General features: G+C 64.2%; 57 protein-coding genes (2 of these 57 running past the window's edge). 38 read left to right on the forward strand and 19 right to left on the reverse strand.

Translation table 11 applies throughout. The features are described from left to right. The 9 genes from HAP40_RS34150 to HAP40_RS34190 form a co-directional block, all read left to right on the forward strand. On the forward strand, positions 1-293 hold the 3' portion of the coding sequence (locus tag HAP40_RS34150) for an ABC transporter ATP-binding protein (RefSeq protein ID WP_166813006.1). 505 nt of this gene lie to the left of the window's left edge; 293 of the gene's 798 nt are visible here — the last part of the coding sequence; its start codon lies off the left edge, out of view; its stop codon occupies positions 291-293. Beyond that, on the forward strand, positions 290-1,003 hold the full coding sequence (locus HAP40_RS34155) for an ABC transporter ATP-binding protein (RefSeq protein WP_166813004.1): 714 nt from the start codon (positions 290-292) through the stop codon (positions 1,001-1,003). The genes HAP40_RS34150 and HAP40_RS34155 overlap by 4 nt, the downstream gene beginning before the upstream one ends. A 13-nt stretch (positions 1,004-1,016) precedes the next feature. Next, a complete protein-coding gene (locus HAP40_RS34160; RefSeq protein WP_166813002.1) occupies positions 1,017-1,895 on the forward strand; it encodes a branched-chain amino acid ABC transporter permease in 879 nt (292 codons plus the stop codon). Positions 1,896-1,897: 2 nt separating this feature from the next. Beyond that, positions 1,898-2,917 (forward strand): branched-chain amino acid ABC transporter permease, encoded by a 1,020-nt coding sequence (locus HAP40_RS34165; RefSeq protein ID WP_166813000.1) that lies wholly within the window; start codon positions 1,898-1,900, stop codon positions 2,915-2,917. Between the two features lie 39 nt (positions 2,918-2,956). Further along, positions 2,957-4,192 (forward strand): ABC transporter substrate-binding protein, encoded by a 1,236-nt coding sequence (locus HAP40_RS34170; protein WP_166812998.1) that lies wholly within the window; start codon positions 2,957-2,959, stop codon positions 4,190-4,192. 119 nt (positions 4,193-4,311) lie between these two features. Beyond that, on the forward strand, positions 4,312-5,538 hold the full coding sequence (locus HAP40_RS34175; protein WP_166812996.1) for an ABC transporter substrate-binding protein: 1,227 nt from the start codon (positions 4,312-4,314) through the stop codon (positions 5,536-5,538). Between the two features lie 257 nt (positions 5,539-5,795). Then, positions 5,796-7,025, forward strand: coding sequence for an ABC transporter substrate-binding protein (locus tag HAP40_RS34180; RefSeq protein ID WP_166812994.1), 1,230 nt, complete (start codon positions 5,796-5,798; stop codon positions 7,023-7,025). Positions 7,026-7,206: 181 nt separating this feature from the next. Beyond that, positions 7,207-8,436: an ABC transporter substrate-binding protein gene (locus HAP40_RS34185; RefSeq protein ID WP_166812992.1), complete on the forward strand. Its 1,230-nt coding sequence runs from the start codon at positions 7,207-7,209 to the stop codon at positions 8,434-8,436. Between the two features lie 232 nt (positions 8,437-8,668). Further along, complete coding sequence (locus HAP40_RS34190; RefSeq protein WP_166812990.1) at positions 8,669-9,952, forward strand: glycerate kinase type-2 family protein; 1,284 nt, start codon at positions 8,669-8,671, stop codon at positions 9,950-9,952. A 38-nt stretch (positions 9,953-9,990) separates the two neighbouring features. Here the strand turns inward: HAP40_RS34190 and HAP40_RS34195 are convergent, their stop codons facing one another. Then, positions 9,991-10,524, reverse strand: coding sequence for a MarR family winged helix-turn-helix transcriptional regulator (locus tag HAP40_RS34195; protein ID WP_166812988.1), 534 nt, complete (start codon positions 10,522-10,524; stop codon positions 9,991-9,993). A gap of 173 nt (positions 10,525-10,697) precedes the next feature. Here HAP40_RS34195 and HAP40_RS34200 point away from each other — a divergent pair, with 173 nt between their 5' ends. From HAP40_RS34200 to HAP40_RS34210, 3 genes are read left to right on the forward strand one after another with little or no spacing between them, the layout of a single operon-like run. After that, the gene (locus tag HAP40_RS34200; RefSeq protein WP_166812986.1) at positions 10,698-11,738 is read left to right on the forward strand and encodes a branched-chain amino acid ABC transporter permease; all 1,041 of its coding nucleotides are present in this window, start codon (positions 10,698-10,700) and stop codon (positions 11,736-11,738) included. A gap of 7 nt (positions 11,739-11,745) precedes the next feature. Next, positions 11,746-13,515, forward strand: coding sequence for an ABC transporter permease subunit (locus HAP40_RS34205; protein ID WP_166812984.1), 1,770 nt, complete (start codon positions 11,746-11,748; stop codon positions 13,513-13,515). Then, on the forward strand, positions 13,512-14,243 hold the full coding sequence (locus HAP40_RS34210; RefSeq protein WP_166812982.1) for an ABC transporter ATP-binding protein: 732 nt from the start codon (positions 13,512-13,514) through the stop codon (positions 14,241-14,243). Before HAP40_RS34205 ends, HAP40_RS34210 begins: the two co-directional genes overlap by 4 nt. 27 nt (positions 14,244-14,270) lie before the next feature. Here HAP40_RS34210 and HAP40_RS34215 read toward each other — a convergent pair whose 3' ends face one another. Both HAP40_RS34215 and HAP40_RS34220 read right to left on the reverse strand, forming a co-directional pair. Then, positions 14,271-14,723, reverse strand: coding sequence for a hypothetical protein (locus HAP40_RS34215; RefSeq protein ID WP_208024855.1), 453 nt, complete (start codon positions 14,721-14,723; stop codon positions 14,271-14,273). 130 nt (positions 14,724-14,853) lie between these two features. Further along, complete coding sequence (locus tag HAP40_RS34220) at positions 14,854-15,474, reverse strand: pyridoxamine 5'-phosphate oxidase family protein (protein WP_166812980.1); 621 nt, start codon at positions 15,472-15,474, stop codon at positions 14,854-14,856. A gap of 122 nt (positions 15,475-15,596) precedes the next feature. Between HAP40_RS34220 and HAP40_RS34225 the strand changes: the two genes are divergently transcribed. After that, a complete protein-coding gene (locus HAP40_RS34225) occupies positions 15,597-16,481 on the forward strand; it encodes a LysR family transcriptional regulator (protein ID WP_166812978.1) in 885 nt (294 codons plus the stop codon). A 153-nt stretch (positions 16,482-16,634) separates the two neighbouring features. Here the strand turns inward: HAP40_RS34225 and HAP40_RS34230 are convergent, their stop codons facing one another. Together HAP40_RS34230 and pobA are read right to left on the reverse strand one after the other, a co-directional pair. Continuing rightward, positions 16,635-17,054, reverse strand: a complete 420-nt coding sequence (locus HAP40_RS34230) for a PaaI family thioesterase (RefSeq protein WP_166812976.1) — start codon at positions 17,052-17,054, stop codon at positions 16,635-16,637. 228 nt (positions 17,055-17,282) lie between these two features. Next, entirely contained in the window at positions 17,283-18,452 is a 1,170-nt protein-coding gene (pobA, locus tag HAP40_RS34235) for a 4-hydroxybenzoate 3-monooxygenase (protein WP_166812974.1), read from the reverse strand. A 265-nt stretch (positions 18,453-18,717) separates the two neighbouring features. On the opposite strand from pobA, the gene HAP40_RS34240 reads away from it, so the two are divergent. From HAP40_RS34240 to HAP40_RS34285, 10 genes are all read left to right on the forward strand, one after another. Next, entirely contained in the window at positions 18,718-19,734 is a 1,017-nt protein-coding gene (locus HAP40_RS34240; protein WP_166819236.1) for a TRAP transporter substrate-binding protein, read from the forward strand. Between the two features lie 174 nt (positions 19,735-19,908). Next, positions 19,909-20,445 carry a TRAP transporter small permease gene (locus tag HAP40_RS34245; RefSeq protein WP_208024854.1) on the forward strand — a complete coding sequence of 179 codons (537 nt, stop codon included), beginning with the start codon at positions 19,909-19,911 and terminating at the stop codon, positions 20,443-20,445. Between the two features lie 2 nt (positions 20,446-20,447). After that, positions 20,448-21,767 carry a TRAP transporter large permease gene (locus HAP40_RS34250; protein WP_166812972.1) on the forward strand — a complete coding sequence of 440 codons (1,320 nt, stop codon included), beginning with the start codon at positions 20,448-20,450 and terminating at the stop codon, positions 21,765-21,767. An 11-nt stretch (positions 21,768-21,778) separates the two neighbouring features. After that, positions 21,779-22,240 (forward strand): DUF3237 domain-containing protein, encoded by a 462-nt coding sequence (locus HAP40_RS34255; RefSeq protein ID WP_166812970.1) that lies wholly within the window; start codon positions 21,779-21,781, stop codon positions 22,238-22,240. A gap of 135 nt (positions 22,241-22,375) precedes the next feature. Beyond that, complete coding sequence (locus HAP40_RS34260; RefSeq protein WP_334270861.1) at positions 22,376-22,999, forward strand: DUF2270 domain-containing protein; 624 nt, start codon at positions 22,376-22,378, stop codon at positions 22,997-22,999. Positions 23,000-23,114: 115 nt separating this feature from the next. After that, a complete protein-coding gene (locus HAP40_RS34265; RefSeq protein ID WP_166812966.1) occupies positions 23,115-23,924 on the forward strand; it encodes a crotonase/enoyl-CoA hydratase family protein in 810 nt (269 codons plus the stop codon). Continuing rightward, complete coding sequence (locus HAP40_RS34270) at positions 23,921-25,804, forward strand: feruloyl-CoA synthase (RefSeq protein ID WP_166812964.1); 1,884 nt, start codon at positions 23,921-23,923, stop codon at positions 25,802-25,804. Before HAP40_RS34265 ends, HAP40_RS34270 begins: the two co-directional genes overlap by 4 nt. A gap of 25 nt (positions 25,805-25,829) precedes the next feature. Next, a complete protein-coding gene (locus tag HAP40_RS34275; RefSeq protein WP_060737208.1) occupies positions 25,830-26,591 on the forward strand; it encodes an SDR family NAD(P)-dependent oxidoreductase in 762 nt (253 codons plus the stop codon). A 24-nt stretch (positions 26,592-26,615) separates the two neighbouring features. Beyond that, positions 26,616-27,035, forward strand: a complete 420-nt coding sequence (locus HAP40_RS34280; protein ID WP_166812962.1) for an acyl-CoA thioesterase — start codon at positions 26,616-26,618, stop codon at positions 27,033-27,035. 90 nt (positions 27,036-27,125) lie between these two features. Next, positions 27,126-28,277 carry an ABC transporter substrate-binding protein gene (locus HAP40_RS34285; protein WP_166812960.1) on the forward strand — a complete coding sequence of 384 codons (1,152 nt, stop codon included), beginning with the start codon at positions 27,126-27,128 and terminating at the stop codon, positions 28,275-28,277. A gap of 153 nt (positions 28,278-28,430) precedes the next feature. Here the strand turns inward: HAP40_RS34285 and HAP40_RS34290 are convergent, their stop codons facing one another. Both HAP40_RS34290 and HAP40_RS34295 read right to left on the reverse strand, forming a co-directional pair. Beyond that, on the reverse strand, positions 28,431-29,159 hold the full coding sequence (locus HAP40_RS34290; RefSeq protein ID WP_166812958.1) for a glutathione S-transferase family protein: 729 nt from the start codon (positions 29,157-29,159) through the stop codon (positions 28,431-28,433). 36 nt (positions 29,160-29,195) lie between these two features. Continuing rightward, a complete protein-coding gene (locus tag HAP40_RS34295; protein ID WP_166812956.1) occupies positions 29,196-29,456 on the reverse strand; it encodes a hypothetical protein in 261 nt (86 codons plus the stop codon). 113 nt (positions 29,457-29,569) lie between these two features. On the opposite strand from HAP40_RS34295, the gene HAP40_RS34300 reads away from it, so the two are divergent. Together HAP40_RS34300 and HAP40_RS34305 are read left to right on the forward strand one after the other, a co-directional pair. Next, positions 29,570-30,268 (forward strand): helix-turn-helix transcriptional regulator, encoded by a 699-nt coding sequence (locus tag HAP40_RS34300; protein ID WP_166812954.1) that lies wholly within the window; start codon positions 29,570-29,572, stop codon positions 30,266-30,268. A gap of 5 nt (positions 30,269-30,273) precedes the next feature. Next, positions 30,274-30,597, forward strand: coding sequence for a YkgJ family cysteine cluster protein (locus HAP40_RS34305; protein WP_166812952.1), 324 nt, complete (start codon positions 30,274-30,276; stop codon positions 30,595-30,597). Between the two features lie 12 nt (positions 30,598-30,609). On the opposite strand, the gene HAP40_RS34310 is transcribed toward HAP40_RS34305, so the two are convergent. Then, positions 30,610-31,008, reverse strand: a complete 399-nt coding sequence (locus HAP40_RS34310) for a hypothetical protein (protein ID WP_166812950.1) — start codon at positions 31,006-31,008, stop codon at positions 30,610-30,612. A gap of 252 nt (positions 31,009-31,260) precedes the next feature. Then, complete coding sequence (locus tag HAP40_RS34315; RefSeq protein ID WP_208024912.1) at positions 31,261-31,608, reverse strand: DUF3307 domain-containing protein; 348 nt, start codon at positions 31,606-31,608, stop codon at positions 31,261-31,263. Positions 31,609-32,010: 402 nt separating this feature from the next. On the opposite strand from HAP40_RS34315, the gene HAP40_RS34320 reads away from it, so the two are divergent. From HAP40_RS34320 to HAP40_RS34330, 3 genes are all read left to right on the forward strand, one after another. Next, positions 32,011-33,456, forward strand: coding sequence for a TAXI family TRAP transporter solute-binding subunit (locus tag HAP40_RS34320; protein ID WP_166812946.1), 1,446 nt, complete (start codon positions 32,011-32,013; stop codon positions 33,454-33,456). A gap of 126 nt (positions 33,457-33,582) precedes the next feature. Next, positions 33,583-33,801, forward strand: coding sequence for a hypothetical protein (locus HAP40_RS34325; protein ID WP_166812944.1), 219 nt, complete (start codon positions 33,583-33,585; stop codon positions 33,799-33,801). Between the two features lie 249 nt (positions 33,802-34,050). Beyond that, the gene (locus HAP40_RS34330; protein WP_166812942.1) at positions 34,051-34,836 is read left to right on the forward strand and encodes an enoyl-CoA hydratase/isomerase family protein; all 786 of its coding nucleotides are present in this window, start codon (positions 34,051-34,053) and stop codon (positions 34,834-34,836) included. A gap of 3 nt (positions 34,837-34,839) precedes the next feature. Here HAP40_RS34330 and HAP40_RS34335 read toward each other — a convergent pair whose 3' ends face one another. Further along, a complete protein-coding gene (locus HAP40_RS34335; protein ID WP_166812940.1) occupies positions 34,840-35,274 on the reverse strand; it encodes a DUF6157 family protein in 435 nt (144 codons plus the stop codon). Positions 35,275-35,290: 16 nt separating this feature from the next. After that, complete coding sequence (locus HAP40_RS34340; protein WP_166812938.1) at positions 35,291-35,935, reverse strand: glutathione S-transferase family protein; 645 nt, start codon at positions 35,933-35,935, stop codon at positions 35,291-35,293. 88 nt (positions 35,936-36,023) lie between these two features. Here HAP40_RS34340 and HAP40_RS34345 point away from each other — a divergent pair, with 88 nt between their 5' ends. Beyond that, the gene (locus tag HAP40_RS34345) at positions 36,024-37,004 is read left to right on the forward strand and encodes a helix-turn-helix transcriptional regulator (protein ID WP_166812936.1); all 981 of its coding nucleotides are present in this window, start codon (positions 36,024-36,026) and stop codon (positions 37,002-37,004) included. A 136-nt stretch (positions 37,005-37,140) separates the two neighbouring features. After that, complete coding sequence (locus HAP40_RS34350; RefSeq protein ID WP_166812934.1) at positions 37,141-37,389, forward strand: hypothetical protein; 249 nt, start codon at positions 37,141-37,143, stop codon at positions 37,387-37,389. Positions 37,390-37,445: 56 nt separating this feature from the next. Here the strand turns inward: HAP40_RS34350 and HAP40_RS34355 are convergent, their stop codons facing one another. From HAP40_RS34355 to HAP40_RS34365, 3 genes are all read right to left on the reverse strand, one after another. After that, positions 37,446-38,393 (reverse strand): fatty acid desaturase, encoded by a 948-nt coding sequence (locus tag HAP40_RS34355; protein WP_166812932.1) that lies wholly within the window; start codon positions 38,391-38,393, stop codon positions 37,446-37,448. Positions 38,394-38,408: 15 nt separating this feature from the next. Beyond that, positions 38,409-39,428, reverse strand: a complete 1,020-nt coding sequence (locus tag HAP40_RS34360; RefSeq protein ID WP_166812930.1) for an alpha/beta fold hydrolase — start codon at positions 39,426-39,428, stop codon at positions 38,409-38,411. A gap of 154 nt (positions 39,429-39,582) precedes the next feature. Beyond that, the gene (locus tag HAP40_RS34365) at positions 39,583-40,386 is read right to left on the reverse strand and encodes an MBL fold metallo-hydrolase (RefSeq protein ID WP_166812928.1); all 804 of its coding nucleotides are present in this window, start codon (positions 40,384-40,386) and stop codon (positions 39,583-39,585) included. 183 nt (positions 40,387-40,569) lie between these two features. Here HAP40_RS34365 and HAP40_RS34370 point away from each other — a divergent pair, with 183 nt between their 5' ends. Further along, positions 40,570-41,769, forward strand: a complete 1,200-nt coding sequence (locus HAP40_RS34370) for an MFS transporter (RefSeq protein WP_166812926.1) — start codon at positions 40,570-40,572, stop codon at positions 41,767-41,769. 21 nt (positions 41,770-41,790) lie between these two features. Here the strand turns inward: HAP40_RS34370 and HAP40_RS34375 are convergent, their stop codons facing one another. Beyond that, the gene (locus HAP40_RS34375; protein ID WP_166812924.1) at positions 41,791-42,615 is read right to left on the reverse strand and encodes an outer membrane protein; all 825 of its coding nucleotides are present in this window, start codon (positions 42,613-42,615) and stop codon (positions 41,791-41,793) included. A gap of 303 nt (positions 42,616-42,918) precedes the next feature. Here HAP40_RS34375 and HAP40_RS34380 point away from each other — a divergent pair, with 303 nt between their 5' ends. Further along, complete coding sequence (locus tag HAP40_RS34380) at positions 42,919-43,869, forward strand: AraC family transcriptional regulator (protein WP_166812922.1); 951 nt, start codon at positions 42,919-42,921, stop codon at positions 43,867-43,869. Here the strand turns inward: HAP40_RS34380 and HAP40_RS34385 are convergent. The 3 genes from HAP40_RS34385 to HAP40_RS34395 all read right to left on the reverse strand — a co-directional run bounded on the left by HAP40_RS34385 (position 43,866) and on the right by HAP40_RS34395 (position 47,337). Then, on the reverse strand, positions 43,866-44,873 hold the full coding sequence (locus tag HAP40_RS34385; protein WP_166812920.1) for a zinc-dependent alcohol dehydrogenase family protein: 1,008 nt from the start codon (positions 44,871-44,873) through the stop codon (positions 43,866-43,868). The genes HAP40_RS34380 and HAP40_RS34385 overlap by 4 nt on opposite strands. A gap of 14 nt (positions 44,874-44,887) precedes the next feature. Further along, positions 44,888-46,501, reverse strand: coding sequence for an acyl-CoA synthetase (locus HAP40_RS34390; RefSeq protein WP_166812918.1), 1,614 nt, complete (start codon positions 46,499-46,501; stop codon positions 44,888-44,890). Positions 46,502-46,569: 68 nt separating this feature from the next. Continuing rightward, complete coding sequence (locus HAP40_RS34395) at positions 46,570-47,337, reverse strand: FadR/GntR family transcriptional regulator (protein ID WP_166812916.1); 768 nt, start codon at positions 47,335-47,337, stop codon at positions 46,570-46,572. A gap of 167 nt (positions 47,338-47,504) precedes the next feature. Here HAP40_RS34395 and HAP40_RS34400 point away from each other — a divergent pair, with 167 nt between their 5' ends. Next, positions 47,505-48,710 (forward strand): ABC transporter substrate-binding protein, encoded by a 1,206-nt coding sequence (locus tag HAP40_RS34400; protein WP_166812914.1) that lies wholly within the window; start codon positions 47,505-47,507, stop codon positions 48,708-48,710. A gap of 46 nt (positions 48,711-48,756) precedes the next feature. Here HAP40_RS34400 and HAP40_RS34405 read toward each other — a convergent pair whose 3' ends face one another. Beyond that, complete coding sequence (locus HAP40_RS34405; protein WP_166812912.1) at positions 48,757-49,701, reverse strand: helix-turn-helix domain-containing protein; 945 nt, start codon at positions 49,699-49,701, stop codon at positions 48,757-48,759. A 268-nt stretch (positions 49,702-49,969) separates the two neighbouring features. Between HAP40_RS34405 and HAP40_RS34410 the strand changes: the two genes are divergently transcribed. The 5 genes from HAP40_RS34410 to HAP40_RS34430 all read left to right on the forward strand — a co-directional run. Continuing rightward, on the forward strand, positions 49,970-51,865 hold the full coding sequence (locus HAP40_RS34410; RefSeq protein WP_246741224.1) for an AMP-binding protein: 1,896 nt from the start codon (positions 49,970-49,972) through the stop codon (positions 51,863-51,865). A 40-nt stretch (positions 51,866-51,905) separates the two neighbouring features. After that, positions 51,906-52,877 carry an ABC transporter permease gene (locus tag HAP40_RS34415; RefSeq protein WP_166812910.1) on the forward strand — a complete coding sequence of 324 codons (972 nt, stop codon included), beginning with the start codon at positions 51,906-51,908 and terminating at the stop codon, positions 52,875-52,877. A 40-nt stretch (positions 52,878-52,917) separates the two neighbouring features. Then, positions 52,918-53,934: a sugar ABC transporter substrate-binding protein gene (locus HAP40_RS34420; protein ID WP_166812908.1), complete on the forward strand. Its 1,017-nt coding sequence runs from the start codon at positions 52,918-52,920 to the stop codon at positions 53,932-53,934. Between the two features lie 80 nt (positions 53,935-54,014). Then, entirely contained in the window at positions 54,015-56,138 is a 2,124-nt protein-coding gene (locus HAP40_RS34425) for an ABC transporter permease (protein WP_166812906.1), read from the forward strand. After that, positions 56,135-56,343, forward strand: partial view of a hypothetical protein gene (locus HAP40_RS34430; RefSeq protein ID WP_166812904.1) — the beginning only. Its footprint extends 889 nt past the window's final position; 209 of the gene's 1,098 nt are visible here — the first part of the coding sequence; it begins with the start codon at positions 56,135-56,137; the stop codon falls past the right edge of the window. Before HAP40_RS34425 ends, HAP40_RS34430 begins: the two co-directional genes overlap by 4 nt.

A 56,343-nucleotide genomic window follows, 5' to 3' on the forward strand; every position in this document is an offset into this window, starting at 1 on the left:
GCGTCGAGTTGGCGCGCGCGCTCGCGGCCGATCCGAAGATCCTGCTGCTCGACGAGCCGGCCGGCGGCCTCAACCACGAGGAAGTCCACGTGCTCGGCGATCTCATCCGCCGCATCCGCGATGAGCGCCACATGACCGTGCTCCTGGTCGAGCACCACATGGGTCTCGTGATGTCGATCGCCGACCACGTCGTCGCGCTGAATTTCGGCAAGAAGCTCGCGGAAGGCACGCCCGCCCAGGTGCAGGCGGACCCGGACGTCATCAAGGCCTATCTCGGGAGCAAGGACCAATGACGACGCTGCTCAACGTCAAGGACCTGCGCGCCTATTACGGCCAGGTCCAGGCGCTCCACGGCCTGTCCTTCTCGCTCAATGAGGGCTCGCTCGTGACGCTGCTCGGCGCCAACGGCGCCGGCAAGACCACCACGCTGCGCGCGATCTGCAACATGGTGCGCTCCACCGGTGCGATCGAGTTCGACGGCAAACCGCTGAACAACCGCTCGACCGAGAACATCGTGCGGTTCGGCATCGCCCATGTGCCGCAGGGCCGCGGCACCTTCACCACCATGACGGTGGAGGAGAATCTCCAGTTGGGGGCCATCACCCGCAAGGACAGCGCCGGCATCATCTCCGACATCGAGCGCATGTACGCGCATTTCCCGGTCCTGAAGCAGCGGCACACCCAGCAGGCCGGCACGCTGTCCGGCGGCGAGCAGCAGATGCTCGCGGTCGCCCGCGCGCTGATGCTGCGGCCGCGGCTGATGCTGCTCGACGAGCCGTCCTTCGGCCTCGCGCCGCTGGTGGTGCGCGACCTGTTCGGTATCCTCGGCAAGATCAACCGCGAGGACAAGGTGTCGATCCTGGTGGTCGAGCAGAACGCGCAGCTCGCGCTCGAGCTCGCCGACCAGGCCTACGTGATCGAGACCGGCCGCATCGTGATGTCCGGCAAGGCCAAGGACATCGCGAACAACGAAGAAATCCGCAAATCCTATCTGGGTTACTGAGGGAGCCGGGACAATGGAGCTGTTCACCAACCAGGTCCTGGCCGGCATCGCCACGGGCGCGATCTATGCCTGCATGGCGCTCGCCGTGGTCATGATCTACCAGGCCATCGACCATCTCAACTTCGCGCAGGGCGAGATGGCGATGTTCTCGACCTTCATCTCCTGGCAGCTGATGCAGTGGGGCGTGTCCTACTGGGCCGCCTTCCTGATCACGCTGGCATTCTCCTTCGTCGCCGGCATCGCGATCGAGCGCATCCTGTTCAAGCCGCTCGCCAAGGCGCCGGTGCTGACCAACGTCGCCGGCTTCATCGCGCTGTTCGCGATCATCAACTCGTCGGCCGGCCTGATCTGGGACTTCACCATCAAGCAGTACCCGACCCCGTTCGGCTCCTCGCCCTTCCTGGGCAGCCAGCTGATCTCGACGCACCAGGCCGGCATGATCGGCGTTACCGTGCTGCTGCTGCTCGGCCTGTACTTCTTCTTTCAGTACACCCGCATCGGTCTTGCGATGCGCGCCGCCGCGTCGGTGCCTGAATCGGCCCGCCTCGTCGGCATCAACACGAGCTGGATGATCGCGCTCGGCTGGGGCATGGCGACCGCGATCGGCTCGATCGCCGGCATGCTGATCGCGCCGGTCGTGTTCCTCGAGCCCAACATGATGGGCGGCGTCCTGATCTACGGCTTCGCCGCCGCGGTGCTCGGCGGACTGTCGAGCCCGTTCGGCGCCGTCGTCGGCGGCTTCCTGGTCGGCATCTTCGAGAACCTTGCCGGCACCTACATTCCCGGCGTCGGCAACGAGCTGAAACTCCCGATCGCGCTCGCGCTGATCATCTCCGTCCTGGTCGTCAAACCCGCCGGCCTGTTCGGCCGGCAAATCGTCAAGCGAGTTTGATCATGAGCGCAGCAGAAGAAGTCGTTGGCGAAGGCCACGAGGCGGTCGAGGCGGTTCCGAAGCGGGCCATGACGCTGGGCACAGGCACCTCGCTGGTGGTGCTGGTGGCGCTGTTGATCGTGCCGGTGTTCGTCAAGAATTTCGTCATCTTCCAGATGACGATGCTCCTGATCTACGGGCTCGCCGTGCTGGCGCTGAACATCCTGACCGGCGGCTCCGGCCAGTTCTCGCTCGGCCAGAGCGCGTTCTACGCGGTCGGCGCCTATGTGTCCGCGGTGCTGATGGAGCATGCCAACGTCAACTACGCGCTGACCATTCCGATTTCCGCTGCGGTCTGCTTCGGATTCGGCTACCTGTTCGGCAAGCCGGCGCTGCGGCTGTCGGGCGTCTATCTCGCGCTCGCGACCTTCGCGCTCGCCACCGCGATGCCTCAGCTGTTGAAGCTGAATTTCCTCGAGCACTGGACCGGCGGCGTGCAGGGTCTCGTCGTCACCAAGCCCGATGCGCCGTTCGGCCTGCCGATGTCGCAGGACATGTGGCTGTACTACTTCACCCTCGCCGTGACGCTCGCGATCTACATCTTCTCGGTGAACCTGCTGCGCTCCCGCTCGGGCCGCGCCTTCATGGCGATCCGCGACAACGAGATCGCGGCCTCATCGATGGGCGTCAACGTCGCGCTGTACAAGACGCTGGCCTTCGGGGTGTCCGCCGGCATCACCGGCGTTGCCGGCTCGCTCGGCGCCATCGCCGTGCAATTCGTCGCGCCGGACAGCTACACCATCACGCTGGCGATCTCGCTGTTCCTCGGCATGGTCGTCGGCGGCGTCGGCTGGTTGCCCGGCTCGTTCGTCGGCGCGGCCTTCATCATCTTCGTGCCGAACATGGCGGAGAGCATCTCAAAAGGCCTCTCCGGCGCGGTGTTCGGCGTACTGTTGTTCCTCGTCATTTACCTGGTGCCGCACGGCTCGAGGCAGATCGCGATCCTGGGCCAGCAACTCGCCGGCAAGCTCAGAAAGAACTGAAGACTCTCATCAAGGCGTTCATTGAAGAAGGAGACCGAATTGCGTTTTGGAAGAACACTGCGAGCCGCCGCGCTGGTTACGGCAACGGCGGCCATTGCCCTCACCTCCGGCGCTGCACTCGCCCAAAAGAAATACGACACCGGCGCGTCCGATACCGAGATCAAGATCGGCAACATCATGCCGTACAGCGGTCCGGCGTCGGCCTATGGCGTCATCGGCAAGACCGAAGAAGCCTATTTCCGGATGATCAACGACAAGGGCGGCATCAACGGCCGCAAGATCAACTTCGTCAGCTATGACGACGGCTATTCGCCGCCGAAGGCCGTCGAGCAGGTCCGCAAGCTGGTCGAAAGCGACGAGGTGCTGGTGGTGTTCAACCCGCTCGGCACGCCCTCGAACACGGCGATCCAGAAGTACCTCAACGCCAAGAAGATCCCGCAGCTCTTCGTCGCCACCGGCGCCACCAAGTGGAACGACCCGAAGAACTTCCCCTGGACCATCGGCTGGCAGCCCTCCTACCAGAGCGAAGCGCAGATCTACGCGAAATGGCTGATGAAGGAGAAGCCGGACGCCAAGGTCGCGATCCTCTACCAGAACGACGATTTCGGCAAAGACTACCTCAAGGGCACCAAGGACGGCCTCGGCGCCAAGGCCTCGTCCATGATCATCATGGAGGAGAGCTACGAGGTGTCCGAGCCGTCGATCGACGGCCACATCGTCAAGATCAAGGCCGCCAATCCCGACGTGCTGCTGATCTACACCACGCCGAAGTTCGCCGCCCAGACCATCAAGAAGACCGCCGAGCTCAGCTGGAAGCCGCTGCAGATCCTCACCAACGTGTCGATCTCGGTCGGCAGCGTGATGAAGCCCGCCGGCTTCGAGAACGCGCAGGGCGTGCTGTCGGCAGCCTATGCCAAGGATTCGACGGATCCGCAGTGGGCCAACGACCCCGGCATGAAGAAGTGGAACGAGTTCGTCGACAAGTACATGCCTGGCGCCGACAAGTCGGACACCAGCATGGTCTACGGGTATGGCGCCGCCTCGACGCTCGCCAAGGTGCTGGAGATGTGCGGTGACGATCTCACCCGCGCCAACATCATGAAGCAGGCGGCGGCGTTGAAGGATTTTGCTCCGGACACGCTGCTGCCCGGCGTCAAGATCAACACCAGCGCCACCGACTTCGCCCCGATTGCGCAGCTCCAGATGATGCGCTTCAAGGGCGAGAAGTGGGAACTGTTCGGCGAGATCATCAGCGGCGACGTCGCCTCCGAGTGACACGCTGACGCTATAATTGAAGTCGAAAAGCCCCCGCGGGCGACCGCGGGGGCTTTTTGTTGACGGAAGGCGTCAATCTTGTTCAATGCGGCGCCGATCCATCTCGGGGTAGGAGAACAATGGCTGCCGTTCGTCTTCAGGTTGCGACCATTCTGGCCGCATTCGCGTTGTGCACCGCAATGAGCAGCGGAGCGCTGGCGCAAAAGAAATACGACATCGGCGCCTCCGACACCGAGATCAAGCTCGGCAACATCATGCCCTATAGCGGCCCCGCCTCCGCCTATGCCGTGATCGGCAAGACCGAAGAGGCTTATTTCAACATGATCAACGCCGAGGGCGGCATCAACGGCCGCAAGATCAAGTTCATCTCCTATGACGACGCCTATTCGCCGCCGAAGACGGTGGAGCAGGCGCGCAAGCTGGTCGAGGGTGACGGCGTGCTGCTGATCTTCGGCTCGCTCGGCACGTCCACCAACAGTGCCATCCGCAAATACATGAACGACAAGAAGGTGCCGCAATTGTTCGTGGCGAGCGGCGCCTCGAAGTGGAACGACCCCAAGCAATATCCCTGGACCATGGGCTGGCAGCCGAGCTACGTCAGCGAGGCACGCATCTACGCCAAGTACATCATGAAGGAGAAGCCGGACGGAAAGATCGCCGTGCTCTACCAGAACGACGATTTCGGCAAGGACTATCTGAAGGGGCTGAAGGAGGGCCTCGGACCCAAGACCTCGATGATCGTGCGGGAAGAAGCCTACGACACCTCCGAGCCGGCGATCGACGAGCGCGTCGTGAAGCTGAAGTCCACGGGCGCCGATATCTTCATCAGCATCACCAGTCCGAAATTCGCGGCGCAGGGGATCAAGAAGGCGGCGGAGATCAACTGGCATCCGATGCAGATCATCTCCAACGTCTCGGCCTCGGTCGGCGGCGTGCTGGAGCCGGCAGGCCTGGAGATCTCGCAAGGCATCCTGTCGGCGAGCTACGCCAAGGACGGGTCCGATCCGCAGTGGAACGCCGACGACGGCATGAAGAAGTTCTACAATTTCCTCGCGCAGTACGAGCCCAAGGCCAACAAGCTCGATGCCGGCGTGGTGTTCGGCTATGCCGCGGCGCAGACCATGGTGAAGGTGCTGCAGATGTGCGGTGACGATCTCACCCGCGAAAACGTCATGAAGCAGGCCGCAAGCCTGAAGGATTTCGAGCCCGACACGCTGCTGCCCGGCATCAAGATCAACACCGCACCGGACAATTTCGCTCCGATCGAACAGCTGCAGATGATGCGCTTCAAGGGCAGGAAGTGGGAGCTGTTCGGCGACATCATCTCGAGCCAGCTCGGCCATTGAAGCCGCGCAGGCGCGCAATTCAAAATAGCTTGTATTCCACGCGACAACTTGTGCGTCGCTGAGCGGCGACGCGCCTCATCTCGCGCGCCGGAATATTCCGCATCCTCTCGAAAAAAGAGCGCCTTGCTGCGGCCGCGCCGGCGCGGCGTTCTCCTTGCTGGCCGCCCGAGAAGGGTATTCAATGTGTGCCGAAGCGACGCGAAAAGATCGCTTCCAATCAAGAACACGACACATTCAACCGACCTAGGGAGATCAAGATGCCTGCAATGCATGTGCGATTGGGGGCCTTCTCGGCTGCCCTCGTACTGGCTGCCACCCTGTCCACGACGGCGTTCGCGCAGAAGAAATACGACACCGGCGCGACCGACACCGAGATCAAGATCGGCAACATCATGCCCTACAGCGGACCGGCTTCCGCCTACGGCGTGATCGGCAAGACCGAGGAGGCCTATTTCCGCAAGATCAACGCGGAAGGCGGTATCAACGGCCGCAAGATCAACTTCGTTTCCTATGACGACGCCTATTCGCCGCCGAAGACCGTGGAGCAGGCGCGCAAGCTGGTCGAGAGCGACGAGGTGCTGCTGATCTTCAATTCGCTCGGCACGCCGCCGAACTCGGCGATTCAGAAATACATGAACCAGAAGAAGGTGCCGCAGCTGTTCGTCGCCACCGGCGCCACCAAATGGAACGATCCGCAAGCCTTCCCGTGGACGATGGGCTGGCAGCCGAACTACCAGAGCGAGACCGTCATCTACGCCAAGTACATCCTGAAGAACAAGCCCGACGCCAAGATCGCGGTGCTCTATCAGAACGACGATTACGGCAAGGACTATCTGAAGGGCTTCAAGGACGGGCTCGGCGCCAAGGCGGCCTCGATGATCGTCATCGAGGACAGCTACGAGGTCTCCGAGCCGACCATCGATTCGCACATCGTGAGGCTGAAGGCCTCCGGCGCCGACGTCTTCATGAACATCACCACGCCGAAATTCGCGGCGCAGGCGATCAAGAAGAACGCCGAGCTCGGCTGGAAGCCGCTGCATTTCCTCAACAACGTCTCGGGCTCGATCGGCGCCGTGATCAAGCCGGCCGGCTTCGAGAACGCGCAGGACATCGTCTCCTCGCAATATTTCAAGGACCCGACCGACGCCCAATGGAAGTCCGACGCGGCGATGATCGTTTGGAACGAATTCCTGGATAAGTATTATCCGGAAGCGAACCGCGCCGACGCCTCGGTGATGTACGCCTACATCGTGAGCCAAGGTCTCGTTCAGGTGCTGAAGGCCTGCGGCGACAATCTGACCCGCGAGAACGTCATGAAGCAGGCCGCCAGCATCAAGGATTACGAGCCGGCCGGCCTGCTGCCCGGCATCAAGGTCAACACCTCGGGCAGCGACTTCGCCCCGCTCTCGCAGCTGCAATTGATCCGTTTCAAGGGCGAGCATTGGGAGCGATTTGGCGACATTTTGAGCGGCGACGTCGGCGGCTGACATTAACCAGTCGCCGAAGATACGGCTCAAATCGACTAAAGGCGCAGCCCCTGCGGCGTTGCCGCAGGGGCTTTTCCTTGAAGCTTTCGGGCAAATCGTATTGAATTGCGACCGCGTCACCAAAAACAATCAAGCCAAGAAAAGGAACGCGCACACATCAAGAAAAATAGGGAGATTTGGAATGCCCGCTGTCACCGGCAAGCTTGCGGCCGCATCACTTGCGCTCGCGCTTTTTGCGGCCACGACGTCGACCGCATCGGCCCAGAAGAAATACGATACCGGCGCGACCGACACCGAGATCAAGATCGGCAACATCATGCCCTACAGCGGACCGGCCTCCGCCTACGGCATCATCGGACGGACCGAGGCCGCCTATTTCAAGAAGGTCAACGAAGAGGGCGGCATCAACGGCCGCAAGATCAATTTCGTCTCCTACGACGACGCCTATTCGCCGCCCAAGACGGTGGAGCAGGCGCGCAAGCTGGTCGAGAGCGACGAGGTGCTGCTCGTCTTCAACTCGCTCGGCACCCCGCCGAACTCGGCGATCCAGAAATACATGAACTCCAAGAAGGTGCCGCAGCTGTTCGTCGCGACCGGCGCCACCAAGTGGAACGATCCGCAAGCTTTTCCCTGGACGATGGGCTGGCAGCCCAACTACCAGAGCGAGACGCAGATCTACGCGAAATACATCATGAAGACCATGCCGAACGCCAAGATCGGCGTGCTCTACCAGAACGACGATTACGGCAAGGACTACCTGAAGGGCCTGAAGGACGGCCTCGGCGCCAAGGCCGCAAGCATGATCGTGCTGGAGGAAAGCTACGAGACCTCGGAGCCGACCATCGACAATCACATCGTCAAGCTGAAGGCGACCGGCGCCGACGTCTTCGTCAACATCACCACGCCGAAATTCGCGGCGCAGGCGATCAAGAAGATCTCCGAGATCGGCTGGAAGCCGACCCACTTCCTCAACAACGTCTCGGCCTCGGTCGGCAGCGTGATCAAGCCCGCCGGGTTCGAGAATTCGCAGGACATCATCTCTGCCGCCTATCTGAAGGACGTGTCCGATCCGCAGTGGAAGGACGACGCCGGCATGAAAGCCTTCCTGGAGTTCATGACGAAGTACTTCCCCGAAGGCGACAAGCTCGACGGCGGCACCATCGTCGGCTACGGCGTGGCACAGACGCTGGTCGAAGTGCTGAAGAAGTGCGGCGACAATCTCACGCGCGAGAACGTCATGAAGCAGGCGGCAAGCCTGAAGGACTTCCGCACCGAGGTGCTGTTGCCCGGCATCAAGATCAACACTGGCGCGAACGACTTCGCACCGATCAGCTCGCTGCAGCTCATGAAGTTCAAGGGCGACAAGTGGGATCTGTTCGGTGACGTGATCAGCGCCGACGCCGGCGGCTAGCCTACAGCTGGATCCGCGTGCTCCAAAGGGCCCTCCGCGAGTTTATCGCGGAGGGCTTTTTGCCGCGCGCCGATCGTGATCACGCGATTGCACAATCGAATGACGGCAAAGCCTGCTTACGCTTTCGCGCCTGATGCGGTAGGCATGTGACTGGCGGCGCCTGCCGCCGACGTGTTCCCGTCTGCCAAGTTCTTCAGTGTCAAGTTCTTCAGTGTATCAAGGCCCCCTCGTCATGACCGATCGCCGTCCCTTGCTCCGCGCGCTCTACGACGCCGCCGTTGCCGCTGCCCATCCCAACGTCGTGCTGGCGCCGCATCTGCGCCCCGCGCCCAAGGGCCGCGTGATCTGCCTCGCCGCCGGCAAGGGCGCGGGCGCGATGGCCGCGGCTGCGGAGCGGCACTATCTCGACGCCCTGGGACTCGCGCCGGAGCGCCTCGTCGGCATCGCCACCACGCGCCACGGCTACGGCGTGCCGACGCGCCGCATCCGCGTGGTCGAGGCCGGCCATCCCGTTCCTGATGAGGCTGGCCTCAAGGGCGCGGCCGACACGCTCGCGCTCGCGGGCGAGGCCGGCCCGGACGATCTGCTGCTGGTGCTGCTCACCGGCGGCGGCTCGGCGAACTGGATCGCGCCGGTGGAGGGCGTCAGCTTCGCGCAGAAGCAGGCCGTCAACAAGGCGCTGCTCCGCTCGGGCGCGCCGATCGGCGAGATGAACGTCGTGCGCAAGCATCTCTCGCGGATCAAGGGCGGCCGGCTGGCACGGGCCGGCAGGAACGCCGCCGAGATCGTGACGCTGGCGATCTCCGACGTGCCCCACGACGATCCGTCCGCGATCGCCTCCGGCCCCACCGTGCCCGATCCGACCACGCTGGCCGATGCGCGCGCGATCGTCGCGAAATACAAGCTCGCCATCGACGATGCCGCGCGTAGCGCGCTCGACGATCCCGCCAATGAAAGCTGCAAGCCTGGCGATGCGGCGTTTGCGCGCGCGCATTTCGAGCTGATCGCGCGGCCCAAGCAATCGCTCGACGCAGCAGTGAAGCTCGCGCACGAGTCCGGTTACGAGACCATCAATCTCGGCGCCGATCTCGAAGGCGAGGCGCGCGAGGTCGCCGCCGATCATGTCAGGCTCGCGCTTCAGGCCCGCGCGCAAGGCAAGCGCGTCGCGATCCTCTCCGGCGGCGAGCTCACGGTCACCGTGCGCGGCAATGGACGCGGCGGACCGAACCAGGAATACGCGCTGGCACTCGCCAGCCTCCTGAAGAACACCGTCGGCATCTCGGCACTGGCCGGCGATACCGACGGCGCCGATGGCGGCGCCGGCCATCCCACCGACCCCGCCGGCGCGCTGATCGATGCCGTGACTTTCGCGAAGATGAAGGCACAGGGGCTCGAGCCGCAGGCCTATCTCGACAACAACGACGCGACCACGTTCTTCGAGGCCACGGGGGATCTGCTTCAGCCCGGCCCGACGCTGACCAACGTGAATGATGTCAGAGTGATTTTGGTGGATTGAGGTCACGCTGACCCTCCCCCTCCAGGGGAGGGCAACAGTCAAAACTCGTTTGCGATCTTCGCGAGCATCGTGATCAAGGCTTCGCGGTTGCTCTGCCCGAGCAGGTCGTTCAGCCGCGCCTCGTGCTTGGTGGCAACGAGCTTCTTGGCGCGGGCCAGCACCGCCTTGCCCTTGTCGGTGAGCACCAGGATATGCGAGCGGCGGTCGTTGGTGGAGCGGATCCGCGCGCATAGGTCGCGGCTCTCGAGATTGTCGAGCATCGCCACGAAGTTCGGCCTGAGGATGCCGAGCGTCGAGGCGATCTCGGTCTGGTTACGGCCCGGATTCTTCTCAACCAGCAGCAGCACGGAGAATTGCGCCGGCGTGAGCTGGAGCGAAACCATGCAGCGCAGGAAGTTCTCGAACACCTTGAGCTGCGCCCGCTTCAGGACATAGCCGAGCTGTTCGGAGAGCTCGCCGAGCTGGAGCGCCTCCGCAGAACCCTGACCTTGCGGTTCGGCCGCGTCCTTGCGACCCTTGACCGGGTCGGCCGGCTTGTCGGAGGACTTTTCAGCGGTCTTGGAAACGGTCATCGCCTCGTGCTCGTAATCCCGCTAAATTCAGGACGGGTCGTTCCCCACCCTTGATGTTATATTTGATAATTGTTATGGACCATATCAAATATCGTCAGCGTTTTTCAATGGCTGTGAACGGACCGTCCACCGCAATCGGGGGGACCGGCCCGGATTAGGGGGAGCGTCCGGTCTTGAATACCACCATCATGCTGTTCCTGCTGCAGGACGGCATCACCAATGGCGCGATCTATGCGCTGCTCGGCCTTGCGCTGGTGCTGGTGTTCGCCGTCACTCGCGTGATCCTCATTCCCCAAGGCGAATTCGTCACCTATGGCGCACTGACCTACGCCTCGCTGGCGGCGGGCCAGATGCCGGGCACGGCAAAGCTCGCACTTGCGCTCGGCATCGGCGCCTTCGCCTTCGACCTGTTCGTCGCGCGCAAGGCCCTGCACGGACGCCTGATCCTGCGCAGCGTGATCGCCAACGTCGTGCTGCCGGCCATCGTGCTGGCGCTGACCCTGTACTTCGCCGCCCAGAAGCCGCCGGTCGCCATCTGCATCGCGCTGCCGCTGGTGATCGTGGCGATGATCGGCCTGTACCTCTACCGCATCGCGTTCCAGCCGCTGGCGCACACCTCCGTGCTGGTGCTGCTGATCGCATCGGTGGGCGTCCACCTCGCGCTGCAGGGGCTCGGCCTCTTGTTCTTCGGGGCCGAAGGCCAGCGCGGGCCTGCCGTGCTGTCCGGCGCCTTCACCGCCGGTGCGCTGCGCTTCACGGGCCAGAGCATCACGGTCTACGCGATCACCATCGCCTTCATCGTCGGGCTCTGGCTGTTCTTCGGCCTGACGCTTTACGGCAAGGCCTTGCGCGCGACCGCGGTGAACCGGCTGGGGGCGCGGCTTGCCGGCATCCGCACCACGCTGTCGGGACAGATCGCCTTCCTGCTCGCGTCCGTCATCGGCGCGCTGTCGGGCATCCTGATCGTGCCGATCACGACGCTGTATTACGACTCCGGCTTCCTGATCGGTCTGAAGGGCTTCGTCGCCGCCATCATCGGCGGCCTCGTCAGCTATCCCCTCACGGCCGTCGCGGCGCTGGTGGTCGGCACCGTCGAGGCGTTCTCGTCCTTCTACGCATCCAATTACAAGGAGGTCATCGTCTTCATGCTGCTGATTCCCGTGCTGCTGCTGCGCTCGCTCGCCGCGCCCGCGGTCGAGGAAGAGAAGGACTGAGGCCAAGATGCAGAGCCGGCTTCCCATCATCGTCTTTGCGCTTGTCATGGCGGCGATCCCGTTCATCCCGGGCATGCCACCGTTCTGGATCGTGCTGCTCGACAACATTGGCCTTGCCGCCCTGGTCGCGATGGGGCTCGTGCTGCTGACCGGCGTCGGCGGCCTGACCTCCTTCGGACAAGCCGCCTTCGTCGGCTTCGGCGCCTACACCACCGCGGTGCTGTCGACGGCCTACGGCGTGTCGCCCTGGCTGACCCTGCCGCTCTCGCTCCTGGTCAGCGGCGTGTTCGCAGTGCTGCTCGGCCTGATCACCGTGCGCCTGTCCGGCCACTACCTGCCGCTCGGCACGATCGCCTGGGGGTTAGGGCTGTTCTATCTGTTCAGCAAGCTGGAATTCCTAGGCAGAAACGACGGCATCTCGGCGATCCCGCCGCTGTCGATCGGCACGTTCAAGATGCTCTCGCCCGGCTCGATCTATTACGCGATCTGGGCTGCCGTCATCCTCTCGGCCCTGCTGACGATGAACCTGCTGGATTCCCGCACCGGCCGCGCCATCCGCGCGCTCAGGCGCGGCCATGTCGCGGCGGAAGCCTTCGGCGTGCACACGCCACGCGCCAAGCTCCTGGTGTTCATCCACGCCGCCGTGCTCGCCGGCCTCTCCGGCTGGCTCTACGCGCATCTTCAGCGCGCGGTGAACCCGACACCGTTCGGCGCGCATATGGGCATCGAATACCTCTTCATCGCCGTGGTCGGCGGCGCCGGCTATGTCTGGGGCGGCGTGCTGGGTGCTGCCATCGTCGTGATCCTGAAGGAGGTGCTGCAAAGCTATCTGCCGCTGCTCCTGCCCGGCTCCGGCCAGGTCGAGACCATCGTGTTCGGTATCATGCTGGTGGCGCTGCTGCAGCTCGCTCCGGGCGGGCTCTGGCCCTGGCTGATGTCATTCCTGCCCGAGCGGACCAGCGGCAAGAAGCCCGACACCTCGCTGAAACTGGAGCATCGCGCCCGCGCGGCCGGCGAATCCAACACCCTGCTCCAGGTCGACAAGGCGCGGAAGCAGTTCGGCGGCGTGGTCGCGGTCAACAACGTCTCCTTCGACGTCCACGCCCGCGAGATCGTCGCGCTGATCGGACCGAACGGCGCCGGCAAGAGCACGACATTCAACCTGATCACCGGCGTGCTGTCGGCGACCTCGGGCTCGATCTCGGTGCTCGGCAGGAAGGTCGACAAGGCGCCCCCGCAGGAGATCGTCAAGCTCGGCATCAGCAGGACCTTCCAGCACGTCAAGCTGGTGCCTGACATGACCGTGCTGGAGAACGTCGCGATCGGCGCCCATCTGCGCGGTCATGCCGGCCCCGTCTCCTCGATGCTGCGGCTCGACCGGGCCGACGAGGCCAAGCTGCTCGCGGAAGCCGCCCGCCAGATCGAGCGCGTCGGCCTCACCGAGCAGATGCACCAGCTCGCTGGCAGCCTTTCGCTCGGCCAGCAGCGCATCGTCGAGATTGCCCGCGCGCTGTGCGTCGATCCGATGCTGTTGCTGCTCGACGAGCCGGCCGCGGGGCTGCGCCACATGGAGAAGCAGCGCCTTGCGACGCTGCTCCGCGAGCTGCGCGACGGCGGCATGAGCGTGCTGCTGGTCGAGCACGACATGGGCTTCGTCATGAACCTCGCCGACCGCATCGTGGTGCTCGATTTCGGCACCAAGATCGCGGAGGGCACGCCCGCCACGATCAAGACCAATCCCGAAGTAATCAAGGCCTATCTCGGAGTGGCGGCATGAGCGCGCTGTTGTCCGTCACCGATGCGCATGTCGCCTATGGCAAGGTCGAAGCCGTGCGTTCGGTCTCGCTCGAGGTCGGGGCCAACCAGATCGTGACCATCGTCGGCGCCAACGGCGCCGGCAAGACCACGCTGCTTTCGGCCATCATGGGCGTCCTACCGTTGAAGGGCCGCGTCGCGTTCGCCGGCCAGGATCTCGCCCCCCTCGACATCGAGGACCGGGTCGCGATGGGGCTCGGCCTCGTTCCCGAGCACCGCGAATTGTTCGTGACCATGAATGTCGAGGACAATCTCGAGCTCGGCGCCTTCCGCATCGAGCGAAGCAAGGCGAAGGCCTCAATGGAGCGCGTCTACACGCTGTTTCCGCGGCTGAAGGAGCGGCGCAAGCAGCTCGCCGGCACGCTCTCCGGCGGCGAGCAGCAGATGCTGGCGATGGGCCGCGCCCTGATGGGCGAGCCGAAGCTCCTGATGCTGGACGAGCCGAGCCTCGGCCTCGCGCCGATCATCGTCGCCGACATCTTCCGCATCGTCACCGAGCTGCGCGCCAGCGGCGTCTCCGTGCTGCTGGTCGAACAGAACGCCCAGGCCGCGCTGAAGATCGCGGACCAGGCCTATGTGATGGAGCTCGGCGAATTCGTGCTCAGCGGCAAGGCAGCCGACGTCGCCGCGAACGAACGCGTCGCGGCAAGCTATCTCGGCTTCCAGCATGAAGGCGCGAGCGCGCTTTAACAACAAAGCCGAAGAACGGGCGACTCCTCAATAGCCGTAATAGGGGTCGCAACCACCGCCGTAGCCGTACCCGTAACCGCCGTAATAACCGCCGCCAGAGTAGGGGGAGTAGCCGTAATAGGACGACCCATAATAGGCGCTGCTAGCGATCGCTCCGCCGACCAGAGCCCCTGCGGCCAGGCCGTAATAGGGACGATAGCCATAGCCGCGACCATAGCCGAAGCCGCGGTAGTAACCGCCTCTGTAGCCGATGCCCCGGTAGGCGTAGCCCCCGCGCCAGCCGCCTCCCCAACCGCCCCGATAGCCCCAGCCGCCGCCCCGATACACTCCCCAGCGAACCTGGACCGTCTCGGGCGAAGCCGCATCTTTCATCGCCGCCAGATTGACCGGCAGCAAGGGCGCAGCCTGTGCCGCAACTCCGCCGATGCTGATCGCGGCAGCCACCGCGATTGCCGTCAATACCGCTCGGTGAATGCTCATGGTTCTTGCTCCTCCCTGAACCTGTCGTGAGCGGTCAACCAACTCACAACGAGGCGACCATTACTTGATCCAGATCAAGAGCGACGTACCGCGTAGTCAGGCCCCCTGAGGCAGTGGAGCCAAAACGTTGCTAAGCGACTTGCCCCTTCAGCGCCGCCACCTCCGCCTCCAGCTCCGCGATCCTCGCATCCCTCGCCGCCAGCGCGGCCGCCACGTCCGGCGCATCGAACTTCTGCGGGATGTGCTGCGGACAGTTGGTGTCCCAGGTCGTAATCGTGAACAGGATCACCTGCTCGGGCCGGGCGCGATAGCCCTTCGGCATCAGCGACGTCGTCAGCGCCTCGTCGTCCTCGACGATTCGCGCCTCGCCCCAGATCTTCACCCGGCGGCGATGAGCGTAGTCCATCACGAAGATATAGGCCTTGGGATTCTCCGAGAGGTTGCCCTGGGTGATGAACTGCTGGTTGCCGGCATAGTCGGCGAAGGCGAGCGTCTGCTTGTCCAGCACCTTGAGAAACCCCTTCGGGCCGCCGCGGTGCTGGATATAGGGCTGGCCATCCGCCGAAGCGGTGGCGAAATAGAAGCTATTGGCGTCAGCCAGGAAGGCCGCAAGGTTCTCGTCGACCTCGGTGCGCCAGCCGCGCTGCTCGCTACGCGCATAGGCCTCGCGCGAGCCCTTGCGGGCCTGAATCGCCTTCACCGCCGGCGAGAAGGCGACATCGCTGGCATAGGTATCGGTTGCTGTCGTCATCGGAACGTCTCCTGAAATTCCGGCGCATTCCTGCGTCTTTCACTGTTCAAGGTGGGCCTGCCGGACGCTAAAACAATCTGGCCACTTGACACTTCATCGTTGCAATATATGCAATAATGGGCATGGACCGGCTCGAAGCCATGCACGTCTTCGTCACCGTCGCCGATCTGCGCGGCTTTGCGCCGGCGGCGCGCAAGCTGCGCCTGTCGCCCTCGGCGGTGACGCGCCTGATTGCGGCGCTTGAGGAGCATCTCGGCGCGCGGCTGTTACAGCGGACCACGCGGCAGGTGACGCTGACCGATGTCGGCACGCGCTATCTGGAGCGCGCGCGGCGGATCCTCGCCGATGTCGAGGAAGCCGACGGCTCGGCGCGGCAGGAGCGCAACCGGCCGAGCGGACGCCTCGTGGTGTCGGCGCCGATCGGCTTCGGCCGGCTGCATGTCGGGCAGGTCATGACCGCCTATCTCAAGCGCTATCCCGAGGTCGCCTGCGAATTGCGGTTGTCGGATCATCTGGTGAACCTCGTCGAGGACGCCGTCGATGCCGCGGTGCGGATCGGCCACCTCGCCGATTCCTCGCTGGTCGCGCGCCAGGTCGGCGAGATGCGGCGGATCGTGGTGGCCGCGCCCGGCTACCTCAAGCGTCACGGCGAGCCCGGGACGCCGGAGGCCCTCACCGCGCATCAGGCCATCCAGTTCGGTCCCTGGTCCGCATGGCGCTTCCTCCGCGACGGCCGCGATATCGAGGTGCCGCTGTCCCCTCGTTTCATCAGCAACAGCGCCGACGCGGCGCTGCAATATGCCGAAGCCGGCGGCGGCGTGACGCGCGTGCTGGCCTATCAGGCCGCCGAGGGCCTGAAGCGCGGACGGCTCAAGATCGTGCTCGCGGCCTATGAACAGCCGGCGCTGCCGATCCATATCGTCTACCCGACCTCGCGCCTGCTCTCGGCCAAGGTGCGCGCGTTCGTCGATCTCGTGGTGGAGACGGCGGAATGGAGGTTTGGGTGAGGTCTCGTGCCCCGGACGCATCGCAGCGCACAGTGATGCGATGCAGAGCCGGGGCCCAGAAGGCGGCACGGTATCTTGTCGAGACATGGGTCCCGGCTCTGCGGAGCGGCGCTTCGCGCCGCACCGCGTCCGGGACACGGAGAGAGCAGTGGCCTACCCCTTCTTCGGCACCACCCTGAACGTCCCACTCGCGCGCGCGATCACGATGCCGTCGGCCTTGATCAGACACTGCGCGAAGCAGATCGTCTTGCCGGTCTTGATCACGTCGCTCTCGATCGAACACCACTGGCCGGTCTCGGCGGAGCCGACGAAATCGACCGAGAGCGAGACCGTCACGAACGAGGTGGTCCAGTTCGTGGCCAGCGCGCAGCTGTAGCCCATAGCATTGTCGGCGAGCGCCGTGATGAGCCCGCCATGGATCAGGCCGCGGCCGTTGGTGTGCGGCCTTGCCAGCCGCAGGCCGATGATCACGGCCTTGTCGGTCGTCTTGGCGTAAAGCGGCTCCCAGGGTTCGGTAAGAGGGCTCTTGCGGAACAGCGGTTCGAAGCCGTCGGGGATCTCGGTGGAGGTCATGGGTGTCTCGCGCGTCGCCGGTGAGTTGCCGGCATTGAACGCGATGTGGATGACGGTTTCACCGCCTACAAAGTTTTAAACGGGATTTGCGCGGGCGTTTGAAACATCCTCCGCCGTCATTGCGAGATGCCGTAGGGTGGGCAAAGGCGCGAAGCGCCGTGCCCACCATCCCGCCGTAGCCGCGAAAGTGGTGGGCACGCTGCGCTTTGCCCACCCTACGGCACCGTCCTAAAACGGCAGTCCCACGTAATTCTCCGACAGCGACGTCATCGCGGCTTGCGACTGCGTGACGTAATCGAGCTCGGCGAGCTGGATACGCGCACCGATGGTGCCGGTGTCGGGGAATTTATGCAGCATCGAGGTCATCCACCAGGAGAAGCGCACGGCCTTCCAGACCCGTGCCAGCGCCTTGGCGGAATAGGCGTCGATGCCGGCGCTGGATTTTTCGTCGTAGAACTCGCGCAGGGCGCTCGACAAATAATGCGCGTCGGAAGCGGCGAGATTCAGTCCCTTGGCGCCGGTCGGCGGCACGATATGGGCGGCATCGCCGCACAGGAACATGCGGCCGAAGCGCATCGGCTCGGCGACGAAGCTGCGCAAGGGCGCGATGCTCTTCTCGATCGACGGGCCGGTGACCAGGCTATCGGCCGCCTCCTGGTCGAGCCGGAGCTTCAATTCGTCCCAGAAGCGATCGTCCGGCCATTGGTCGACATGGTCGTCGAGCGAACATTGGACATAGTAGCGGCTGCGCCTGGTCGAGCGCATGGTGCAGAGCGCAAAGCCGCGGGCGTGGTTGGAATAGATCAATTCGTGGCTGACCGGCGGCGTATCGGAGAGGATGCCGAGCCAGCCGAACGGATAGATCCGCTCGAACTCCTCGATCGCCGTGGCAGGCACGCTCGCCCGGCTGACGCCGTGAAAACCGTCGCAGCCGGCGATGAAATCGCAATCGATCGTGTGGGTGACGCCGTCCTTGACATAAGTTACGCGCGGGTGACCGCCGTCGAAATCATGCGGCTGCACGTCCCTGGCCTCGTAGACCGAGACGAGGCCGGCGGCCTTGCGCGCGTTCATCAGGTCGAGCGTGACCTCGGTCTGACCGTAGATCGTGACCGTCTTGCCGGTCGCGCCCTTCATGTCGATGCGGTGACGGCGGCCGGAGAAGGCAAGCTCGATGCCCTCATGCACCAGGCCCTCGGCATGGGCCCGCGCGCCGGCGCCGATCCGGTCGAGCAGCGCGACGGTTCCCTCCTCCAGCAGGCCGGCGCGGATGCGGCCGAGCACATAGTCCGGGCTCTGCCGCTCCAGAATGACATTGTCGATGCCGTAGGCGTGCAGCAGTTGCCCAAGCAACAATCCAGCCGGCCCGGCGCCGATGATTGCGACTTTTGTCCGCAATACTTGCTCCTCCCGATCCTGTAGGTTTTGGTCGCGGCCTGCTTGTGGCACAGGCCCGCAGGCGATAATTATATCATATAACGTTTGGGCAAAAGGGGAGCGGTCGTCGCCCGGGCAGCGACAAATCCATGCAACATCGCTGACGTAAACGGCGCGACAAGGCGTGCGTCAATTCCGGCTTGAACGCGCCGGCCAATTAGATAACATGTTAATTAAAGAGACCGGGCCATCGAAGCCCGCGATCGACAACAGGGAGAGACGCGTGATGAGGAAAGCCTGTCTGGCATTGCTGCTGGCCGCAAGCGTGAGCCCAGCGCTCGCGCAGGACAAGACCTTCGATTTGAAGATCTCGCACTGGGTGCCGGCCTCGCATCCGCTGCAAAAATCGCTGGAGGACTGGGCGGCCGCAGTGGAGAAGGATTCCGGCGGCACCATCAAGGGCAAGGTGTTTCCGGCCCAGCAGCTCGGCAAGGCCTTCGACCATTACGACATGGCCCGCGACGGCATCGCCGACGTCACCTACGTCAATCCCGGCTACCAGCCCGGCCGCTTCCCGATCATCGGCGCCGGCGAGTTGCCGTTCCTGATCTCCGACGCCAAGGGCGGCTCGATGGGGCTGGATGCCTGGTATCGCAAATATGCCGAGAAGGAGATGAAGGACGTCAAATACTGCCTCGCCTTCGTCCACTCGCCCTCCTCCTTCCATTCCAAGACCAAGAAGATCGTGGTGCCCGAGGACGTGAAGGGCCTGAAGATCCGTCCCGCCCACGCCACCATGGCCAACTTCGTCACCTCGCTCGGCGGCACCAACGTGCAGTCCTCCGCGCCGGAAGTGCGCGACATCATCGAGCGCGGCGTCGCCGACGGCGTCACCTTCCCCTGGGGCTCCCTGGTGCTGTTCGGCATCGACAAGGTGACCAAATACGACATGGAGGCGCCGCTCTACACCACGACCTTCGTGTTCGTGATCAACAAGGACAAGTACAACGCGATGTCCGACAAGCAGAAGGCCGCGATCGACAAGAACTGCACGGTCGAGATGGCGGGCGCGGTCGGCGAGCACTGGGGCAAGTTCGAGGATGCCGGCATCGCCAAGGTGAAGGCGGAATCCAGCCACGAGGTCTACAAGCTGACGCCCGAGCAGACCGCCGCCTGGAAGAAGGCCGCCGAGCCGCTGGTCAAGACCTGGAGCGACGGCGCCAAGAAGGCCGGCGCCGATCCGGACGCCGCGCTCGCGGATCTCAAGGCCTCGCTGAAGAAGTACAACGCGCTGGCGGAGTGACGCGGCGGGTTCCTCTTCCCCTCGCCCCGTTCTCACGGGGTGAGGGGCTGCCTCCGCGCAAAAAGTGAGAGATGGACTCGCGCAGAGTCCTCCTCACCCGCCGCGCCTTGCGCGTCGGCCTCTGCCCGCACGCGGGGAGAGGCGAAGAGCCGCCGCTGGAATCGAGATCAAGCAATGACAGCACACGACGGGACACCTCCCACAAAGCGCTCCTGGATGGATCGCGTGATCGATTCGATCGAATGGATCGCGGCCGGCTTCGTCGGCATCGTCGCGCTCGACATCTTCCTGTCGGTGCTGCTTCGCAACACGCTGAACTATTCGATCCCCGACAGTTTCGACATCGGCCGCATGCTGCTCGGCATCCTGATCTTCTGGGGCATCGCGGCGACGTCCTATCGCGGCACCCACATCACGGTCGATCTGGTCTGGGGCAATGTCGGGCCGCGCCACCAGCGCTGGATCGACGTGTTCGCAACCCTGGTGCTGCTGTTCGTCGTCACCGTGCAGACCTGGACGCTGTTCGACAAGGTGCGCGGCACCTACAACGACAACGTCCAGACCTTCGACCTGCACATGCCGACCTGGCCGTTCTTCGCGGTCGCCTGGATCGGCGACGTCTGCGCCGTGCTGCTGATCGCGATCCGCACCTACCGGCTGATCTTCCATCCCGAAGAGATGCATGACCCCAAGCTGAAGGCGACGGAGTAATCATGAGCACCGATGCCGTCGCCGTAATCGGCTTCGTTTCCCTCTTCGTCCTGATGCTGCTGCGCGTGCCCGTCGGCATGGCGATGGGCCTCGTCGGCGTGTCCGGCTTCGCTTATCTCGTCAACGGGAACGCGGCGCTGAAGCTGGTCGGCCAGACCTCGATGCGCACGGTCACCGACTACACGTTCGGCGTCATCCCGATGTTCCTGCTGATGGGATCGTTCGTCAGCAATTCCGGCATGAGCCGCGAGCTGTTCCGCGCCGCCAACGGCTTCGTCGGCCATCTGCGCGGCGGACTCGGCATCGCGACCGTCGGCGCCTGCGGCGGCTTCGCCGCGATCTGCGGCTCCTCGGTCGCGACCGCCGCGACCTTCTCCGCGGTCGCCTATCCCGAGATGCGGCGCTTCGGCTACCCGCAGTCCTTTGCCACCGGCGTGATCGCGGCCGGCGGCACGCTGGGAGCGATGCTGCCGCCCTCCACCGTGCTCGCGGTGTACGGCATCATCACCGAGCAGGACATCGGCAAGCTGTTCATTGCCGGCATCATCCCGGGCCTGCTCGCGATGACCATGTACATGATCACGATCTTCCTGATCGGTTATTTCCGCCCCGACTTCCTGCCCAAGGGCAAGGTGACACCGTGGCGCGAGCGCTTTGCCGGGTTGAAGGAGATCTGGGCACCGGTACTGCTGTTCGTCTTCGTCATCGGCGGCCTCTACGGCCTGCCCTTCCTGCCGCGCTTCACCCCGACGGAAGCCGGGGGCGTCGGCGCCGCCGGCGCCTTCATCATCGGCGTGCTGACGGGCCGCCTCGACCGCGAGAAGGTGCTGGCCTCTTTGCTGCAGGCGACGCGCACCGCGGCAGCGGTGTTCACCGTGCTGATCGGCGCGCTCATCTTCGGCTATTTCCTCACGGTGACGCAGACGCCGCAGAAGGTCACGGAATTCCTCACCGGGCTCGGCCTCGGCCCCTACGGCGTACTGGCGCTGATCATGGTGATGTATCTCGTGCTCGGCTGCCTGATGGACGCCATGGCGATGATCATCCTCACCGTGCCGATCATCTTCCCCGTGATCATGCATCTCGGCTTCGACCCGATCTGGTTCGGCATCATCATCGTGATGACCGTCGAGCTCGGCCTGATCCATCCGCCGGTCGGCATGAACGTCTTCGTCATCAAGAGCGTGGTGAAGGACGTCTCCTTCTCCACCATCTTCAAGGGCGTGATCCCGTTCGTCGCGACAGACCTGGTACGGCTGGTGATCCTGATCGCGTTTCCGTTGCTGGCAACCTGGCTGCCGACCCGGATGATGGCGCATTGAGAGGCGAAGCGATGACCACGCCGATACTCGCGACGAAATACGTCTTCACCATCACCGCCCGTATCGGCGACGTCGTGACCGCCGGCGAGACCGGGATCGGCGTCCGCCGCATCATTCCGATCGTCGGCGGCGAGGTGACGGGCGCGATCACCGGCAAGGTGCTGCCGTTCGGCGCCGATTTCCAGACCATCCGCCCCAACGAGCTGATCGATCTGGAGGCAAAATACGCCTTCGAGACCGACGACGGCGCGATCGTCTATGTCGAGAACAAGGGCATGCGCTTCGGCCCGGTCGAGCTGCTGCAAAAGCTCAAGCGCGGTGAGCCGGTCGACCCGAAGCTGATCTACTTCCGCACCGTGCCGCGGTTCGAGACCGGGCACGAAAACTATCGCTGGCTGATGGAGCACATTTTTGTGGCCTCGGCCGCGCGCCACGCGGACCGCGTAGTGATCGACGTACATCAAGTGGTGTGAGGAATCGTCTTTGACCCGGGGCGGACCGGGTTCAGAATGTGACCCGTGCAGAGTTGTGCAGACCACGGGAGTCCCACCATGTCTCTTATGGCTTCCAGCGAACCAGGCCCCCAACACACTTTCGATTCCGCCGAAATGGGCGCCATCGCTCATCTTTACCGCGGCGAGGTCTATCGCTCGACGATCTGGCGAACGCGGCTCGACAACACGACCAATTGGGCGATCGTCACGATGGGCATCGCGCTGTCGACGACCTTTTCGAGCCCGGAGGCTTCGCCCCTGCCACTGGTCCTTGTCGGACTGCTCCTTGCCGTGTTCCTCGGCATGGAGGCGCGGCGTTATCGCTATTTCAATGTCTGGCGTGCCCGGGCTCGTTGGCTGGAGAGGAATTTCTATGCTCCAATCTTCACCGGTGAAATGCACGATGACAGCTGGAAGGATATTCTCGCGCGCGACTACACGGCGCCCCGCCATCACATTTCGTTTGTCCGCGCTGCGGGGCGACGGTTGCGTCGCAACTACGTTTGGATCCTCGCCATCCAGGCGATCGCCTATTACGGCAAGATTGCAATCCATCCGACGCCTGCGGCGACCTTGACGGAACTTATTGATCGCGCCGCGGTCGGACCGATTCCCGGCTGGGTCGTTCTGATGATGGGCTTTGCCTACAATTTCGGGTGGCTGGCGTTCGCGCTCGGCACGATGTGGCTCGACCAACACGAGCACGGGACCAAAGGCGACCAGGTGGCGATGGGCTGATGACACAGCCGTTACCCGTTCCTGGGGCGTAGCTGGCCCGCCGCCGGCGGACCGCTCCCCTTGTTGACTCCCGCAAAAATCGTTATACAACATAACTATTCTGACAAGGACGCAAATGACACAGGGAAACGCCGAGACCGCTGACGCGGGCGCAGCCGGGCTTTTGAGGATCGAGCGGGCAGACCGGGTTTTGACCGTGGGTCTGAACCGGCCGGCCAAGCGCAACGCGCTCAATGACGGCATCATCCTGGAAATCGGCGAGTGTTTTGCCTCCCTGCCCGACGACATCGGCGCGGTCGTCATCCATGGCATCGGCGACCATTTCTCCAGTGGTCTCGACCTCTCCGAATTGACCGAGCACGATGCGACCGGCGGCCTGCTCCATTCTCAGATGTGGCACCGGGTGTTCGACCGCATCCAGTACAGCCGCGTGCCTGTCATCGCCGCGCTCAGGGGCGCCGTGATCGGCGGCGGGCTGGAGCTTGCCTGCGCCGCACATATCCGCGTCGCCGAACCCTCGACCTATTTCGCGCTGCCGGAGGGGCAGCGCGGCATCTTCGTCGGCGGCGGCGGCTCGGTCAGGCTGCCGCGGCTGATCGGCGTCGCCAGGATGATGGACATGATGCTGACCGGCCGCGTCTACAGCGCGACCGAAGGCGCGTCCTACGGCTTCGCGCAATATGTGACGGAAGCCGGCAACGGCCTCGGCAAGGCGCTGGAGCTCGCCACCAAGGTCGCCGCCAACGCGCCGCTGACCAATTTCGCCGTGCTCCAGGCGCTGCCGATGATCGCGGAAGCCAACCCGCAAACGGGTCTCTTGATGGAATCGCTGATGGCGACGGTGGCGCAGAGCGACAAGGAGGCAAAACGCCGGATCCGCGAATTCCTCGAACACAAGACCGCAAAGGTGAAGCCGAAATCATGAGCGCGCAGCCGTCCTCTTCCAGCATGGAGCGCGGCGCGAGCACTTTCCCGCTGCGGCCCATCTCGTTCGGCGATCCCGTCGTCAGGATCGAGCGCCGCGACGACGGCACGATTTACCTGCGGCCAAACCAGCCGCTCGGCGACTATCCCGTCCGCATCACCGACCGCCTGCATCATTGGGCAAACACGACGCCCGATCGCGTCTTCATGGCCGAGCGCGAGGGCGGCCGCGGCTGGCGCAAGATCACTTATGCCGAGCTGCTCACCGCGAGCCGGCACATCGCATCCGGCCTGATCGCGCGCGGCCTGTCGGCGGAGCGCCCGGTCGTCATCCTCTCCGGCAATTCGATCGACCACGCCCTGCTCGCATTCGGCGCGTTCTATGCCGGCATCCCGTTCTGCCCGGTGTCGCCGGCCTATTCGCTGGTGTCGAAGGACTACGGCAAGCTGTCCTACCTGATGAAGCTGCTGACACCCGGCCTCGTCTTCGCCGAGGACGCTGGCAAGTTCGCCGATGCGCTCGCCGCCAACGTCTCGCTCGGCACCGAGATCGCCGCGTCCTATGGCCAGGTGCCGGGTCGCGATGTCACTCTGCTCGCCGATCTCATGGCGACGCCGATCCGCGGCGATCTCGACGCGGTGCACGGCAAGATCGGACCCGACACGATCGCGAAATTCCTGCTGACTTCGGGCTCGACCGGCAACCCCAAGGCCGTCATCAACACCCAGCGCATGATCTGCGCCAACCAGGTGATGTTGCGCGAAACCCTCGCTTTCCTCAAGGACGAGCCGCCTGTCATCATCGACTGGCTGCCGTGGAACCACACCTTTGGCGGCAACCACAATATCGGGCTGACGCTCTACAATGGCGGCTCGATGTATCTGGACGCCGGCAAGCCGATGCCCGGCGGCATCGAGGAGACCGTGCGCAATCTGCAGGAGATCTCGCCGACGGTCTATTTCAATGTACCTAAGGGCTATGAGTCGCTGCTGCCCTATCTGCGTGACGACCAGGGCCTGCGCGCCAAGTTCTTCGACCGGCTGCATGCGATGTTCTTCTCCGGCGCGGCACTGTCGCCGTTCGTGTGGGACAGCCTCGACGAGCTCGCGGTCAAGGAGAAGGGTTATCGCGTGCCGATGCTGACCGGTCTCGGCGCCACCGAAACCGCGCCGTTCTTCATGTCGGTCAATCCGCGCACCAGCCGCTCCGGCCATGTCGGCCTGCCGGTTTCGGGCAATGACGCGAAACTGGTGCCCAACAACGGCAAGTTGGAGGTGCGCGCCAGGGGCCCGAACGTGATGCCCGGCTATTGGCGCCAGCCCGACATCACCGCGAAATCCTTCGACGAGGAGGGTTTCTACAAGATGGGCGACGCGCTCAAGCCCGCCGACCCCGATGATCTCAACGCCGGCTTCGATTTCGACGGCCGGGTCAGCGAGGATTTCAAGCTCGCCAGCGGCACCTGGGTCAGCGTCGGTCCCTTGCGCGCGCGCTTCGTGGCGGCCTGCGCGCCGCTGGTGCGCGACGTCGTCATCGCCGGCATCAACCGCGACGCGATCTCCGCGATCGTGCTGCTCGATCTCGATGGCTGCCGGCTGGTCAACCCGACATTGCCGGCCGACGACCTCACCGTCACCGCCCGCGACCGGCTGGTGCGCGAGGCGTTCCAGGAACGGCTGACGGGCTTCCTCAGCCACGCCACCGGCTCCTCGACGCGGGTCACGCGCGCGGTCCTGCTGGATACGCCGCTCTCGATCGACAAGGGCGAAGTCACCGACAAGGGCTCGATCAACCAGCGCGCGGTGCTCGAAAATCGCACTTCGCTGATCGAGGAGCTCTACGCTGCCAATCCATCCGACCATGTGATATCGGTCGGCTAAGAAATCATCGCCAAAGGAGAACGCCATGTTGTTGAAGGATCAGGCAGCCATCGTCACCGGCGGTGCATCGGGGCTCGGCGCGGCCACTGCGCGAAAGCTGGCGGCGCAAGGCGCCAAGGTCGCGGTGTGCGATCTCAATGCCAAGCTTGCGGAGACCGTTGCGGCCGAGATCAAGGGCGTGGCCGTGACCTGCGACGTGTCCGATGCGGCTTCCGCGGAAGCTGCGATCGCGCAGGCGACCAAGGCCCACGGTCCGGCGCGCGTGCTGGTCAATTGCGCCGGCATCGGCGTTGCAAAGCGCGTCGTCGGTCGTGACGGCCCGATGGCGCTTGCGGATTTCGACAAGGTGATCAAGGTCAATCTGATCGGCACCTTCAACATGCTGCGGCTCGCCGCCACCGAGATGTCCAAGCTCGAGCCGCAGGCGACCGGCGAGCGCGGCGTCATCATCAACACCGCCTCCGTCGCCGCCTATGACGGCCAGATCGGGCAGTCGGCCTATTCGGCCTCGAAGGGCGGCATCGTCGGCATGACCTTGCCGATCGCACGCGAGCTCGCGCAGTTCGGAGTCCGTGTGCTGACGATCGCGCCCGGCCTGTTCCTGACCCCGCTGCTCGCCAACCTGCCACAGGAGGCCCAGGATTCGCTCGCCGCCGCGATCCCCTTCCCGCGCCGGCTCGGGCAAGCCGATGAGTTCGCCGCGCTTGCGCTGCACATGGTCGAGAACGCCTATCTGAACGGCGAAGTGGTGCGCCTCGACGGCTCGCTGCGCATGGCGCCGAAGTAAGCTCGGCAGAACAAGGCGCGACGCATGTTCGTGAACCGGCGCGACGTACAGATCCAGTGGGGCGATTGCGACCCCGCCAACATCGTCTACTACCCGCGCTATTTCGCGATGTTCGACGATTCGACCTCGACCCTGTTCGAGGTCGCGGGGTTCTCGAAGCAGGATCTGGTCCGCAAATACGGCCTGGTCGGCATTCCCATGGTCGACACGCGGGCCAAGTTCTACATTCCCTCGACCTATGGCGACTGGATCACCATCGAGACGAAGATCGAGAGCATCAAGCGCTCGAGCTTCGAGGTGAAGCACAGCGTCTACAAGGGCGAGGCGCTGGCTCTCGAGGGTTTTGAGACCCGCGTGCTGGTCGGCCGCGACCCTGGCAACCCCGACAAGCTGAAATCGGCACCGTTCCCGGCGGAAATGGTCGCCAAATTCACGGGGAGCTAGGGCTGGAGCTAAATCGCCGCATCACCAAAAGAGGGGGCTGAATTGCCCCCCGATTTCTGCTTTCAAAGCAACACGTCAAGGGAGGAATAGATGAAACGCTTTTATTTGACCGCTGCCATCACCGCGGCCGCGCTGGCGCTGCCGGCATTGCCTGCGCTGGCCCAGACCAGCGAAGTTACCATCGGCATCACCACCACCACGACCGGCCCGGGCGCAGCGCTCGGCATCCCCGAACGCAATGCGCTGGAGTTCGTGCCGAAGGAGATCGGCGGTGTGCCGCTGAAGGTGATCGTGCTCGACGACGGCGGCGATCCCACCACCGCCACCACCAACGCCCGCCGCTTCGTGACAGAATCCAAGGCGGACATCATCATGGGCTCGGCGCTGACGCCGCCGACGATCGCGGTCTCCAACGTCGCCAACGAGGCCGGCATCCCGCATTTCGGCCTCGCGCCCTTCCCGATCACGCCGGAACGCATGAAGTGGTCGGTGGCGATGCCGCAGCCGATCCCGATCGTGGGCAAGGTGCTCTACGACCACATGAAGTCCAAGGGCGTGAAGACGCTCGGCTATATCGGCTATTCCGACTCCTATGGCGACCTCTGGTTCAACGACCTGAAGGCCCAGGCCGTGCCGATGGGCATGACCATCGTCGACGAGGAGCGCTTCGCCCGCCCCGACACCTCGGTGACCGGACAGGTGCTCAAGCTCGTCGCCGCCAATCCGGACGCCATCCTGGTCGGCGCCTCCGGCACCGCGGCCGCGCTGCCGCAGACCGAGCTGCGCGAGCGCGGCTATCAGGGCCTGATCTACCAGACCCATGGCGCGGCCAGCATGGACTTCATCCGCATCGCCGGCAAAGCGGCTGAAGGCGTGCTGATGGCCTCGGGCCCCGTGATGGACCCCGAGGACCAGCCGGACACCGCGCTCACCAAGAAGCCGGGTCTCGCCCTCAACTCGGCCTATGAAGCCAAGTACGGCCCGAACAGCCGCAGCCAGTTCGCCGGCCACTCCTACGATGCGTTCGAGATCCTCAAGCGCATCATCCCGGCGGCATTGAAGACGGCCAAGCCCGGTACGCCGGAATTCCGTGAAGCGATCCGCCAGGCGCTGCTGACGGAGAAGGAATTGGCCGCGAGCCAGGGCGTCTACAACTTCACCGAAAAGGATCGCTACGGCCTCGACGACCGCTCCCGCATCCTGCTCACAGTGAAGAACGGAAAGTACACGCTGGTGAAGTAGCCGCAGCGAACCACTCGAGACGACGAGAGCCGGCCCGATGGGCCGGCTCTTTTGTTTTGACTGTGAGATCGAGCTGCGGCCACCCGGCGCTTTGCGCCGACCTCTCCCGCAAGCGGGAGAGGTTGCAGCCAGTGCGCGGACCCGCTGGTGGCCTCAAGCCGCCTGCCGCAGCGGGATCCAGGCGAACTCCGGATAATAAGCGTCCATCATGCGGTCGACATACGCGGTGAGGTTCGGAAATGCCTCGGCGCGCTGGCGCAAGGCCGATTCGAAAAACGGCGTCAGGATGCCGGCGAGCGCGCCAAAGGCGGTGGCATCGACGCCGCAGGGCTTGTTGCCCATCAGATAGGACTTGTCGCCGAGCTGCACCGAGAGCGCGAACAGGGAGCGCACCGCGAGATCGACGTCGTCATCGGGGGCGTGGCGACCGAGTCCCGAGAGCAGATAATTCTCGGCGACGCGGAATTGCGCATCCTCGCGCAGCTTCTCGCGGTTGTGCTCCGGCGCGCCATCGAAGAAATGCGCCGGGCCCTTGGCGAAATTGACAGGGTCGACCCAGCGCGCGCCGACCAGCGCCCAATAGACGTGATGCTCGATCATGCGCTCGAACGCCCAGGCCTGCGCCCGCTCGGCCAGCGACAGGCCGGCGTCGAAGTCGAAGCCGTAGCGCCGCTCGATATGGGCACGGATGAAGGTGGAATCGGCCACCGCCTCGCCGCCGTCGTCGATGAAGGGCAGCTGTCCCTTGGGCGAAGCAGGCGGCATCGCCCGCTCCTTCCGGTAGGGCAGCCCCGCCATCTTGAGCTGCACCTCGGTCTTGGTGACGAAGGGGCTGATTTCCGGCAGGCCAAAGCCGGTGCCAAAGCCGTAAAGCGTGATCATGCGCGTTCTCCTGGTCTACCGAAAATCTGACGGAACCTAGTGGCGGGCTGCTGCCACCATGGTGGCAGCAGCCGTGATATCTTCTGCGAAGCGGGCCCCCCGCCAGGCGCGGGCCATCACGTGGTGGACAAGCGCGTCCGCAGCCTGGGTCAGCGAGCGTGCCACCACGCTTGCGAGGGCAAACCGGAGGTCGACGGCCATGAGATCGAGCGAAACGAGGCGGCCGAGTGCCTGGACGGACCACGCCTGTGCCCGCAACATCGGAATAGCCGGGCCGAAATGGGTTGGAATGATCATGGACAAATCCTCTTCAGTCGATGTGTTGTCCCGGTATAGAACTCCCCTGCTGCCAACATCCTGTCAGCAGCCGCGCGCCGCCTTTTGAAAAGACCACTGACAAGAGACCCGTCATGAGACGCGCCGACCGGCTGTTTCAGATCATCCAGGTGCTGAGGCGCACGCGTAAGCCACTGACGGCGGACGCGATTGCGGCCGAGCTCGAGACCTCGAAGCGCACCATCTATCGCGACATCGCAACGCTGATCGGCCAGCGCGTGCCGATCCGCGGCGAAGCGGGCATGGGCTACATCCTGGAAAAGGGCTTTGACCTGCCACCGCTGATGCTGACGCCTGACGAGATCGAGGCGGCGGTGCTCGGCGCGCAATGGGTTGCGGGCCACGCCGACTCCACGCTGGCGCGTGCGGCCGAAGATCTGATGGCCAAGATCGCCGACACCGTCCCCGAGCGCCTGCGTCCGTTCGTGCTGGAGCCGGCGAGCCGGGCGCGGCCGAGCTGGAACAGGGAGCCGGACCGGCTGGACATGGCGCGCACGCGCACCCAGATCCACGAAGGCAGGAAGATCATGCTGCGCTATCGCGACGAGCAGGGACGGGCCAGCGAGCGCATGATCTGGCCGATCTCGGTCGGCTATCTCGAAGCCGTACGCCTGCTCGCCGCCTGGTGCGAGCTACGCAGCGATTTCCGCAGCTTCCGCACCGATCGCGTGGTCGAGGCGAGCTATCTCGACGAAAAATATCCGGAACGGCGCGACGTGCTGCGCGCAAGGTGGCGGCAGAGCCTGGTCTGGGGCCCGCCCAAGGACACGTGACGCGGATGGAACAGACCTCGCCCCTCGACCTGTCGCGATGCTGTCAGAGTTGCGGCGCCTGCTGCGGCTATTCGCAGAACTGGCCGCGCTTCTCGATCGAGAGCGACGAAGAGCTTGCGGCGATCCCGGAGGCGCTCGTCAACGCGCGTCAATCCGGCATGCGCTGCGAGGGCGATCGCTGCTCGGCGTTGCAGGGAGAGATCGGGAAAGAGACCGCGTGCGGCATCTACGCCGTGCGGCCGGAGGTGTGCCGCACCTGCATGCCCGGCGACGCCGAATGCGCGATGGCGCGGCGCAAGTTCGGGCTGCCGGTGATAGAGCCCGTCTAAAGCGCGATGCGACTAGGCCGGAACGGCTTCGCTGATCTCGTCGTCGAGCTCGTCCTCCAGCGGTGCCAGCACCGAGAGCGGCTTGGTCGACAGCGTGATCGGCTTGCGCCCGCCCGTCAGCGCCGGCGAGGATTTCGCCGCCCGTTCGCGCGACAACGCGTAGAGCGTCGAGCCGACGCGGCCGCCGTTCTCGATCAGATCGCGCTCGCTGCAGCTCGCGGCCACCGCGACCGCCAGCGAATGCAGATGGCTGCGGCGATAGCAAAACAACGCGAGCCTGGCGCGGGCGTCAGGGGAAACACTCTCAACCAGCCTCGGCAGGCCACTCTCGCTGGCGCGATACATCTCGCCAAGGAGCTCGTCGCGGACCGGGCAAAAATCGCTTTCAAAGGAATCGCGGCTTGAAAACATTGCAGTTCTCCCTCGTGTGCGGAAGATGCAGCGCAATTCTCTAATGAAAGGTTAACCACGCTGCCCGGTAGTCACCCGGGGTCCTTGCGCCCTGGCCGCGAATCGGAGGCGCCTTGATGGGGTTTTCAAGGGCATCCACGGCGTCATGGCCGGGCTGGTCCCGGCCATCAACGTGGATGCCTGGGACAAGCCCGGGCATGACGATCTCGTGCCGATGGCGATTACCTCTACCCGGAGGCCCACAGGCGACCCTCAGTTCGCCGCCATGAAGATGGAGAGGCCGAAGCCGGTGAGGTGATGCAGCGCCTGGTCAACGCCGATCAAGGTCCAGAACCAGGGATGCGCCAGGTCGACGCCAAAATTGGCCGAGACGAGGCCCTTGGCGCGGTCGATCGTGATGTGGATCAAGAAGTCGATGAACGCGACGAACCAGAACCTCGGCGCCACGATCAGGATCAGCAGCAGCGCAACCGCAAGGTGAATGAGGCAATGTACCAGAAGCGGCAGCGCCCAGCCGCGCTTCTGGTCCTTGCCGTGCGCCATCCAGGCGGTCTGCAGGACGAAATCGGCGATGATGTGCTTGAAGGTGAGCAGCAGCATCCAGCCAATGAGCGCTTCAACCGGAACCGCCGATGACATGGGTGGAAACGACAAGCTGACGCCCTCAATGACGTGGACAAGAAAAAATTGGAGCGTTCAGCGCAACTTCTTCTTGGACCGGTCAAATCGCCGGGACGTGCGATTTATGACATCTCCCGCGGCGGAATGCAGCCGGGGGAACCGGAAAATCGCCAAGTGTGGCTAACTGGTGATAGGATGACCAATCGCCGCGGTGGCGCGGGGTAAGGTTACCCCCGGCTCGAAATTTGCATTCCGCGGCCTTGGCGCTATCATTGACGGCAGAGAATTTCGTTCTTTTTTCAGACGTTTACGAATTACAGGGCGCCCGCTGCGCTTCCCATGCCGGCCGCCGCCACCAAAGAATAAGGCCGGAGTGCTGCCATGAGTGCTGAAGGCCCAACCGCGTCACTGGCCGAGCCACCGCCGCGACGCCCCAAGGTGATCAAGACCAATCAGCAGCAGGTCTTCCTCTACGTCGTGCTGACCCTGCTGCTGTCGCTTGCCACGGTCTGGGTCGGCCGCACGCTGGTGCACAATTCCGAAACGCTGACCTTTGCCGTCGGCGGGCCCAACAGCGACGAGGCGCTGTTGGCGGCCAAATTCGCAGCTCTCCTGAAGAACAACGCCTCGCGCTTCCGGATCAAGATCGTCAACCACGCGGACAACGCCAAGGCGGTCGCACAGTTCGACCGCAAGCAGGCCGACCTCGCGGTGCTGCGCACGGACGCCAAGGTGCCGCTGCGGGCGCGCGCCCTCGCGATCCTCGAGCACGATCTCGTGCTGCTGCTCGGTCCCGGCAACAAGAAGATCAAGTCGCTCGCCGAGCTGAAGAAGAAGAAAGTCGCGGTGATCGCCGAGAACGAAACCTCGCTCGCCTTCGTCCGCAGCATCCTCGACGTCGCCGACGGCCCCGATGCCGCGAAGATCCAGTTGGCGCCGCAGGGCGCAACGCTCGACAAGCTGTTTGCTCCGGCCAACGGCTTCAGCGCGGTGATCGCCATTGTCCATGCCTCCAAGGCGGTGCGAGACAAGTCCTATGAGCAAGTCGCCAAGCGCGGAGGCTTCACGCTGAACGCGATCGACGAGGCCAAGACGCTGGCACGCAAATTCCCTGGCATTTCCGACGAGACGCTGACAGCGGGCACGGTGTCGACATCCCCGCAGATTCCCGACGACGATCTCGACACGATCGGGCTCGAATGGCTGCTGGTCGCGCAATCCAGGATGTCCCCGAGCACGGCAGGCGAGCTCGCACGCATCGTCTACGAGAACAAATCCGCGCTCGGTCTCGACAACGGCTTCGCCACCAGGATCGAGCCGGCCTCGGTCGAGAAGGATGCCTTCGTAATCGCGCATCGGGGCGCGGCCGACTACATCAACGACGACACCAAGTCGTTCATCGATAAATACAGCGACTTGATGTATCTGGGCGTCGCCGCGCTCAGCATCATCGGCTCGATCTTCGCCGCCATCTACGCCAAGATCACGCGGATCGCGCCGGAGAAGGCCAGCGAGCTCTCCACCGCCATCCTCGACATCGGCGAGCGGATCGAGCACGCCCATTCGCTGGATCAGCTCGAATGCCTCCAGGACGAGCTGGAGGGCATTTTGCGCGGAGCCGTCATCGGCCTCAGAGACGGGACGATCAGCACCGACGGGCTCGACACCTTCAAGCTCGGCTACGAATTCGTGCGCGACGAGATCGGCATGCGCCGCGACTATCTGAAACGTCATGCCAGCGAGACCGATAAGGCCGCGCGCGATGCCGGCCCGCCCCAGCACGACGACAGCAACGTCGTCGTGGTCAAGACCGCGCAGAGCGCCTGATCCACCGGATCGGTGCCCTCAGGTCACGGATTGGCCGACATCCCCACGACAGGCTGAAGGCCGGAACCCAGGAACCGTCCCCATCCCACAACCGTTGCCTCCCGGATTGCAACCGGAGAACGCAGGATGCGTACACTCCTCATCATCTTCCTGCTGGGAATGCTGGCGGCTGTTGGCTATTTCGGCTATTCCGCCATGGCGGTCGAAGGCGAGCCGATCCCGACGGAAGGCTATTGGGCCCTCGCGCTGGGGGCGGGATTTTCCATCGTCGTCGGCATTGGCCTGATGGTGCTGCTGTTCTTCAGCAGCCGCCGGGGCTACGACGAGCCCCCGCATTTCAGGTAGGGCCCGAGCGGCGGGACCATCCGCCGGCCGCTGCAGACGCGCCGACCAGGCTGCCGGCGCCCGTCGTTGACGGCTTGGGCCCATGCAGGCACTTTGGCGCCGACGTCCCAGCCGGGACCGCAGGAGCCAGAACCGAGCCGCCCTCCCGCATGCCCACGCCGCTGATCTCTGCTCTGGCCCGGTTTGCGACTGCCACGGCCGGCCGCAACGAAGCAAAACGCCGCGCGCTCGAAAACAATGGAGACAAGAATGTCGGAGACGGCCGACGCAGCATCCAGCCCCGTGCTCGAAATCAATGGCGCGTGCGCCACCATCCGCCTCAACCGGCCAAAGCATCTCAACCGGCTCCAGGCGGAGGATCTCGGCGAGCTAGTCAAGCTGTTCGACCGGGTCGAGAGCGATCCGGCCATTCGCGTGCTGGTGCTGACCGGCACCGGGCGCGCCTTTTCCGCGGGCTATGATCTGAATTCGGTGGCAGAGCGCGCCGTCAGCGCCCATGAGCAGCAGAGCGCGGGCTCTGCGTTCGAGGTGGTCGTCAACCGGCTCGAGGATCTCGGCGTTCCCACGATCTGCCGGCTCAACGGCGGGGTCTATGGCGGCTCGACCGACCTGGCGCTGGCCTGCGATTTCCGCATCGGCGTCGACACCGCCGAGATGTTCATGCCGGCGGCGCGGCTCGGGCTGCATTATTACACGAGCGGCATCAAGCGCTACGTAACCCGGCTCGGTCTCGACAATGCGAAGAAGCTATTCCTGACCGCCTCGAGGATCAGCGCGCCGGAGATGCTGCGCATCGGCTACCTCACCGCGATGGTGCCGGAAGAGACTCTCGATGAAGAAGTTGGCAAGCTCGCCAATATTCTCGCCGGCAACGCCCCGCTGGCGATGCGCGGCATGAAGCGCGCGATCAACGAATTCGCCCGCGGCGAGCTCGACGCAGGAGCGGCCGACCAGCGCCACCGCGACAGCATGCGCGGCGACGAGATCAAGGAAGGCATCAAGGCGTTTTCGGAGAAACGCCCGCCGCGGTATTGAGGGCTACCCGCGCTTTGACCGCATCGCGCGCACCTGCGTGAGCTCTGGGTCGCGCGCCAGCGCCTGATAGCGCTTGCTGTCGACGGCGTAGATCGCGATGCGGCCTTCGCTGTTGGCATGCACACCCCAGCCGAAGCGTTTGCCGAGGCTTGAGGCACGCATGCAGGCCTGCCCACGCGAGAAGAACGCCGCGCGGGCGGCGCTCTTCTCCGCCTTAGTCGCCTTGACATCGAGTTGGCGCCCCGGTGCTGAGGTCGCGAAGATCACATCGTCGGATGTATATTCGTAAGGAGCCTTCACGATCATCGTATATTGCAAGCCGGCCACCGTCGGCTGTCCTGCACGCGGCGGCGGCTCCTCGCCGGAGCGCGCCGGACAATCTTCGGCAACCCGGATGAACATGTTGAAACAGTTGGTCGTATGGATCGGCTTGTTCATATGAGATCCGGCCTCTTCATATTCCCGCGACCACAGCATGCTGCGCGGCCATGTCGTCATCCGCCGCGTTGATGCGCTGGAACGCGGGCCGCGAGGTCATGCGCTCGGCATAGCGGACGAAGACGTCCTTTTTCAGAACGATTCCGAACATCATGGTCCAGCTGAACGCGACGCCCCACAGCACGTCTGCCGCGGTCATGCGCTCGCCGAGCAGATACGGCCCCTTCGACAGCTGCGCCTCGAGCGCGCCCAGCATGGTGTCGTAATCGGCATAGGGCGATTGCGTGATCGGCGCCGGCTCGCGCTGCATGAACTTGTCGATCAGGGCCGGCTCGAACGACGAGCCATAATAGGCGATCCAGCGCAGATAGGGTCCGCGCAGCGGATCGTTCAGCGCGGGCGTCAGCCCCGCCTGCGGGAAGAGATCGGCGAGATAGATGGTGATCGCGACCTGCTCGGTCACCAGCGCCCCGCCGTGGCGGACGGCCGGCACCTTGCCGAGCGGATTGATGGCGAGATAGGCGGGCTGGCGCTGCTCGCCGGCCTTCATGTTGAGGATATGGAGATCGTAAGGCGCGCCCAGTTCCTCAAGCAGCACCCGCGTGCCGGTGGCTCGGCTTTGCGGCGAATAATACAGCGTAAGGCGGTTCGGATCGGTCATGGCGGCGGCTCCCATCTGGCCCTTGGCGATGGCGCAGCTTGTAGCGGATCATACCTGACATCCTGTGTCAGGTATGATCTAAGGAATCATGCGCGCGAGCCGGATGCTGTCGATCCTCACCACCCTCCAGGCGCGGGGGCAGGTCACCGCGCCCGAGCTTGCAGAGGCCTGCGAGGTCTCGGTGCGCACGATCTATCGCGACATCGATGCGCTCGCGGCGTCGGGCGTGCCCGTCTATGCCGACCGCGGCGCGGAGGGCGGCTATCGCCTGCTCGATGGCTATCGCGTGCGGCTGAATGGGCTGTCGCAGAGCGAAGCGGGCGCACTGTTCCTGGCGGGATTGCCGGGCCCGGCCGCGGCGCTCGGGCTCGACGCCGCGATGATCGCCGCGCAGAACAAGCTGATGGCGGCGTTGCCTGCGAATCTGCGCGAGGACGCCGGACGGATGCAGGAACGCTTTCACCTGGACGCACCGGGCTGGTTCGGCGAGGCTGAAGACCCGAAGCATCTGCGCACCATCGCCGGCGCGGCGCTGCGCGGAACGCTGATCAGGATCCGCTACCAGAGCTGGCGCGCGGAGAAGCAGCGCCGCGTCGCACCGCTCGGCCTCGTGCTGAAGGGCGGCAGCTGGTATCTCGCCGGGCAGGTCGACGGCAGCGTGCGCACCTATCGCGTCGCGCGCGTGCTCGACTGCACCGCGCTCGACGGTCGCTTCGACCGACCCGCCGATTTCGATCTCGCCGCCTATTGGCAGGCTGCGACGTTGCGCCTCGAGGCCGAGATGCATCCCAATGTCGCGGTCGTCCGTCTGTCGCCGTTCGGCGTCAAGCTGCTCGACGCGCTGAGTCAGCCTTACGTCAAGGCGCGCACGCAGCTTGAAGAGACCGCCGATGCCGATGGCTGGCGCATCGCCAGAGTGCCGGTCGGCAAGACCTCATGGCATGCGGCGTCCGAATTGTTGCGGCTCGGTCCCGAGGCCGAAGTGCTGGAGCCCACCGATCTCCGCGACAAGATGGCCGAGCTGGCGCAGGCCATGGCGGCGCGCTATCGCGCGTCGCGGAAAACCTGATCGCGGCGTACATCGCCGCAGCCGACGAAACATTTCTGAAACACGATTCTTGCCGCAGGCCGTGAACGCATTCGCGTTTCAGCCCGACCGAGGATGCAGGGACACAACAATGGCCCTGCGCCAAATGGAGAATGAAATGTTTCGTAAGCTTGCACTTGGTCTGATCGCCGCCGGTTCGCTCGGCGTTGCCGCCCTCGCGCCCACCGCGGCTTCGGCCGGCGGCTTCCATCACCACTACGGTCATAACCACTGGGGTCCCGGCTGGGGCTTTGGCGGCATCTACCTCAACACCGGCGTCAGCAACTGCTACCAGGAGCGCCTCGTCCGCACCCGACACGGCATGCGCGTCCGCGTCGTCAATGTCTGCGCCTACGGCATCTACTGATATCTCCCCTTCACGACAAAGCTCCGGTCGCATCGCGGCCGGAGTTTTGCGTTGGGCTAGCTTGCCTGCCGTTGCCGACGAAACCAGGCCCATGTCTCGCGCGTCGTTCTGAGGTAGCCGCGGCCGCGATGGACGATCTCGCCGTCAACGATCCCGTTCAGCTTCGGCAACGCATGGAAGGGGATCGAGGGATAGGCGTGGTGCTCGACATGGTAGGGCATGTTCCACGCAAACCATCTGACGATTGCGCCGGTATAGGTGGTGCGGGTGTTCTGGAAGGCGCTGCGGGTGCGGTCGCAGCCGGTATGCTCGGCGTAGAGATAGGGCCGCAGGAAGAGCTGCCCGATGACGAGCGGGACGACCCAGACCCAGAGCAGCAGCGCCGAGGAAGACCACAGCGACAGCGCAAAGAGGAGCGCGTAGAGCGCGAGATAGGCGCGCGCCTCTCTCACGATGATGGCGCGCTTGTTCTCGGGGATCCAGGGTACGGTGACCTTGCCGCTGACGGCATGACCGAGCATCAGCCGGAGACGGCCGGCAACCTGAAGCAGGCCGCTATAGGCAATCGCGAGCTGGGTGTCGGAGGTCGGCTTCACCCCCACGATCAGTTCCGGATCCTTCTCCGGGTCCTGGGTGTAGCGGTGGTGGTCCCAGTGAAACAGGCAGTAATATTCGTAAGGCAATCCGATGAGGAAGGCCGAGAGATGACCCACTGCGAGATTGAGGCTGCGGCTGGTGAACGCGGTCTTGTGCGCGGTCTCGTGTACCGCCATGAACAGGAAGGCGACGAAATAGCCCTGCACCGCCATCAGCGGCACCGCCCAGAGCACGCCGAGGCGTGAGGTGACCATCCAGATCAGCACACCCATCAGCAGGATCGCGCCGTAATGGCCGAGGCTCTGCGCGGCGCCCCTGACATTCGAGCGGACCGACAATTCGCGCAGCATCGCCGGCGTCAGTGGCTTCAGGCGATGGCCGGGCTCTGGGACGGTGGCGTCAGTCATGATCGGAGGCCTGCCCTACTTGCTGAGAAGCGCCGCGATCTCGGCCTTGATGAAGGCCTGGTCGCGCGGGTTGTTGACGGGATTGCCGGCGCGATGGCCGTGCAGCGACGGAATCGGATGCAGCACGGCGGACTTCGCATTGACCAGCTTGGGAAGCTCGCCTTCGTTGTCGCGAACGTCGAAATAGCGGTCGGTCGCGCCCGGCATCAGCAGCATATGCGCCTTGATCGCGGCAAGCGCGCGATCGAGATCGCCGCCGAACGCCGCGCATGCACTGATGTCGCCACGCTGCCAGATGCTGGCCTGCGCCAGCAGGTCGTTGGCGTCGCGCCGGGCGAAGGTCGTGTCCCAATTGCGGACGAGATAATCCTCGAGCGAGGTGAAACCCGCCTCGCGCCAGAGCTCGTCGCGATAGAAGCCATGCGACATCGCCCAGCCGGCATAGACGCGGCCCATCGCGCGGTAGCCGGCGACGGGCTTCTCGACGAAGCGGCCGCCGCGAAAGGCGGGATCGCCTGACAGCGCGGCCTTCACGCTTTCGAGGAAGACGTAATTATAGGGCGCGCACCGGGCGCTGCCGCAAACCACCGCGGCACGCGCGACCATGTCGGGATGCAGCGCAGCCCAGTGATAAGCCTGCATGCCGCCCATCGACCAGCCATAGACCAGCGCAAGTTTTGTGATCCCGAAACGTTCCGCGAGCAGCCGGTGCTGTACGGCGATGGCGTCGTGATAGCTGACCTGCGGGAATGGCCCGTCGCCGGAATTCGACGGCGAGGACGACAGGCCGTTGCCGAACAGGTTCGGGATGATGATGAAGTAGCGCGTGGGATCGAGCACGCCATCGGGCCCGATCAGCCATTCGGTGTCAAAGTGCTGCGCACTGAACGAGGTCGGATAGAGGATGACGTTGTCTTTCGCCGGATTGAGCGTGCCGTAGGTCTTGTAGGCAAGCTTCATCGCGGGAAAGACGGAGCCCGACTGTAGCGTGACGTCACCGGCCTCGAAGATCTCGTAGTCGCGCTGCCCGGTCATGCGTCCAACTCCCGCTCACGCGGCCGCAGAATGCGCCCGCCGCAACAAAGATGCATCGATCGGACCGGACCGACAACGCTTGTTCCGCCGCGCAAATAACTGTACGATTAGTACATTTATTTGAAAGAGGCAACGGGATTCTGGCCGACGCGCATCAGGCAATGGCCGCGATGTATCGCTTCACCGAGGCCGCAAACGCGGCCTTGGCGCCTGCAGCGATGTTACGGCCCCACCAGGCGCCATAGATGCGGTCGAAAGCCAGCGGCTCGACGGCCGCCGCGATGCGCCGCACCGCGGCGGCGTTGAGCGGCATGTAGTTGGGGTAGGAATACATGAAGCTGACGAAGCGACGGTCCATCGTCACCTGCGCGATGTCGCCGGTGAGCAGCGCGCCCCTGCCATCCGCGCCGCGCGGCCAGTGCAGCACGGTGGCCCCCGCGAAATGACCGCCGGTGCGCAGCAGCAGCACCTCGTCGGAGATGCGATGGCTCTCGCCAGTCCAGTGCACGATCGATGCATGAGACCGCGTCACCCATTGACGGTCATCTTCGTGCAGATAGACCGGAATGCCGCCGAAGGCATCGCTCCAATCGGCGAGCGCGCCGTAATAATGCGGATGCGAGATCGCAATCGCCTTCAGTCCGCCGAGCGAACGCACATGCGCGATCGCCTCCGGCGTCGCCAGCGGCACGCAGTCCCACATCAAGCAACCATCGCCGAGCGGCACCAGCAGCGCGCGCTGGCCGATGGCGAAGCTCGGCTCGAGCGAGAGACCGGTCAGGCCGAGATCGTCGCGCCAAACAAGCCGATGGCTTTCAGCCAGCGCCTCGCGCCGGAGAAAGGCTTGCCCTTTCCAGCCGACGAACTGCCGTTCGTCCTCGCAGATCGGACACGATGCGGGCGGCTTCTCGCTGACCGGGTATTGTGCGCCGCAGGTTTCGCAGGTCCAGAGGGGCATCGTCGTGATCCATCATGAGGCGGTCCTGCAAGACATGACGCCGCAGTCCCCGGATGGCAAGAGCAACCGGAACCATCGCGACGAGCGAAGGTTAGGTTCAGGTCCGCCGCGGGCACCCACGGGCCCGCAGTCCCCGCCTCATGCGAGATCGGTTCGATCGGCAGCACCAAGTTCAGCGTCTCGATGACATCGCGCCCTTCAACGTCTCGTATCTGGCCCCTGTTTGCGCTCAACTTCTTCATGGCCGACATGCAGTCGGGCATCGGGCCGTTCGTCGGCGTCTTCCTCCAGGAGCGCGGCTGGGCGACCGGCCTGATCGGCACCGCGATGACGATCGGCAATGTCGCGGGCATGCTGGTCACGACGCCGATCGGCGGGTTCATCGATTCCAGCCGCAACAAGCGGCTGTGGGTCGTCATTCCCGGCATCTGCGTGGTGACGGCATCCGCGATCATCCTGATCTCGCAAAACTTCTGGGCGGTGACGTTCTCGCAAGTCGCGCAGTCGCTGGCGAGCGCCGCGATCGTGCCGGCGGTCACAGGCATCACGCTCGGCATCGCCAAGCAGAAGGGCTTCAACGCACTCAACGGCCGCAACCAGGCGTATAACCACGCCGGCAACATGGTGGGCGCCGCGCTTTCGGGCTATCTCGGCTACAAGTACGGCTATTTTGCCGTGTTCGCGCTGGCGGCCGTATTCGGCGCCATCGCGATCGCTTGCGTGATGATGATCCCTGCCAAGGCGATCGACGACCGCGCGTCCCGCGGCTGCAAGGAGGATGATCCCGACAGCGCGCCCGATGCGTTCACGATGCTGCTCAAGCATCGTGCGCTGCTGGTACTGGCGCTGGCCCTCGCACTGTTCCATCTCGGCAATGCCGCAATCGTACCGCTCTACGGACTTGCGGCGGTTGCCGAAGGACAGGCCAACGGCCCGACCTTCGTCGCGACCACCGTCGTGATCGCGCAGGGCGTGATGATCGTGACCTCGCTGATCGCGATGAAGGCGGCAAGCAAGCGCAATTACTGGCCGATCATCCTGGTCTCCTTCATGTTCCTGCCCATCCGCGGCGTGCTTGCCTTCTTCGTCACGGGGTGGTGGGGCGTCGTGCCGATGCAGGTGCTCGACGGCATCGGCACCGGGCTCCAGACGGTTGCCGTCCCCGGCATGGTCGCGCGCTCGCTCAATGGCACCGGCCGAATCAATCTCGGCCAGGGCGCCGTGATCACGGTGCAGGGCGTCGGCGCGAGCCTCAGCCCCGCGCTCGGCGGCTGGATCGCGCAATGGATCGGCTATGGCCCGACCTTCCTGCTGCTCGGCTGCTTCGGGCTGGCATCGATTGCACTGTGGCTGGCGTTCGGGGCGACGGTGAAGAAATATTGAGCTTCACCGTCATCACCGATGTCACGGCGAAACTTGCCGGTTCAGGCCGACCCTGAATGTGTGAAGCTCGATGTCTCTGGCCTGCAGGCTTGTCCCGGGAATGGACAGCGCGAGCTGGTGGCCAAGGTTGAGATACAAATACTCCGCCTTGAGCGACCAACGCGGCGCGAACGACCATTCTCCGCCGCCGCCGACCGCATATCCGAGATTGAAGCCACTCGCCGAGGCGTGACCATCCAGCGCGCCGGGAAATCCCGCAATGATCAGATTGTTGGTCAGGCGTGCATGGCCGCTGTTGAGGCTCGCCTTGACATGCGCCCAGGCGAGACCGCCCGTCGCATAAAGCAGCCAATTGCTGCTGGCGTGACCCAGGCGGCCACGCAGCGTGCCGAGATAGTCGATATCCTGAGTCACCGTCACCATGCCGGTGTAATTGTCGAAATCGCCGACGAGGAAAACGGGTCGCAGCGCATAAGAGCCCGATGCCCGCCCGCCAATCCCGGAGACGCTGACGTCGGCTTCGACACCGGCGAGCAGATGGCCGGCCTGCCAATTATAGCCGGCCTGCAATCCGCCCAGCCCACCGGACTGATCGACACCGAGCGTGAACGGTGCAGATGCCGTCGACGTCGCATTGTTGACGCCGGGAAACAGCGCCAGAAGTGCGCCGGGGTCGACGGATGCAGCATTGCCATCGCCGGTGCCGTAGCCGGCGTGAACACCCGCGTAGAAACCGGTCCAGCTGAAGACTGGAGCGGTGTCGCCGGCCGTCGCGGGGGTGCCCGTCGCCGCCCCACAGCCAAGTGCCAGAACAGCAGCCAGCAAATCCCTCGCACGGCGTCTCATCGAGTCATTTCCTTCCAATCGGCCAGTCATTGCGAGCGGGACGATAGGCGTGAAGGCAAGGCGATTCGTGGGGAGCGGCGAACCGTTGGATGGACTGACGTGAAAACCGCCAAATCGGTTATCGTTTGTTGCGATCCAGGCACACGTCGCCGAAGCCTGGCTGCGGCACCTGGTCACTGGCTCAGCGCGCAGTTGCGAGTGGCTTTTCGCGCAATCTCGCGTTTTTCTGGTTGCCGCACCGCGGCGCGACGACGAGGATGCGCGCCGCAACAAATTGCCAACGAGCTTTTTTTCCAGCAATCGATGACCCAGCCACAACTCTCATTCGACGGCGATCCGAACGGTCCCGCCTATGAAAGATGGCGCGAGCAGTTTTGCCGTCAGGTGGCAAACGTCGATTTCGTGCCCGTCGGGGAAGGGCGCGTTCACCGGACTATTGCGCCGGCCATTCTTCCCCGCCTCAGACTCTCCGCCTCGTTCGGCACGCCGATGTCGTTCGTGTCATTGGGAACGAACGACGAATTGGTGATCACGATGTCACCCAATTCGGCGTTGCGCGGAGCCATGGGGAAACGCCCGCTCGAGGTCGCCGCCGGCGACGTCACGATCGGCGACCCTTCGATCAAGGGCGCGCAGATCACGCAACTGGCGTATGGTAATTTCCAGACCGCGCTGCTGCCGCGCAAGGCGCTGCTGCGCGCCTGCCCGAACGCCGAGGATTTGATCGCGCGGTCGATTCCCGCCGCCAATCCGATCACGTCGATGTTCCTGCGGTACTATGACCTCGCGCATGCGCATGCCGACAAGCTCGCACCCGCGGAGCTCGACGCAGTCTCGCAGCACCTGTTCGATCTCTCCGTGCTGATGATCGGGGCGCGCGGAGATGTCGCCGAAGAGGCGCAACTGCGCGGCCTTGCGGCAGCGCGCTTCCAAACCCTGAAATCAGACATTTTGGCGCAGCTCGACAGTCCAGCGCTGTCGCTCACCGATCTTGCAGCCGCGCACCGGATCAGCCCGCGCACCATCCAGTTGCTGTTCGAGCAGGCCGGCATCACCTATAGCGGCTTCGTGCTGGAGCAACGGCTGCTGCGCGCCGAGCGGCTGCTTCGAAATCCCGCCATGCGCACGCGCAAGATCATCGAGATCGCGCACCTCGCGGGATTCCACGACGTCTCCTACTTCCACCGCGTGTTTCGCCGCCGCTTCGGACAGACACCGGACGACATCAGGAAGCTGGCCGGCGAGACCAACTAGGCGAACTCGACCACGATCTTGCCGAAATGGCCGCCTTGTTGCATCAGGCGCAATGCGTCGGGGACGGCCTCGAAGCCGAAGGCGCGGTCGATCACCGGCCTCATCGCGTTCCGTCCGATCCCAGCGGTCATGGCCTCGAACATACGGCGGCTGCCGACAGAGAGGCCGATGACGTGTAGGTTCTTGGCGAACAGGCTCGAGATCGCGATCTGCTGCGAGACGCCCGTGAGTATGCCGATCACCAGAATGGTGCCGCCAACGCGCGCGGCCTCCAGTGATTGCGCGAACGTGTCCTTGCCGCCGACCTCGACGATATGATCGACGCCGCCTCCGGTCCACGCCGCCGCGGCCTTGCCCCACTCCGGAACTGACCGATAGTTGATGGTGTGGTCGGCTCCGAGCGCCCTGGCGCGTTCGAGCTTCTCGTCGCTCGACGAGGTCACGATCACGCTCGCCCCGGCCAGCTTTGCAAATTGCAGGGCGAAGATCGACACGCCGCCTGTGCCCTGCACCAGCACGGTGTCGCCGGGTTGTACCTTTGCATGTTCGAACAACGCACGCCAGGCCGTGAGGCCGGCGCAAGGGAGCGTTGCAGCCTCCTGGAACGACAGATGCGAAGGAATGTGGCTGACGCCTTCGGCGTCGACCGCCATCACCTCCTGCAGGACGCCCGGCCGCGTGCCGCCGAGCGCATAACGGCGAGCGGCCGCCGAAACCTCCCCGTCGATCCAGGATTGGAAGAACATCGGGCAGACTCGATCGCCGACCGCGACGCGGGTTACACCGTCACCCACGGAGATCACTTCACCTGCGCCGTCCGAGAACGGAATGAGCGGTAATCTGGAAACACCGCCCTTGCCCTGCACGGTGAGCAGGTCGCGATAGTTCAGCGATGCTGCCTTCATCCGCACCGCGACCTGGCCCGGACCAGGCGCCGGCTCCGGCAGATCGGCCAGCTCCATCCCTTCGATCGACCAGTCACGCGCGACCTGCCAGGCTTTCATGGCAACGCTCCGTCTCAGGTGCCAAAATTCTTCTGGATCGCCTTGTCGAGCGTCTCGCCGCCGACGAAGCGCTGTCGCAGCTCGCGCTTGAGCAGCTTGCCGCTCGGGTTCTTCGGCAGGCTATCCACGAAGATGACGCGCTTGGGCACCTTGAAATGCGCCATCTGGCCGGCGCAGTGCTTGACGACGGTCTCTTCGTCCAGCGTCTCGCCGCTCTTGATCACAACGATCGCGGTCACTGCCTCGATCCAGCGCGGATCGGGCAGGCCGACCACGGCGACCTCGGAGACGGCCGGGATGCGGTAGACCATCTCCTCGACCTCGCGGCTGGCGACGTTCTCGCCGCCGGTCTTGATCATGTCCTTGACGCGGTCGACGACGGTGATGTGGCCCTCGTCGTCGACGGTGGCGAGATCGCCGGAATGAAACCAGCCGCCCGTGAACGCCGCTGCGGTCTTCACCGGATCGTTGTAGTAGCCGGACAGCAGATGCGGCGAACGGTGCACGATCTCGCCGACCTCACCGACCTTGACGTCCTCCATCGCGGTGTTGACCACCCGGGTCTCGACGTTGAGCACCGGCTTGCCGGCCGAGCCGGCCTTGCGCAGCTGGTCCTCGGGACGCAGCACGGTCGCGAGCGGCGCGATCTCGGTCTGGCCGTAGAAATTCCAGAACTTGACGTTGGGCAGACGGCGCTGAAGCTCGAGCAGCACCTCCACCGGCATGATCGAGGCGCCGTAATAGCCCTTCTGCAAGGTCGACAGGTCGGTCTTGTCGAAGTTCGGCGACCGCAACATCGCGATCCAGATCGTCGGCGGCGCGAAGAACGAGGTGATCCTGTGCGCCTGGATCAACGCCAGGATGTTGTCGGCAGTCGGCTTCCCCGTGATCACGCCGGAGGCACCGAGATAGATTTGCGGCCCCAGGAACACATCTAACTGGGCGCAATGATAGAGCGGCAGCGCGTGCAGGAATCGGTCCTCCACGCTCATGCCGCCGTCGATGATGCAGCTCACATACTGCCACATCACGGCTTCATGGGTCAGCATCGCGCCCTTGGGCAGCGATTCCGTGCCGCTAGTGTAGACGATCTGCGCGAGGTCCCGGCTATCGACGGCCGCTTCCAGGAACGAGCCGTCGGCCTGCAGGAGATCGTCGAAAGTGGTGAGGCCCGAAGGTGCCGTCGCCGGATCCTCGCCCGGCAGCCAGATCATCTTCTCGACGGCGCAATCCTTGGCGCTGGCCGCGCGCGCCGGCTCGACGAAATCCGGTCCCGTCGCCAGCAGCTTTGCGCCGGAGCTCTTCAGGATGAAATTGATCTCGTCCGGATTGAGCATGAAGTTGATCGGCACGAGCACCGCACCGATCCGCGCCAGCGCAAAGCGCAGCGCCGCGAAGGCGTGCGAGTTGCGTGAGAGCACCGCGATGCGATCGCCCTTCTTGACGCCGAGACCGAGCAGGCCGCGGCCGAGCCGGTTGCAGATCGCGTCCATCTCGGCAAAGCTCCAGCTCACCTCGCCGCAGCTCACCGCAAGCTTGTTCGGCTCGCGGCTGGCCGCGCGGCGCAAGAGATCGCCGATGGAATGCTCGCGCGCTTTCGAGATGATGGCTGTGGTGTCGCCGGTCATGTGTTCCTCCGTGTGACGTCTTTATTGTCCGGATTTCTTGTTTGAAATCTTGCGTCTTGTTTTTGGCCCTATCTGCGCCGGGCCGCCTGCGCGTGCTCCATGTACATGTGCTCGACCGAACGATCGAGCGAGGCGATCTTCTCGAAGCCGCGACGCCAGTCCTGCAAGTGCCGCCGTGTCCACAGCACGCCGGCCTCGCGGTCGCGGCGGCGGATCGCATCGATCAGATGGCGGTGCGCTGCGACGAGGCGCGGCCCGCCTTCAACAACGCCGCTGACGATCATCTCCGTGGTCGGATAGAACAATTGCGCGGCCGGCTCGCGCGCGAGCTGGAGCACGCGATTTTGCGAGGCCTTCGCGACCAGAACGTGAAATTCTGCGTCGCATCCGGCGAGCATCGCGGGATCGCCGACCACGGCCTCGCTGCGCGCGAGATTGGCGGCGAGCTCGGCGAGGTTCTCCTCGCTCGCGCGCTCCACTGCGCCTTCGATGCTGGCGACCTCAAGCGTCATCGAGGCCTCGTAGAGCTCGCGGAAGGTGACCTCATGCAGGACCAGCGCGCGGCTGAGCCGGCTTGCCAGCTTGCTGTAGCGTGGCAGGCAGGCGTGCAAGCGGCGCGAGGAGTCGCGCCGGATCAGCCCGCCCTCCTCCAGCACGCGGATGCCCTCGCGAATGGTCGAGCGGTTGACGCCGAACTGTCGGACGAGATCGTGCTCGGTGCCGATGGGATCGCCTGGCTTGATGCGGCCATTGACGATCTCGCGTTCGATGGCGTCGGCGACCTTCTGATAGGCCGGCGCGACATCGATCGGACGAAAGAGCGGCGCGACAGGCAAAACAGCCTCCCAATGTCGATTGTCCGACAAACTATATTGGCTCGTCCCGGGTGCGTCAAACTACATCATCCAAGCTGCATTCGGAGCAAATTGACTCTGCACGGCCCCCGCTCTAGCTTTGTCGGACAAAGGGACAAAATAGTCCCATACAAGAGGAAACGTTATCCATGAGACCAATCGCAGCACTCACGTCTGCGGCCGGCTTGCTGTCGGCTGTCCTGCTCTCTCCCGCCTCCGCCCAGCAGGCACCGCTCAAGATCGGCGTGCTCTCCGACTTCTCCTCCGTCTATTCCGACATCGGAGGCATGGGGAATGTCGAGGCCACCAAGATGGCGATCGAGGATTTCGGCGGGCAGATGTTCGGCAAGCCGATCGACATGGTCAGTGCCGACGTGCTCAACAAGCCCGACGTCGCCTCCACCATCGCGCGCAAATGGTGGGAGACCGAGGGCGTCGACATGATCATCGATCTGCCGACCTCGGCGACCGCGCTCGCGGTGATGGAGCTGTCGAAGCAGTACGAGAAGATCATGATCGTGACGGATGCGGCGAGCTCCGACATCACCGGAAAGTCGTGCTCGCCCTACACCGCGCACTGGACTTACGACACCTACTCCAACGCCCACACGGTCGGTAGCGCCATCGTCAAGAACGGCGGCGACAGCTGGTTCTTCCTCACCGCGGATTACGTGTTCGGCCACTCCATCGAGCGCGACACCGGCGAGGTGGTGAAGGCGGCCGGCGGCAAGGTGCTCGGCAGCGTCAAGCACCCGCTCAACACGGCGGACTTCTCGTCATTCCTGCTGCAGGCGCAGGCCTCAAAGGCCAAGATCATCGGGCTCGCCAATGGCGGCGGCGACACCATCAATGCGATCAAGCAGGCCGGCGAGTTCGGCATCGTCGCCGGTGGCCAGAACCTGGCTGCGATCGTGATGTTCATCTCCGACGTGCACAGCCTGGGCCTCAAGCTTGCGCAAGGGCTGATCGTGACCGAGGCCTATTATTGGGACCTCAACGACAAGACCCGCGCGTTCGGCAAGCGTTTCATGGAACGGATCAAGCGCATGCCGACGATGAACCAGGCCGCGACCTACAGCGCAACGCTGCATTACCTCAAAGCCGTGCAGGCCGCCGGCACCAAGGACACCAAGACCGTGATGGCCAAGATGCGCGAGCTGCCGGTGCGCGACGCCTTCACCGACAACGGCGTGCTGCGGGAGGACGGCCGCATGGTGCACAGCATGTACCTGTTCCAGGTGAAGAAGCCGGAGGACTCGAAGGGGCCGTGGGATTACTACAAGCTGCTCGCCGAGGTGCCCGGCGACCAGGCGTTCCGACCGCTGAAGGACGGCGGCTGCCCGCTGGTGAAGTAACGCTAACGACGACGGACCGGCATCGCGCCAGCGCGGTGCAGGTCCACTAGCGCCGCCGCAGGTCCGACGGGCTGTGGCCGAACTTCCTGCGGAAAACCGTGCTGAAATAGGACGAACTGCTGAAACCCAACTGGTACGCCACTTCAGTGATCGACAGCGACCGCAGTTCGGGACGGGTCAGCACGTCGTAGCAGCGCTGCAGTCGGCGATCCAAAATCCATTCGGACACCGAGACATCCGTGAGCCGGAAGAGATAATGCAGATGCCTGAGCGAGACGCCGTTGCTCTTCGCGATCTTCTCCAGCGACAGATCCGCATCGGTGAGGTGCGCTTCGATCCAGACCTTGACCGAGCGCAGACGGGCTTGCTGCGCACTCGCATCCTCCGAGAATTCGTCCCGATCGCCCATGTCGAGCGCAAGCGCTAGCACGTCCATCAGCTCACCGCCGAGCCGTGTCCTCACAGTCTCCTCCAGCGGCGCGCCTTCCGCGGCCAGCGTCGCACAGAACTCGGCGGCGATCCGGCCAAGGCCGCGGCTCGTCGCCATCGTCGTCACCACGGGAAGGCGTCCGTCGCTGAAGCGTGCGGAAAATTCCTTGCGCGGGATCTCGAGATAGAGCGATCGCACCTTGCCGACGCATTCGAGATCATAGGCCTCGGAGGCCGAAAAGATCGCGCTGACGCCGGGGTTCGACAGCAGGGTCTGGCCGGCCTGGAGCACATTGATGCGGCCCTGCTGGACGAATTCGACGTAGTAGCAATCCTTGTCGAGCTTTGCGATGTGCCGCTCGCGGCGCGAGATGCGCTGCTCCGACAGCAGGACGTCGGTCATCGTCACCGCGCCGAAGCGCGCCTCGCGAATGAAGCCGTGATAGTCGGATCGCTCCTCGGCATTCACGTCGACATGGACATAGACATCGCAGATCGCGCCTTGCCACGCGGCGTAGCGCTTGGACGGCTCCAGCTCGTCTGTCGAAAACACCAGGTTCATCGTGCGCCCATCCGTTGCGCCGCCATGATGAACGTCGTTTGTGCATCGCACAAGCTGGCCACGCATCGAGATTCTAGAGGGCCGCCGCCTACACGCAAGACGGTTTTGCACGGAGAAGCAAAAGCTTTGCGCTCCGGAGCAAGCCGCGTTCGGGCATGTGGCCTATGAAGAACAAAAAACGGTCAATGAGATAGGCGGGAAACGTTCGCTTGCATCAGCTCGGATCAGCCGCAGCACGATCTGCCGTGCCGCCCGAACGGCGGTGCCCGTGAGCAGCGCATTGCCATCGCCCATCACGACGCGGTTCACGCAACCGGTCAAGACCATCGCCGATATCGAGGCGCTGGAGCAGAGGCCTTACGCCTCGCTCGTCCCTGCCCGCAATCTGCTTGATCTCTTCGACGCGACGGCGCGCCTGCATCCCGACCGTCCCGCACTGACCGTCCTGACCAAGGGCTCGCGCGAGCCCGGCGACGTGACGCTGACGCATCGGCAACTGCTTGCGGAGATCACGCGTGCGGCCAATCTGTTCAGGTTGCACGGGATTGGCACGAGCGGCGGCACCGCCGCGTTCCTCTGCCCGATCCTCCCGCCACTGTTTCCGGCGTTGCTCGGCGCCCAGGTCGCGGGCGTTGCCAGCTCGATCAACTATCTCCTCAACGAGGACGCGATCGCCGACCTGCTCGAGGCGCAGAACGCGACCGTGCTGGTCATCCCTGCCGAAGCGGCCGATCACGCGATCTGGGCCAAGGCGGCCGATGTCGCAAAGCGCGTCCCGTCGCTGAAGTCCATTTTTGTGATCGGTACGAGCGGCATCCTGCCTGGAGGGTTCCTGGGCTTCGACAAGGCGATCGCGGGAGGGCGCGATACGCTGGACTTCGAGCCTTCGGCGGATCGCGAGGCGATTTGCGCCCTCTTCCACACCGGCGGGACCACCGGACGACCGAAGCTGGTTCGGCTGACGCATGGCAACCAGATCCATGCAGCCTGGAGCTTTGCGCAGGTCCACGGATTGGATGAGCTGGATGCAGCCGTGAACGGCTTTCCGCTGTTTCACGTCGGCGGCACGATGACGCTCGGCCTGTCGATCCTCGCAGCTGGCGGCCATGTGATCATTCCCTCGCCCTATAGCCTCCGAAGTCCCGATGCCATCCGCGACTATTGGCACACGGTCGAGCGATTTCGCGCGACCATCGTCAGCGGCGTGCCGACATCGATTGCCGCGCTTGCGGAAGTGCCGATCGGCTCCTCCGACATCAGCTCGGTTCGCATGGCGCTCACCGGTGGGGCCGTTGCGCCGAAGGCGGTCAGCGAGAGGTTTCAGGCGCGAACCGGGATCACGCTGTTCGAGACCTACGGCATGACGGAGACCGCGGCGGCTATCGCCTTCAATCCGGGCCGCGGAACACCCGTGCAAGGCAGCGTCGGCTTCCGGGCGCCGTTCGCGCAGACGAAAATCGTCGCGCTCGAGGATGTCGGCCTGAGGACGGAATGCCCGCCGCTCACCAGCGGTCTCGTGCTCGCCCGGGGACCGCAGGTGTTTCCCGGTTATCTCGATCCCCAGCACAACAAGGGCGTGCTCACCGACGACCATTGGATCGTCACCGGCGATGTCGGCTACCTCACGGCAGATCAGCGCCTGGTGCTGACCGGTCGCGAGAAGGACCTCATCGTCCGCAGCGGTCACAACATCGACCCCGCCGCGATCGAGGACGTCGCCAACGCCTTCCCCGGCGTCCAGATGAGCTCGGCCGTCGGCATGCCCGACGCTTATGCCGGCGAAGTGCCCATTCTCTTCGTGGTACCGTCGCCGGGACAGACCATCGACCTCGCACAGCTGCGCGAGCATCTCGAACGCAATGTCAACGAGCCGCCTGCGAAGCCGAAGCGCGTCGTGCTGCTCGAGGCGCTTCCGGTCACCGCGGTCGGCAAGATCTTCAAGCCCACGCTGCGCGACCTCGCCGTTCAGGAGAAGGTCAGGACCGAGATCGACCGCATTTTCGGACCGGACACTACGGCAGACATTGTCGTCGAGAAGGACGCCAGGCTGAACACGCTTGTCCACATCTCGATCGATTCTAACGATCAGGATCGGGTCAAGGCACTCACCGAGAGCTTGACACCGCTCCCGCAGACATATCGCATCACGACACGATCGTCATAACGGCCCACAGAGGTCGACGCCGCAGAAAGGCAAGACTGGGATGAAGCGCATTCGGTTCAATCAGCAGGAAATCGTCTTCGCCGTCTTCGCCCTGCTGTTTATGGTGTTCTCGATTTTCCTGCGCGGCTTTCTCACGCCGGAAAACATGCTGACGCTGCTGCAGAACGTCTCCGTGCTCGGCATCCTCGGTCTTGCCATGGCCATCGTCGTGATCGGGCGCGGCATCGACATCTCGCTGATCGCGGCGCTCGCGGTCCCGCCGGGGCTGGTCCTGCAAATGGTACAGAACGGTCACTCGATGCCGGCCTCGCTGCTGACCGCCTTGCTGCTCACGATTGCCTTCGGCCTCGTCAATGGCTGGCTGATCGCCTATGCCGAAGTGCCCTCGCTGTTCGCCACGCTCGCCACCGGCCTCCTCCTCGCCGGCCTCGGGCAGGCCGCCTTGTTCCAGCTCGACGTCGTGCAATGGAGTCCGGGCATGGATGGCTTCGAGAAGCTCGGACAGGGAACGATTCTCGGTATCCCCACATCGATCGTGATGTTCGCGATCGCATGCATCGTCGTCGCGTTCCTGCTGCGAAAGACGCGCTGGGGTGCTTACATCTACGCGATCGGCGACAACCCTTTCGCTGCGCGTGTCACCGGCATTCCATCGCGCCCGATCATCGTCCTGCAATATGTGATCACTGCACTGATCGGCTGCTTCGCGGGCCTCGTGATGGCGGCATCGGTCAATTCGATGCCGACCCGCATCTTCAATTCGACGCTGATCTACGATGTCATCCTGGTCGTCGTGCTCGGCGGCATCGGCCTCTCAGGCGGCCGCGGCGGCGTGTTGAACGTCGTGATCGGCACGCTCGTGATCGGCACGATGCTCAACGGCATGACCATCATGGACATCTCCTACGCCGGGCAGAACCTCATCAAGGGCGTGGTTCTGCTGCTCGCCGTCATCACGGATTCCTTCCTGAATCCGCGCAACGAAGAAACGGCACAGCAGGGCGATATCTGAACCACTGATTACAACGACAACCACAACGAAGGAGGAAGCAATGAAGCATTTCGGCACCCCGACAAAGGCACTCGTTGCCGCACTGGGTCTCGCGGCCATGACCGCACCGGCTCTCGCCCAGCAGGGCCTCGACGAGCCGTTCCAGAAGCCGTTCAAGGAAGCGCTGGCCGGCAAGACCGTGGCTTACGTTCCCGTCGCCATGAACTTCGACCTGACCGAGGGCTGGTATGCCGGCCTGAAGAAGGAGCTCGAGCCGTTCGGGGTCAAGTTCGTGATCCGCGATGCCAACTGGAACACCAATGCCGGCGCACAGGCCGTGACGTCGCTGATCTCCGAAAAGCCGGCGGTGATCGTGGTCCACAACCCTGATGTGCAGACCTACGCAAAACTGCTGCAGCGCGCAGAGAACGAAGGCATCTACGTCATCCAGATCAACATGGGCTCCGCCTATCGCAGCTCCGCCTTCGTCGGCGCCAACTGGGTCGAGATCGGCGAGCGCCAGACCGAAGGCGTGGTCAAGGCCTGCGAGGGCAAGTCGAACAAGATCGCGATCATCCAGGGCGCGCTGTCGGCGGCAGCGAGCGCCTATACCCTCAAGGGCGTCGAGAACGTTCTCGCCAAGCATCCCGAAATCAAGGTGGTGTCCAGCCAGGCCGCCGATTGGGACGCCGCCAAGGCCAAGGCGATCACGCAGACGGTGCTGAAGCAGAATCCCGATCTCTGCGGCATCGTCGGGTTCTGGGACGGCATGGACATCGGCACCGCGGCGGCCGTCAAGGAAGCGGGCCTCACCGGCAAGGTGTTCGTGGCAACCTCGGGCGGCGGCGAGCGCAAGGGCGCCTGCGAGCTGGTCAAGTCGGGCGCGTTCGATCTCAACATGAGCTACGACGTGCCGACCCAGGCCGCGCAGATGGCCGGCACGATCAAGTGGCTGCTGTCGTCAGGCGTGAAGCCTGGCTCCGTCAAGGGCTCGGAATACACCACGCTGATTCCGATCACCAAGGCGAACGCCGACAGCCAAATGGCCTGCTGGAACCTCAGCGACCTCAAGAAATAGCTTTGCGCTGACGCTCTTGATCCCCGGGACATTCAGCCCCGGGGATCTCACTCCCGAACATTCTCCACGCCCCTGCTGGAATGCCGATGCGCGACACACTGACAAGCCTGCGTTACCGCTACTGGCCCGATCATCTCCTCGGCGAAATCCTGTCCAAGCGATGGACCGAGACAGCCATTCCGGTCATTCTTCTTTTGATCGTCGGCCTCGCGCTCAGCCGGTCCATCGACAATTTCCTGTCGCCGGCGAGCCTCGCCGACACGGCGCGCCAGGCCGGAGAGATCGGCTTCATCGCGCTCGGACTGGCGCTGGTCGTCATCGTCGGCGGCATCGATCTTTCGGTCGGCTCGATCTTCGCGCTGACCGATTTCTGCGCACTCTATTGCCTCGACGTGCTGGGCTGGCCGGTGCCGGCGGTAGTGGCGGCGACGCTGCTCTGCGGTGCGCTGCTCGGCGCAGTCAACGGCGTGTTGATAGGATATTTGAGGCTGCGCGCCTTCATCACCACGCTGATCACCCTGATCATCTACCGCTCGGCCTATGATCTCCTGATCCAGCGTTACTCAAACGCAATCGCGTCGGCCTTCCCCGACATCCCGTCCTGGGATTTCATCGGCGGTGGCAGCGTGTTCGGCATTCCAACCGTCGCGCTTGTCTACATCGTCATCGCCATCTTCGGCCACATCTTCATGACCCGGCTCCGCCCGGGCTGGCATATCACCGCGATCGGCGGCTCGCGCCGTTCGGCGTACAATTCGGGCATACCGGTCCGCCGTACGATCGCGCTCTGCTACGTCGCCAGCGGCGTGCTAACCAGCATCGGCGCGCTGTTCTTCGCATCCCGGCTCGGCACCGTCGGGGGCGACATCGGCGTCGGTCTCGAGGTGATCGTTCTGACCGCCACCGTGCTCGGCGGCATCACACTCGGCGGCGGCAAGGGCTCGGTCGCCAAATCGGCGGTCGGCGTGCTGATCGTACTGCTGATCACCAACGGGCTGACCACCATGAACGCGCGCGGTGGCGTCAACCGGATGGCGCTCGCCGGCATCCTGCTCGTTGCTGCCATGGTCGATATCCGCTGGCAGAAGAACCGGACACGCATTATCAGCAAGGTCTACGTCGCGCCGACCTACCATTCGTTGCCACCGCCTCCGCCGACCGAGATCGGACAAGGCGGCCCGTTCGAGCAGAACGACAAGCTGCGCAATGTCGAAGCGATCGGCCTTGGCCGCATCGAGGCGCCGGAGGATGTCATCCTCGATCGCCACGACAATCTCTATGCCGGCTCGCGCCATGGCGACATCATGCGCTTCCTGGCGCCCGACTATCAGAAGATGGAGGTCTTCGCCCATATTGGCGGCCAGCCGCTCGGCATGGCCTTCGACCGGCAGGACAATCTCTACGTCTGCATCGGCGGCATGGGACTCTACCGGATCAAGCCCGACGGCATGGTCGAAAAGGCGACCGACGAGACCAATCGCAGCATGCGCTCGGTCAACGACGACAGCCGCCTCCGGCTCGCCGACGACCTCGACATCACCGACGACGGCCTGATCTTCTTTTCCGAAGCCACCGTGCGTTACGAGATGGACGAGTGGCCGATCGACGGCCTCGAGGCGCGCGGCAACGGCCGCATCATCTCCTACGACACCAAGACCGGTGCGACGCGAACCGAGCTGCGCGGCCTCAAATTCCCGAACGGCATCTGCGTCGCCAGCGACGGCCAGTCGATCCTGTTCGCCGAAACCTTCGGCTGCTCGATCAAGCGCTATTACTTCGCGGGACCGAAGAAGGGCAAGGTCGAGATCGTCATGGACAATCTGCCGGGCTACCCCGACAACATCAATCTCGCTTCGGACGGCAATTACTGGCTGGCGCTGGTCGGCATGCGCAGCCCCTCGCTCGACCTTGCCTGGAAGATGCCGGGTTTCCGGCGCCGCATGGGCAAACGCGTGCCCGTGGACGAATGGTTATTCCCCAACATCAACACCGGCTGCGTGGTCAAATTCAACGAGCAGGGCAGGATCCTCGAATCGTTCTGGGACCTGCACGGCGAGAACCATCCGATGATCACCTCGATGCGCGAGCATCGCGGCTATCTCTATCTCGGCGGCATCCTCAACAACCGGATCGGCCGCTACAAGCTCGACAACGCCGATCCGAACTTCGTCCAGTATGACAAGCGGTGGGGGAAGCAGTCGTGATCGCAGCCGTCAGGGAATTCGCCAACCGATTTCTCGGCCGCGGCGACGCGACCATCACCGTGCCGTCCTTCGACGGCGCTTTGAAGCCCAACCAGAAGCTCGAAGCGGCTGACACCTTGCTGACATGCGAGGCTCCCGAAGACCTCGCCACCGATGGCAGCAATCTCTTCATCGCGGACGGACAGCGGTTGATGCGTCTCGACGG

This window comes from Bradyrhizobium sp. 1(2017) (genome assembly GCF_011602485.2).
Taxonomy (GTDB): Bacteria; Pseudomonadota; Alphaproteobacteria; order Rhizobiales; family Xanthobacteraceae; genus Bradyrhizobium.

Coding starts and splice junctions, on each gene's coding strand:
- HAP40_RS34260 (WP_334270861.1), top strand. CDS start 22,376: ATGGGCGCCATCGCTCATCTTTACCGCGGCGAGGTCTATCGCTCGACG.
- HAP40_RS34400 (WP_166812914.1), top strand. CDS start 47,505: ATGAGACCAATCGCAGCACTCACGTCTGCGGCCGGCTTGCTGTCGGCT.
- HAP40_RS34330 (WP_166812942.1), top strand. CDS start 34,051: ATGTCGGAGACGGCCGACGCAGCATCCAGCCCCGTGCTCGAAATCAAT.
- HAP40_RS34215 (WP_208024855.1), bottom strand. CDS start 14,723: ATGAGCATTCACCGAGCGGTATTGACGGCAATCGCGGTGGCTGCCGCG.
- HAP40_RS34250 (WP_166812972.1), top strand. CDS start 20,448: ATGAGCACCGATGCCGTCGCCGTAATCGGCTTCGTTTCCCTCTTCGTC.
- HAP40_RS34210 (WP_166812982.1), top strand. CDS start 13,512: ATGAGCGCGCTGTTGTCCGTCACCGATGCGCATGTCGCCTATGGCAAG.
- HAP40_RS34380 (WP_166812922.1), top strand. CDS start 42,919: ATGACCCAGCCACAACTCTCATTCGACGGCGATCCGAACGGTCCCGCC.
- HAP40_RS34365 (WP_166812928.1), bottom strand. CDS start 40,386: ATGCCCCTCTGGACCTGCGAAACCTGCGGCGCACAATACCCGGTCAGC.
- HAP40_RS34315 (WP_208024912.1), bottom strand. CDS start 31,608: ATGCTGCTGCTCACCTTCAAGCACATCATCGCCGATTTCGTCCTGCAG.
- HAP40_RS34255 (WP_166812970.1), top strand. CDS start 21,779: ATGACCACGCCGATACTCGCGACGAAATACGTCTTCACCATCACCGCC.
- HAP40_RS34405 (WP_166812912.1), bottom strand. CDS start 49,701: ATGAACCTGGTGTTTTCGACAGACGAGCTGGAGCCGTCCAAGCGCTAC.
- HAP40_RS34425 (WP_166812906.1), top strand. CDS start 54,015: ATGCCGATGCGCGACACACTGACAAGCCTGCGTTACCGCTACTGGCCC.
- HAP40_RS34325 (WP_166812944.1), top strand. CDS start 33,583: ATGCGTACACTCCTCATCATCTTCCTGCTGGGAATGCTGGCGGCTGTT.
- HAP40_RS34285 (WP_166812960.1), top strand. CDS start 27,126: ATGAAACGCTTTTATTTGACCGCTGCCATCACCGCGGCCGCGCTGGCG.
- HAP40_RS34420 (WP_166812908.1), top strand. CDS start 52,918: ATGAAGCATTTCGGCACCCCGACAAAGGCACTCGTTGCCGCACTGGGT.
- HAP40_RS34195 (WP_166812988.1), bottom strand. CDS start 10,524: ATGACCGTTTCCAAGACCGCTGAAAAGTCCTCCGACAAGCCGGCCGAC.
- HAP40_RS34335 (WP_166812940.1), bottom strand. CDS start 35,274: ATGAACAAGCCGATCCATACGACCAACTGTTTCAACATGTTCATCCGG.
- HAP40_RS34305 (WP_166812952.1), top strand. CDS start 30,274: ATGGAACAGACCTCGCCCCTCGACCTGTCGCGATGCTGTCAGAGTTGC.
- HAP40_RS34360 (WP_166812930.1), bottom strand. CDS start 39,428: ATGACCGGGCAGCGCGACTACGAGATCTTCGAGGCCGGTGACGTCACG.
- HAP40_RS34155 (WP_166813004.1), top strand. CDS start 290: ATGACGACGCTGCTCAACGTCAAGGACCTGCGCGCCTATTACGGCCAG.
- HAP40_RS34180 (WP_166812994.1), top strand. CDS start 5,796: ATGCCTGCAATGCATGTGCGATTGGGGGCCTTCTCGGCTGCCCTCGTA.
- HAP40_RS34175 (WP_166812996.1), top strand. CDS start 4,312: ATGGCTGCCGTTCGTCTTCAGGTTGCGACCATTCTGGCCGCATTCGCG.
- HAP40_RS34345 (WP_166812936.1), top strand. CDS start 36,024: ATGCGCGCGAGCCGGATGCTGTCGATCCTCACCACCCTCCAGGCGCGG.
- HAP40_RS34165 (WP_166813000.1), top strand. CDS start 1,898: ATGAGCGCAGCAGAAGAAGTCGTTGGCGAAGGCCACGAGGCGGTCGAG.
- HAP40_RS34340 (WP_166812938.1), bottom strand. CDS start 35,935: ATGACCGATCCGAACCGCCTTACGCTGTATTATTCGCCGCAAAGCCGA.
- HAP40_RS34295 (WP_166812956.1), bottom strand. CDS start 29,456: ATGATCATTCCAACCCATTTCGGCCCGGCTATTCCGATGTTGCGGGCA.
- HAP40_RS34350 (WP_166812934.1), top strand. CDS start 37,141: ATGTTTCGTAAGCTTGCACTTGGTCTGATCGCCGCCGGTTCGCTCGGC.
- HAP40_RS34160 (WP_166813002.1), top strand. CDS start 1,017: ATGGAGCTGTTCACCAACCAGGTCCTGGCCGGCATCGCCACGGGCGCG.
- HAP40_RS34390 (WP_166812918.1), bottom strand. CDS start 46,501: ATGACCGGCGACACCACAGCCATCATCTCGAAAGCGCGCGAGCATTCC.
- HAP40_RS34240 (WP_166819236.1), top strand. CDS start 18,718: ATGAGGAAAGCCTGTCTGGCATTGCTGCTGGCCGCAAGCGTGAGCCCA.
- HAP40_RS34230 (WP_166812976.1), bottom strand. CDS start 17,054: ATGACCTCCACCGAGATCCCCGACGGCTTCGAACCGCTGTTCCGCAAG.
- HAP40_RS34205 (WP_166812984.1), top strand. CDS start 11,746: ATGCAGAGCCGGCTTCCCATCATCGTCTTTGCGCTTGTCATGGCGGCG.
- HAP40_RS34185 (WP_166812992.1), top strand. CDS start 7,207: ATGCCCGCTGTCACCGGCAAGCTTGCGGCCGCATCACTTGCGCTCGCG.
- HAP40_RS34375 (WP_166812924.1), bottom strand. CDS start 42,615: ATGAGACGCCGTGCGAGGGATTTGCTGGCTGCTGTTCTGGCACTTGGC.
- HAP40_RS34275 (WP_060737208.1), top strand. CDS start 25,830: ATGTTGTTGAAGGATCAGGCAGCCATCGTCACCGGCGGTGCATCGGGG.
- HAP40_RS34265 (WP_166812966.1), top strand. CDS start 23,115: ATGACACAGGGAAACGCCGAGACCGCTGACGCGGGCGCAGCCGGGCTT.
- HAP40_RS34280 (WP_166812962.1), top strand. CDS start 26,616: ATGTTCGTGAACCGGCGCGACGTACAGATCCAGTGGGGCGATTGCGAC.
- HAP40_RS34245 (WP_208024854.1), top strand. CDS start 19,909: ATGACAGCACACGACGGGACACCTCCCACAAAGCGCTCCTGGATGGAT.
- HAP40_RS34310 (WP_166812950.1), bottom strand. CDS start 31,008: ATGTTTTCAAGCCGCGATTCCTTTGAAAGCGATTTTTGCCCGGTCCGC.
- HAP40_RS34355 (WP_166812932.1), bottom strand. CDS start 38,393: ATGACTGACGCCACCGTCCCAGAGCCCGGCCATCGCCTGAAGCCACTG.
- HAP40_RS34415 (WP_166812910.1), top strand. CDS start 51,906: ATGAAGCGCATTCGGTTCAATCAGCAGGAAATCGTCTTCGCCGTCTTC.
- HAP40_RS34300 (WP_166812954.1), top strand. CDS start 29,570: ATGAGACGCGCCGACCGGCTGTTTCAGATCATCCAGGTGCTGAGGCGC.
- HAP40_RS34320 (WP_166812946.1), top strand. CDS start 32,011: ATGAGTGCTGAAGGCCCAACCGCGTCACTGGCCGAGCCACCGCCGCGA.
- HAP40_RS34370 (WP_166812926.1), top strand. CDS start 40,570: ATGACATCGCGCCCTTCAACGTCTCGTATCTGGCCCCTGTTTGCGCTC.
- HAP40_RS34190 (WP_166812990.1), top strand. CDS start 8,669: ATGACCGATCGCCGTCCCTTGCTCCGCGCGCTCTACGACGCCGCCGTT.
- HAP40_RS34225 (WP_166812978.1), top strand. CDS start 15,597: ATGGACCGGCTCGAAGCCATGCACGTCTTCGTCACCGTCGCCGATCTG.
- HAP40_RS34290 (WP_166812958.1), bottom strand. CDS start 29,159: ATGATCACGCTTTACGGCTTTGGCACCGGCTTTGGCCTGCCGGAAATC.
- HAP40_RS34385 (WP_166812920.1), bottom strand. CDS start 44,873: ATGAAAGCCTGGCAGGTCGCGCGTGACTGGTCGATCGAAGGGATGGAG.
- HAP40_RS34220 (WP_166812980.1), bottom strand. CDS start 15,474: ATGACGACAGCAACCGATACCTATGCCAGCGATGTCGCCTTCTCGCCG.
- HAP40_RS34270 (WP_166812964.1), top strand. CDS start 23,921: ATGAGCGCGCAGCCGTCCTCTTCCAGCATGGAGCGCGGCGCGAGCACT.